Annotated in this window: 50 protein-coding genes and 2 pseudogenes (2 of these 52 cut by a window edge); 26 read left to right on the top strand and 26 right to left on the bottom strand. The window is 61.8% G+C overall.

The features are described 5' to 3' along the window. Positions 1-99: the 3' portion of an LLM class flavin-dependent oxidoreductase gene (locus FXB40_RS11975; protein WP_148772464.1), read on the top strand. The gene continues 999 nt to the left of window position 1, outside the view; the window shows 99 of its 1,098 coding nt (coding positions 1,000-1,098); its start codon lies beyond the left edge, outside the window; it ends in the stop codon at positions 97-99. A 57-nt stretch (positions 100-156) separates the two neighbouring features. Then, positions 157-711, top strand: a complete 555-nt coding sequence (locus FXB40_RS11980; RefSeq protein ID WP_148772406.1) for a flavin reductase family protein — start codon at positions 157-159, stop codon at positions 709-711. A 5-nt stretch (positions 712-716) separates the two neighbouring features. On the opposite strand, the gene FXB40_RS11985 is transcribed toward FXB40_RS11980, so the two are convergent. The 4 genes from FXB40_RS11985 to FXB40_RS12000 all read right to left on the bottom strand — a co-directional run bounded on the left by FXB40_RS11985 (position 717) and on the right by FXB40_RS12000 (position 8,468). Continuing rightward, on the bottom strand, positions 717-2,567 hold the full coding sequence (locus tag FXB40_RS11985; RefSeq protein WP_187436822.1) for a sigma-54-dependent Fis family transcriptional regulator: 1,851 nt from the start codon (positions 2,565-2,567) through the stop codon (positions 717-719). Positions 2,568-2,662: 95 nt separating this feature from the next. Further along, complete coding sequence (locus FXB40_RS11990) at positions 2,663-5,968, bottom strand: acetyl-CoA carboxylase family protein (protein WP_187436823.1); 3,306 nt, start codon at positions 5,966-5,968, stop codon at positions 2,663-2,665. Positions 5,969-6,089: 121 nt separating this feature from the next. Then, positions 6,090-6,773, bottom strand: a complete 684-nt coding sequence (locus tag FXB40_RS11995; RefSeq protein ID WP_148772409.1) for an aspartate/glutamate racemase family protein — start codon at positions 6,771-6,773, stop codon at positions 6,090-6,092. Positions 6,774-6,785: 12 nt separating this feature from the next. After that, the gene (locus tag FXB40_RS12000) at positions 6,786-8,468 is read right to left on the bottom strand and encodes a methyl-accepting chemotaxis protein (RefSeq protein ID WP_148772410.1); all 1,683 of its coding nucleotides are present in this window, start codon (positions 8,466-8,468) and stop codon (positions 6,786-6,788) included. Positions 8,469-8,767: 299 nt separating this feature from the next. Between FXB40_RS12000 and FXB40_RS12005 the strand changes: the two genes are divergently transcribed. Both FXB40_RS12005 and FXB40_RS12010 read left to right on the top strand, forming a co-directional pair. Next, positions 8,768-9,268 (top strand): hypothetical protein, encoded by a 501-nt coding sequence (locus tag FXB40_RS12005; RefSeq protein ID WP_148772411.1) that lies wholly within the window; start codon positions 8,768-8,770, stop codon positions 9,266-9,268. Between the two features lie 12 nt (positions 9,269-9,280). Next, positions 9,281-9,688, top strand: a complete 408-nt coding sequence (locus FXB40_RS12010; protein WP_246207552.1) for a hypothetical protein — start codon at positions 9,281-9,283, stop codon at positions 9,686-9,688. Between the two features lie 3 nt (positions 9,689-9,691). Here FXB40_RS12010 and FXB40_RS12015 read toward each other — a convergent pair whose 3' ends face one another. After that, entirely contained in the window at positions 9,692-10,291 is a 600-nt protein-coding gene (locus FXB40_RS12015; protein WP_148772412.1) for a TetR/AcrR family transcriptional regulator, read from the bottom strand. A 166-nt stretch (positions 10,292-10,457) separates the two neighbouring features. Here FXB40_RS12015 and FXB40_RS12020 point away from each other — a divergent pair, with 166 nt between their 5' ends. The 3 genes from FXB40_RS12020 (at position 10,458) to FXB40_RS12030 (ending at position 11,703) form a co-directional block, all read left to right on the top strand. Next, entirely contained in the window at positions 10,458-10,835 is a 378-nt protein-coding gene (locus FXB40_RS12020) for a tautomerase family protein (RefSeq protein WP_148772413.1), read from the top strand. 102 nt (positions 10,836-10,937) lie between these two features. Next, positions 10,938-11,306: a hypothetical protein gene (locus FXB40_RS12025; RefSeq protein WP_148772414.1), complete on the top strand. Its 369-nt coding sequence runs from the start codon at positions 10,938-10,940 to the stop codon at positions 11,304-11,306. A gap of 1 nt (position 11,307) precedes the next feature. Then, positions 11,308-11,703 (top strand): GFA family protein, encoded by a 396-nt coding sequence (locus tag FXB40_RS12030; protein WP_148772415.1) that lies wholly within the window; start codon positions 11,308-11,310, stop codon positions 11,701-11,703. Positions 11,704-11,706: 3 nt separating this feature from the next. Here FXB40_RS12030 and FXB40_RS12035 read toward each other — a convergent pair whose 3' ends face one another. The 3 genes from FXB40_RS12035 to FXB40_RS12045 are packed head-to-tail and all read right to left on the bottom strand — an operon-like array spanning position 11,707 to position 15,042. Beyond that, the gene (locus FXB40_RS12035; RefSeq protein WP_148772416.1) at positions 11,707-12,576 is read right to left on the bottom strand and encodes an urea carboxylase-associated family protein; all 870 of its coding nucleotides are present in this window, start codon (positions 12,574-12,576) and stop codon (positions 11,707-11,709) included. A gap of 45 nt (positions 12,577-12,621) precedes the next feature. After that, positions 12,622-13,548, bottom strand: coding sequence for a CobW family GTP-binding protein (locus FXB40_RS12040; protein WP_148772417.1), 927 nt, complete (start codon positions 13,546-13,548; stop codon positions 12,622-12,624). Positions 13,549-13,551: 3 nt separating this feature from the next. Next, positions 13,552-15,042: an amidohydrolase family protein gene (locus FXB40_RS12045; protein ID WP_246207554.1), complete on the bottom strand. Its 1,491-nt coding sequence runs from the start codon at positions 15,040-15,042 to the stop codon at positions 13,552-13,554. A 143-nt stretch (positions 15,043-15,185) separates the two neighbouring features. On the opposite strand from FXB40_RS12045, the gene FXB40_RS12050 reads away from it, so the two are divergent. From FXB40_RS12050 to FXB40_RS12060, 3 genes are read left to right on the top strand one after another with little or no spacing between them, the layout of a single operon-like run. Continuing rightward, the gene (locus FXB40_RS12050; protein ID WP_246207556.1) at positions 15,186-15,950 is read left to right on the top strand and encodes a sugar dehydrogenase complex small subunit; all 765 of its coding nucleotides are present in this window, start codon (positions 15,186-15,188) and stop codon (positions 15,948-15,950) included. 33 nt (positions 15,951-15,983) lie between these two features. Continuing rightward, a complete protein-coding gene (locus FXB40_RS12055; protein ID WP_148772419.1) occupies positions 15,984-17,630 on the top strand; it encodes a GMC family oxidoreductase in 1,647 nt (548 codons plus the stop codon). Between the two features lie 2 nt (positions 17,631-17,632). Further along, on the top strand, positions 17,633-19,069 hold the full coding sequence (locus FXB40_RS12060) for a c-type cytochrome (protein ID WP_148772420.1): 1,437 nt from the start codon (positions 17,633-17,635) through the stop codon (positions 19,067-19,069). 398 nt (positions 19,070-19,467) lie between these two features. Here the strand turns inward: FXB40_RS12060 and FXB40_RS12065 are convergent, their stop codons facing one another. Next, positions 19,468-20,427: an AraC family transcriptional regulator gene (locus FXB40_RS12065; protein WP_148772421.1), complete on the bottom strand. Its 960-nt coding sequence runs from the start codon at positions 20,425-20,427 to the stop codon at positions 19,468-19,470. Positions 20,428-20,560: 133 nt separating this feature from the next. On the opposite strand from FXB40_RS12065, the gene FXB40_RS12070 reads away from it, so the two are divergent. Both FXB40_RS12070 and FXB40_RS12075 read left to right on the top strand, forming a co-directional pair. Beyond that, the gene (locus FXB40_RS12070) at positions 20,561-21,097 is read left to right on the top strand and encodes a carboxymuconolactone decarboxylase family protein (RefSeq protein ID WP_148772422.1); all 537 of its coding nucleotides are present in this window, start codon (positions 20,561-20,563) and stop codon (positions 21,095-21,097) included. A gap of 42 nt (positions 21,098-21,139) precedes the next feature. Beyond that, positions 21,140-21,646: a YkgB family protein gene (locus tag FXB40_RS12075; protein WP_148772423.1), complete on the top strand. Its 507-nt coding sequence runs from the start codon at positions 21,140-21,142 to the stop codon at positions 21,644-21,646. A 311-nt stretch (positions 21,647-21,957) separates the two neighbouring features. Here FXB40_RS12075 and FXB40_RS12080 read toward each other — a convergent pair whose 3' ends face one another. Beyond that, a complete protein-coding gene (locus FXB40_RS12080; protein WP_148772424.1) occupies positions 21,958-22,491 on the bottom strand; it encodes a 2'-5' RNA ligase family protein in 534 nt (177 codons plus the stop codon). A gap of 246 nt (positions 22,492-22,737) precedes the next feature. Here FXB40_RS12080 and FXB40_RS12085 point away from each other — a divergent pair, with 246 nt between their 5' ends. Beyond that, positions 22,738-24,030 carry a tyrosine-type recombinase/integrase gene (locus FXB40_RS12085; protein WP_148772425.1) on the top strand — a complete coding sequence of 431 codons (1,293 nt, stop codon included), beginning with the start codon at positions 22,738-22,740 and terminating at the stop codon, positions 24,028-24,030. A 982-nt stretch (positions 24,031-25,012) separates the two neighbouring features. On the opposite strand, the pseudogene FXB40_RS49085 reads toward FXB40_RS12085, so the two are convergent. Both FXB40_RS49085 and FXB40_RS49090 read right to left on the bottom strand, forming a co-directional pair. Beyond that, positions 25,013-25,418 (bottom strand): annotated as a pseudogene (locus tag FXB40_RS49085) (hypothetical protein). 16 nt (positions 25,419-25,434) lie between these two features. Next, on the bottom strand, positions 25,435-25,635 hold the full coding sequence (locus FXB40_RS49090) for a hypothetical protein (RefSeq protein WP_148772426.1): 201 nt from the start codon (positions 25,633-25,635) through the stop codon (positions 25,435-25,437). Between the two features lie 437 nt (positions 25,636-26,072). On the opposite strand from FXB40_RS49090, the gene FXB40_RS12100 reads away from it, so the two are divergent. The 3 genes from FXB40_RS12100 to FXB40_RS12110 are packed head-to-tail and all read left to right on the top strand — an operon-like array spanning position 26,073 to position 29,792. Then, positions 26,073-26,564 carry a (2Fe-2S)-binding protein gene (locus FXB40_RS12100; RefSeq protein WP_148772427.1) on the top strand — a complete coding sequence of 164 codons (492 nt, stop codon included), beginning with the start codon at positions 26,073-26,075 and terminating at the stop codon, positions 26,562-26,564. After that, on the top strand, positions 26,561-27,577 hold the full coding sequence (locus tag FXB40_RS12105) for an FAD binding domain-containing protein (RefSeq protein WP_148772428.1): 1,017 nt from the start codon (positions 26,561-26,563) through the stop codon (positions 27,575-27,577). The genes FXB40_RS12100 and FXB40_RS12105 overlap by 4 nt, the downstream gene beginning before the upstream one ends. Positions 27,578-27,584: 7 nt before the next feature. Then, entirely contained in the window at positions 27,585-29,792 is a 2,208-nt protein-coding gene (locus FXB40_RS12110) for a xanthine dehydrogenase family protein molybdopterin-binding subunit (RefSeq protein WP_148772429.1), read from the top strand. Positions 29,793-30,824: 1,032 nt separating this feature from the next. On the opposite strand, the gene FXB40_RS12115 is transcribed toward FXB40_RS12110, so the two are convergent. Together FXB40_RS12115 and FXB40_RS12120 are read right to left on the bottom strand one after the other, a co-directional pair. After that, complete coding sequence (locus FXB40_RS12115) at positions 30,825-31,097, bottom strand: DUF2622 domain-containing protein (RefSeq protein WP_148772430.1); 273 nt, start codon at positions 31,095-31,097, stop codon at positions 30,825-30,827. 219 nt (positions 31,098-31,316) lie between these two features. Next, a complete protein-coding gene (locus tag FXB40_RS12120) occupies positions 31,317-32,159 on the bottom strand; it encodes a 3-keto-alpha-glucoside-1,2-lyase-like domain-containing protein (RefSeq protein ID WP_283812898.1) in 843 nt (280 codons plus the stop codon). A gap of 442 nt (positions 32,160-32,601) precedes the next feature. Between FXB40_RS12120 and FXB40_RS12125 the strand changes: the two genes are divergently transcribed. Together FXB40_RS12125 and FXB40_RS12130 are read left to right on the top strand one after the other, a co-directional pair. Then, entirely contained in the window at positions 32,602-34,317 is a 1,716-nt protein-coding gene (locus FXB40_RS12125) for a PAS domain-containing sensor histidine kinase (protein ID WP_148772432.1), read from the top strand. After that, positions 34,307-34,921: a response regulator transcription factor gene (locus tag FXB40_RS12130; protein ID WP_148772433.1), complete on the top strand. Its 615-nt coding sequence runs from the start codon at positions 34,307-34,309 to the stop codon at positions 34,919-34,921. Before FXB40_RS12125 ends, FXB40_RS12130 begins: the two co-directional genes overlap by 11 nt. A 777-nt stretch (positions 34,922-35,698) precedes the next feature. On the opposite strand, the gene FXB40_RS50370 is transcribed toward FXB40_RS12130, so the two are convergent. Further along, positions 35,699-35,932: a DUF6894 family protein gene (locus FXB40_RS50370; protein WP_430647128.1), complete on the bottom strand. Its 234-nt coding sequence runs from the start codon at positions 35,930-35,932 to the stop codon at positions 35,699-35,701. Positions 35,933-36,188: 256 nt separating this feature from the next. Between FXB40_RS50370 and FXB40_RS12140 the strand changes: the two genes are divergently transcribed. Continuing rightward, complete coding sequence (locus tag FXB40_RS12140; protein ID WP_148772435.1) at positions 36,189-37,523, top strand: IS5 family transposase; 1,335 nt, start codon at positions 36,189-36,191, stop codon at positions 37,521-37,523. A gap of 334 nt (positions 37,524-37,857) precedes the next feature. Here the strand turns inward: FXB40_RS12140 and FXB40_RS12150 are convergent, their stop codons facing one another. Continuing rightward, positions 37,858-38,811: an AraC-like ligand-binding domain-containing protein gene (locus FXB40_RS12150; protein WP_148772437.1), complete on the bottom strand. Its 954-nt coding sequence runs from the start codon at positions 38,809-38,811 to the stop codon at positions 37,858-37,860. Positions 38,812-38,846: 35 nt separating this feature from the next. Here FXB40_RS12150 and FXB40_RS12155 point away from each other — a divergent pair, with 35 nt between their 5' ends. Continuing rightward, positions 38,847-39,137: a DUF6894 family protein gene (locus FXB40_RS12155; protein WP_148772438.1), complete on the top strand. Its 291-nt coding sequence runs from the start codon at positions 38,847-38,849 to the stop codon at positions 39,135-39,137. Positions 39,138-39,574: 437 nt separating this feature from the next. Beyond that, a complete protein-coding gene (locus tag FXB40_RS12160; RefSeq protein ID WP_148772439.1) occupies positions 39,575-40,801 on the top strand; it encodes a DUF1236 domain-containing protein in 1,227 nt (408 codons plus the stop codon). Positions 40,802-40,943: 142 nt separating this feature from the next. Here the strand turns inward: FXB40_RS12160 and FXB40_RS12165 are convergent, their stop codons facing one another. Continuing rightward, positions 40,944-41,096 (bottom strand): hypothetical protein, encoded by a 153-nt coding sequence (locus tag FXB40_RS12165; protein ID WP_246207558.1) that lies wholly within the window; start codon positions 41,094-41,096, stop codon positions 40,944-40,946. Positions 41,097-42,287: 1,191 nt separating this feature from the next. Then, complete coding sequence (locus FXB40_RS12170) at positions 42,288-45,155, bottom strand: hybrid sensor histidine kinase/response regulator (protein WP_148772440.1); 2,868 nt, start codon at positions 45,153-45,155, stop codon at positions 42,288-42,290. Positions 45,156-45,290: 135 nt separating this feature from the next. On the opposite strand from FXB40_RS12170, the pseudogene FXB40_RS12175 reads away from it, so the two are divergent. Beyond that, a pseudogene (locus tag FXB40_RS12175) lies at positions 45,291-45,381 on the top strand (IS5/IS1182 family transposase); the annotation flags it as partial. Positions 45,382-45,849: 468 nt separating this feature from the next. Here FXB40_RS12175 and clpB read toward each other — a convergent pair. Then, positions 45,850-48,489 carry an ATP-dependent chaperone ClpB gene (clpB, locus tag FXB40_RS12180; RefSeq protein ID WP_148772441.1) on the bottom strand — a complete coding sequence of 880 codons (2,640 nt, stop codon included), beginning with the start codon at positions 48,487-48,489 and terminating at the stop codon, positions 45,850-45,852. A 948-nt stretch (positions 48,490-49,437) separates the two neighbouring features. Between clpB and FXB40_RS12185 the strand changes: the two genes are divergently transcribed. After that, the gene (locus FXB40_RS12185; protein WP_148772442.1) at positions 49,438-50,112 is read left to right on the top strand and encodes an HAD family hydrolase; all 675 of its coding nucleotides are present in this window, start codon (positions 49,438-49,440) and stop codon (positions 50,110-50,112) included. A 198-nt stretch (positions 50,113-50,310) separates the two neighbouring features. Here the strand turns inward: FXB40_RS12185 and FXB40_RS12190 are convergent, their stop codons facing one another. Both FXB40_RS12190 and FXB40_RS12195 read right to left on the bottom strand, forming a co-directional pair. Further along, complete coding sequence (locus tag FXB40_RS12190) at positions 50,311-50,835, bottom strand: DedA family protein (protein ID WP_148772466.1); 525 nt, start codon at positions 50,833-50,835, stop codon at positions 50,311-50,313. A 273-nt stretch (positions 50,836-51,108) separates the two neighbouring features. Next, complete coding sequence (locus FXB40_RS12195) at positions 51,109-51,792, bottom strand: dienelactone hydrolase family protein (RefSeq protein WP_148772443.1); 684 nt, start codon at positions 51,790-51,792, stop codon at positions 51,109-51,111. Between FXB40_RS12195 and FXB40_RS47830 the strand changes: the two genes are divergently transcribed. Further along, positions 51,785-51,925 carry a hypothetical protein gene (locus FXB40_RS47830; RefSeq protein WP_187436824.1) on the top strand — a complete coding sequence of 47 codons (141 nt, stop codon included), beginning with the start codon at positions 51,785-51,787 and terminating at the stop codon, positions 51,923-51,925. The two genes, FXB40_RS12195 and FXB40_RS47830, sit on opposite strands and share 8 nt — an antisense overlap. Positions 51,926-52,294: 369 nt before the next feature. After that, positions 52,295-52,561: a DUF2188 domain-containing protein gene (locus tag FXB40_RS50375; protein WP_430647142.1), complete on the top strand. Its 267-nt coding sequence runs from the start codon at positions 52,295-52,297 to the stop codon at positions 52,559-52,561. Here the strand turns inward: FXB40_RS50375 and FXB40_RS47835 are convergent. Then, a complete protein-coding gene (locus tag FXB40_RS47835) occupies positions 52,471-52,827 on the bottom strand; it encodes a hypothetical protein (RefSeq protein WP_187436830.1) in 357 nt (118 codons plus the stop codon). The genes FXB40_RS50375 and FXB40_RS47835 overlap by 91 nt on opposite strands. A gap of 19 nt (positions 52,828-52,846) precedes the next feature. Here FXB40_RS47835 and FXB40_RS12205 point away from each other — a divergent pair, with 19 nt between their 5' ends. Beyond that, positions 52,847-53,656 carry an SDH family Clp fold serine proteinase gene (locus tag FXB40_RS12205; protein ID WP_246207560.1) on the top strand — a complete coding sequence of 270 codons (810 nt, stop codon included), beginning with the start codon at positions 52,847-52,849 and terminating at the stop codon, positions 53,654-53,656. Positions 53,657-54,075: 419 nt separating this feature from the next. Here FXB40_RS12205 and FXB40_RS47840 read toward each other — a convergent pair whose 3' ends face one another. From FXB40_RS47840 to FXB40_RS12225, 4 genes are all read right to left on the bottom strand, one after another. Continuing rightward, the gene (locus FXB40_RS47840; protein WP_187436826.1) at positions 54,076-54,450 is read right to left on the bottom strand and encodes a hypothetical protein; all 375 of its coding nucleotides are present in this window, start codon (positions 54,448-54,450) and stop codon (positions 54,076-54,078) included. Positions 54,451-54,522: 72 nt separating this feature from the next. Then, on the bottom strand, positions 54,523-54,996 hold the full coding sequence (locus FXB40_RS12215; protein WP_148772447.1) for a phosphate-starvation-inducible PsiE family protein: 474 nt from the start codon (positions 54,994-54,996) through the stop codon (positions 54,523-54,525). Between the two features lie 39 nt (positions 54,997-55,035). Continuing rightward, the gene (locus FXB40_RS12220; protein ID WP_148772448.1) at positions 55,036-56,580 is read right to left on the bottom strand and encodes a DHA2 family efflux MFS transporter permease subunit; all 1,545 of its coding nucleotides are present in this window, start codon (positions 56,578-56,580) and stop codon (positions 55,036-55,038) included. A gap of 1 nt (position 56,581) precedes the next feature. After that, on the bottom strand, positions 56,582-57,210 hold the 3' portion of the coding sequence (locus FXB40_RS12225; RefSeq protein WP_148772449.1) for an HlyD family secretion protein. 565 nt of this gene lie beyond the right edge of the window; only the last 629 of its 1,194 coding nucleotides appear in the window; its start codon lies off the right edge, out of view — the gene reads right to left on this strand; its stop codon occupies positions 56,582-56,584.

Here is a 57,210-nt window from a genome sequence, read left to right on the forward strand (position 1 = left end):
AAGCACAAGGCCGAGGCCTGGCACCACTCGCTCTCGCTGCTCAAGAACGAGGTGATGCCGCGCCTGAAGCATCTCGGCTCCGCGAAGAAGGCAGCTTGACCGAATGCGGGTGCGGCGCGAACCTGCCGCACCCGCATTCATTTCGGAGATTTCCGCGTGACGGTCGACGCCAAAGATTTCAAGCAGGCGATGCGCCAATGCGCCGGCGCGGTTGCGCTGGTGACGGTCGGCGCCGAGCACGGCAAGCGCACCGGGCTCACGGTGACGTCGGCCTGCTCGCTGTCGGACAATCCACCGTCGCTGATTGTCTGCGTCAACCGCAACGCCAGCGCGCACGCGCGCATCCGCGAGGAAGGCGCCTTCGCGATCAATTTCCTGCACGAGGATCACGCGCTGCTGGCGCTGACCTTCAGCGGCCAGAAGGGCGTCAATGGTGACGACCGCTTTGCATTCGGCCAGTGGACACGCGGGGCAACCGGCGCACCGGTGCTGACCGACGCGGTCGCCGCGTTCGATTGCGTGCTGGCACAGGAATTCGAGACCAGGACGCATTCGATCTTCGTCGGCGAAGTGCGCTACGCGTCGCATTCCGACGGTGCCGCGCCGCTCGTGTATTTGCGCAGCAGCTTCCACGTCCCTCATGAGATCCGCGGCACCGTGACAGTCGGCGACCTCGATTCGCGGCATCTGAGCTGGAGCGATTTTTCGTAAGCGTGCTATTGCGCGGTCTCGATCTTCAACTGCTTGATCTTCCGGTACAGCGTAGCGCGGCTCAGCTTCAGCGCACGCGCGGCCTCGGTGACGCGGCCACCGTTCTTGCGTAGCGCTTCGATGATCGTTGCGCGCTCGGCCGCTTCGAGATCGGTCTGCGTCGCCCTTCCACCGAACGGCGGCAGGTCGAGATCGGCATCGGTGATCACACCATCCTCCGCCGTGCAGCCGGCAAGCCGCAGCACATGGCGGAGCTGGCGCATGTTGCCGGGGTAGGGATAGGCCGAGAGCAGCGACCAGGCTTCCGGCGAGAGGCGGCAATTCGGCGCCTCCTCGCGCGCGATCTGGCGGATGATGTCATCCCGGTCGGTGCGCTCACGCAAGGCCGGCAGCCGCACCTCCATGCCGCGCAGACGGAAGTAGAGGTCGGCGCGGAAGGTGCCCTCCTCCGCCATACGGCCGAGATCGCGATGGGTGGCGCTGATCAATCGGATATCGACCGGCACGGGCTTCAACGCACCGAGCGGCCAGACCTCGCGATTCTCCAGCACGCGCAAGAGCCGCGTCTGCAGCGCGATCGGCATGTCGCCGATCTCGTCCAAAAACAGCGTGCCGCCGTCGGCCTGCACGATCAGGCCCTTCGAGCCGTCGCGTCGCGCGCCGGTGAAGGCGCCGGCCTCGTAACCAAACAGCTCGGCGTCGATCAGGCTCTCCGGCATCGCCGCGCAGTTCAGCGCGACGTAGTTGTTGCGGGCACGGTTGCTTGCGGCGTGAATGGCACGCGCGAACACGTCCTTGCCGACGCCGGTCTCGCCATGCAGCAGCACCGGCAGATTGTGATCGCCGATGCTTCTGAGCCGCTTCACGCTCTTGACCAGGCCGGGATCATTGCCTGCCAGCCGATGCAACGCATCAAACCGATCGACGGGCGCGTCACGACGTAACGTCGAGCACTTTGCGCGCAACGGCGGCGCGACATGGCCCTGGCCCAGCGGACGGCCATCGGCGCGGCGGAGCTCGACGATCTCGTCTGCATGGCGCGAATGGTCGATCTTGACGTAGCGCGACAGATCGATGCCGGATGCGATCAGGCCGTCGGTCAGGCCCAGCAAGGCGCGCGCCGAGCGGCAGGCGCCGACGATGCGGCGATCGTCGTCATAGGCGAGCAGGCCGCTGCCGCCATCGCCAGGCACGGTGGCGATCCAGGTGTTGCGGAAATGATCGCGGAAGATCGCGCCCTCCATGCGCCGCGTCGCCTCCATCGTCACAGCGAGCGCGAGTTGATGTGCGGCACGTTCGAGGTCCTCGCGGCAGGAGGTGATGTTGACCGCGCCGGCGAGGCGCCCGGCCTGATCGAACAGCGGCGCCACCGCGCAGGAGAACATGTGCCACTGCGCACGAAAATGCTCGTCGCGATGCACCAGGATCGGCTTCTGCTCCGCGAGGCAGGTCCCCAGACCGTTGGTGCCCTCGAACGTCTCGGCAAAGTTCGAGCCGGTGTAGATCTTCCAATCCATGAACATCCGCGCGTCGGCCTCGCCCGGCAGGCGGCTGAACAGCATGGTCGCGTTCGCGTCAGCGAGATTGACGCAATAGCCGGCGTCGCGCAGCACGCGGGCGAGATCGTCGAGCTCGGGTGTGAGCAGCCCGATGGTCTCCTCCATCGGCTCGGCGACGTGACGGACTTCGGCTTCGGTGAGCGTCTGCGGCGGGCCCTGGCGGGCGGGATCGAGCTTGTGGCTGATCAGGCAGCGTCGCCAGGAGGTCGCGATCCGCGACTCCGCATCGACGTCGGCCACGTGATTGGCGACGGACAAGACACGGGCGACATGATTCGAGGCCGAAAGGCTGGCCATCGCGGACGTCTCCACCCTGTATTATTGTGCAAAGTCTGGCACCACAGGCGGGGATGTCAATCGGGAACCGGGACGCAGCTATTGCTGCACTGCGCTCACCACGGGTCGATACACGGCCGCTTCTTCTCCGTCCGCACCGGCGGCTTTGGCACCGAACGGAGCCCCGCCATGATCCAGCGCCGCGTCTCGGCGGGGTCGATGACGTTGTCGATCTCGAACACCGAGGCGATCGAGACCGCCTTGCCGTTGGCGTAGAGCTCGGTGACCTTGTTGCGGTAATAGGTCTCACGCTCCTCGGGGTCGGCGATCGCCTCCATCTCCTTGCGGAAGCCGAGGCGGACATAGCCCTCCAGGCCCATGCCGCCAAACTCGCCGGTCGGCCAGGCCGCGGTGAAGAACGAGGCGTGGAAGCCGCCGCCGATCATCGACTGCGCGCCAAGGCCATAGCCCTTGCGCAGCACGATGCCGAACAGCGGCACCGTGATGCTCGCACCCGTCACGAACATGCGCGAGACGTGGCGCACGATCGCGGTCTTCTCGGCTTCCGGGCCAACCATGAAGCCGGGCGTGTCGCACAGCGAGACGATCGGCAGATCGAAGGCGTCGCAGAGCTGGAGGAACCGCGCGGCCTTGTCGCCGGCATCGGCATCGATGGCGCCGCCGAGATGGCGCGGGTTGTTGGCGATCAGGCCAAACGGCTTGCCTTCGATGCGGATCAGCGCGGTGATCATGCCGACGCCGTAGTCGCGGCGCAGCTCCAGCACCGAGTCCTGGTCGGCGACGAGGTCGATCACGCTGCGGATGTCGTAGACGCGCAGGCGGTTCTCGGGGATGGCGCGGCGGAGCAGGCGCTGGTCGGCTGCCTGCCAATCCGTCACCGCGCCCTGGAAATAGGACAGGTATTTTTGCGCGACGGACGTCGCTTCTTCTTCGTCCTCGACCACGATGTCGATGACGCCATTCGGCGACTGGAATGAGACCGGACCAACCTCGGCCGGGTGATAAACGCCGAGCCCACCACCCTCGATCATGGCGGGGCCGCCCATGCCGATCGAGGCGTTCTTGGTGGCGATGATAACGTCGCAGCAGCCGAGCATCGCGGCATTCCCGGCGAAGCAATAGCCGGAGACCACGCCGATCACGGGCACGAGACCGGAGAGTTTTGCGAACTGCACGAAGGACGGGCCGTCGAGGCCGGTCATGCCGAGCCGGTCGGTGTCGCCGGGCCGGCCGCCGCCGCCTTCGGCATAGAATACCAGCGGCACGCGCCAGTCTTCCGCCAAGGTCAGCATGCGGTCGATCTTCTTGTGGTTCATGTGGCCCTGCGTGCCCGCGAGCACGGTGTAGTCATAAGCCACGACAATGCAGCGCGCCGCCTCGCCGCCAAATTTCTCGGCGTTGACGGTGGCAACGCCCATCACAAGGCCGTCGGCCGGCGTGTTCTTGATGAGATCGTCGAGCTTGCGCCGGCGCCGCTGGGCGGCGATGGCGAGGCTGCCATATTCCATGAACGAGCCGTCGTCGACGAGCTGCGCGACGTTCTCGCGCGCGGTGCGCTGATTGGTGTTGCGGCGGCGCTCGACCGAGGCCGGGCGGTTCGCATCGAGCGTGTTGGCCTGACGCGCGATCAGCTCGGCGAGATCGGGGCGGATATGGTCGAGATCGACATCAGTTTCGACAGCCGACGCATCGGCGGCGACGTCGAGCGGCTCGAGATAAAGGATCGGCTCGCCATGCATCAGCGTGACGCCGTCGCCGGCCGCAAGCTTCATGACACGGCCGCCCTGCTCGGCCATCACGAGGTGCTCCATCTTCATGGACTCGATCACGGCGAGCTGCTGGCCGGGGCGCACGACCTCACCTTCCTTCACCTGAATGGTAACGATGGTTCCTTGCAAGGGCGCGGCGACCATCACCGCACCCTCGGGCACGATCTGCGCGACGTGGGTCTCGGCGGCCTGCGCACCGCCTCGCTCGGCTGCGGCAAAATAGAGCGGCTTGGCCGCGCCATCGGCCGCCTCGACCAGCTTTGCGATATTGCGATCGATGAAGTCGGTCGCGATTCGATTAGTCCTGAAATCGGGGTGCGCCAGCACCGCCTCGAGGAAGGTGATGTTGGTGACGACGCCGTCGATCCGGAACTCGCGCAAGGCGCGCGAGGCTTTTGCCACGACGTCGTGCCAGGCTTCACCCGGCGTATGCACGATGACCTTGGCCAGCAGCGAGTCGAACGCCGCGCTGGTCTTGTAGCCGGCATAGCCAAAACTATCGACGCGGACGCCGGGGCCTGACGGCGGCTCGAACACCGCGAGCACGCCACCGGTCGGATGCGTCGCGCCGGTCTCGTCCAGCGTTTCCATGTTGACGCGGAGCTGCATGGCGTAACCGCGGGGCTTCGGGATCGAACCCTGCGCCAGTCCGAGCGAGGCCAATGTGCTGCCTGCAGCAATCGCAAGCTGGGCGCGCACGAGGTCGAGGCCGAGCACCTCCTCCGTCACGGTGTGCTCGACCTGAAGCCGCGGATTGGCCTCGATGAAGGCAAAGCTGTCCTCGGCCGTGACGTCGACCAGGAACTCGAAGGTGCCGAGATTGTCGTAGGACGCCGCCGCCGCAAGCTGCTTGGCCGCGTCGATGATTCGGCCGCGCAAGGTCTCACTCAACGACGGGCTCGGCGCGACTTCGACCAGCTTCTGGTGCCGACGCTGGATGGTGCATTCGCGCTCCCAGAGATGAGAGATCGCGCCGTGTTTGTCGCCGATGATCTGGACCTCGATGTGGCGCGCTTGCCGGATCAGCCGCTCGGCATAGACGCCATCGAAGCCGAACGCCGCCTTGGCTTCGGACTGGCAGCGCGCATAGGCTTCCGCGAGATCGGATGCATTCTCGACGACGCGCATGCCGCGGCCGCCGCCGCCGGCCATCGCCTTGATCACGATCGCGGCGTTGCTGCCGAGCGAGGTGAAGAATGCCGTGATCTCCTCCAGGCTCGACGGCCCGCTGGTGCCGGCAATGATCGGCACGCCGCAGCGTTTTGCGAGTTGCCGTGCGGCCACCTTGTCGCCGAACAGCTCGAGCGCGGCAGGCTTTGGCCCGACGAAAGTGATGCCCGCATCGGCGCAGGCTTTTGCAAACGCCGCGTTCTCGCTGAGAAAGCCGTAGCCGGGATGCACGGCATCGCAGCCGACGCTCTTCGCCGCCTTCACCACGGCCGCGATGTCAAGATAGGCCCGCGCGCCGCGGCCGGGGATTTCGACCGCCTCGTCCGCCACGCGAACATGCAGCGACAGCGCGTCATCCGCGGGGTGGATCGCAACCGTGGCAAGGCCGGCGTCGGCCGCGGCGCGTGCGATGCGGATGGCGATCTCGCCGCGGTTGGCGATCAGGAGCTTTTTGAACGACATAGCAGTCTCCATGCCCGCGTCGCGCGCGGTCGGCAGGTTCGATGATCCTGCTTCTTCACTTTAACCGCAGTCGTCAAGAGAGAGGAAGCGGTCGCCGGGGTAGCTCCCGCGGGCCGGAATATCAGTTGGCCGGTCGCGCTTCGATGAGGCGAATAATCCGCATCACGGCAGACGGGATCGGCGCGATGACGGGCACGGTGAATATCGGCTGCAGTTCGCGCGCGGCTTCGCCGAGCGGACCGCCGCCGATGATGACAGCCTCGGCGCCGTCCTGCGCGATGCAGGCCTCGACGGCGCCGGCGAGCGCAGCGCGCAGCCGCCCGGGATCGCGCATCAACTCTTGCGGTTCGCCGTCGGCGAAGCGGGTACCGGTGTAGTGGGATCGCAATCCCAACGCGACCGGTAGCGCGTCGATCTTCGCCTTCAGCAGCGGTGTCGTCGTCGCGACGCCGAAGCGGCGACCGCCTTCAGCAGCTTCCAGCATCGACGACTCACCGATGCCGACCGCGGGCAGCTTCAGCGCCGACTTGATTCCCGCGAGGCCGGGATCTCCGAACGCCGAGACGATGATGCCGTCGCAGGAGCTCTGATGCGCGAGTGCGATCTCTTCGACCTCGGGCGCGGCAGTGTCGAGCGCGTCGGGTGTCACGATCATCGCGGCCGCGCGCGTCGCCGTGACGCCGACGATGTCGAAGCCATCGCCGGCGACAGACGCCGCAATTGCGACCATCATTGCGGTGGTCGCCTCAAGACTGTTCGGATTGATCAGCAGGATACGCGCGCGGCGATCGGAGTTTTGGCCCATCCCCCTGCTATACTAGGCCGCCCGCACGCCGGCAACGAAAGTGCTGACCTCGTTCTCCAGCGATTGCAGCTTCTCGGTCAGGCGTCCGCTCGACTTCAGCACGAGGCCCGCGGCCTGGCCGGTCTCCGCCGTCGCATCGGTGACGCCGGAGATGTTTTGCGAGACCTGGTCGGTGCCAGAGGCTGCTTCCCGCACGCTGTGCGCAATGGCCTGCGTCGCGGCGCCCTGCTCTTCGACGGCAGCCGCGATCGACGAGGAGATCTCGTTGACCTCCATGATGGTCTTGCGAATGTTGTCGATGTTGCCGACGACCTGGTTGGTTTCGGCCTGTATCGCGGTGATCTGTGCGCCGATCTCGTCGGTCGCCTTCGCGGTCTGGCTCGCCAGCGATTTCACCTCGCTCGCGACCACGGCAAAACCCCGGCCGGCTTCGCCTGCGCGCGCCGCTTCGATGGTGGCGTTGAGCGCGAGCAGGTTGGTCTGCGAGGCGATCTGGTTGATGAGGTCGATGACCTCGCCGATCTTGTGGGCAGCGGCGGCCAGCCCCTGCACAGTGTCGTTGGTGCGCTGGCCGTCGGCGGCGGCCTTGTCGGCCACGGCAGCTGCCTGCGCGACGCGCTGGCTGATCTCGGTGATCGAGGACGACAGCTGGCCGGCGGCGGAGGCCACCGTCTGCACATTGCTCGAGGCCTGCTGGCAGGCTGTGGCGACGAAGCTCGCGCGATCGGTCGCCTTGTTCGCGGTCTCCGACATGCCCTTTGCTGCCTGCTGCATGGCGCGCGCCTCGTTGAAGACGTCGCGGACGACGGCCTGGACGCTCGCCTCGAACTTGCCGGCGAGATCGGTCATGGTCTTGCGCTTCTCGTCGTCGGCGCGCTGCTTCGATTCCTGCTGCTCGGCATGCATCCGGCCCACGGCCGATGCATTGTCCTTGAACACGGCGAGCGCCTTGGCGAGCCCACCGACCTCGTTGCTGAGGTTGGTGTAGGGCACTTCGAAGGCGCGGTCGCCCGCGGCGAGACGCTCGGTCAGGTCGGTGATTTTCGCGAGCGGCCTGGTCACGCTGCGGCCGATCACGAAGGAGCAGCCGAGCACGATCACGAGCACCGCGAGGCATACCAGGCCGAACGTCATCGCATCCTGGTGGAAGACGGCGTCGACATCGTCGAGATAGATGCCGGTACCAACGATCCAGCCCCAGGGCGCAAAGCCCTTCACATAGGAAATCTTGGCAACGGGCTGGTCGAAGCCGGGCTTGGGCCAGAGGTAGCTGTAGAAACCCGCGCCCTGCGTTTTGACGACGTCAACGAAGCCGGAGAACAGGCGGTTGCCCGTGGGGTCCTTCATGTCGGAGAGATCCTTGCCGTCAAGCTCGGGCTTGATCGGATGCATGATCATCTTCGCGGCCATGTCGTTCAGCCAGAAATACTCGACCTTGTCGTAACGCAGGCTCTTGATCTCCGCGATCGCAGCGGCCTGGGCCTGCTCGCGCGTGAGTTTCCCTTCGCTCTCGAGCTTCTGCTGGTGCGTCAGAATGCCGTAGACGACGTCGACCATCTGCAGGATCTTGGCCTGGCGGTCCGCGACCATCTGGCCGCGCAATGTCGAGAGCGCGATCGGCGCCAACGCGATCATGCCGAGGAGGCTGATGCCGACAATGAGGACCAGCTTGAAACTGATGCGGGAGAAAATCATCGGTGCTCACAAAATTGGCGGGGCTGATATGCCATTTTATCCTGATCGTCTTAGCAAAGCCTTAAGCATTCGGGTTCCCGAACTCCGGCAAAAGGTGCCCGGAAGCCAGGGCTGGTTCGTCTGAAGCGCACTTTGGAATTCGTCGACTTTTTTGCGACTGCATTGGAATGGCTCCAAAGACCGAGCGTCCAATGCTTGCGCGTTTCTAGAAGACCTCGATATCGGTCTTGCCGGCGTTGACTCGCACGTGCCCTTGGCAGAACGATCTGCGCAAAGCGTAGCCATTTGCCAGAGGCTCCATGCATCAATCGACAGACACCAGGACGCTTGACCTTCCCGCGCTGAGCGCGGCGGAGCGGCTCTTCATCTGGGGATTTCGCGCGCGGGCGCGAAGCGGGACCGCCGTTCCGACGGCGGCCGACATCCAGCAGGTCTACGACCATTTTCGCGTCGGCGACGCCGTATCGTCGCTGGACTCCATCATCGAGATCTTTGCGTGTACCGCGCATACGGCCATCGAGGTTCATTGCCCCACTTGCCCGAAGATGTCGGAGAGCGAGCACGGGATTTTGCACGCGATCGCAGCGGCGCAACAGGAGCGCATCGATATCGCGCGTGAGCAGTTCGAGAGCTGGCTGCCTCCGGTCGGCGCGGATTGGGCGATCGCGCCTGTCAGAGGACTTGCGACGATCTTCCGCATGGCCGGTCTCATCCTGCCGGATCGACACATCGGGACTCCCGGCATTGCGCAGACGATGGCGATGAAAAGCTGGTTCGTCGGAAGCCCCACATTGCACTGACGAGATCGTGTCATGACCCAGGATACGCGCTGTTCGAGCGTCGAAGGCTGCGATGATTTCTGCCGCACCGCGCTCTCGCTGTTCCGGTTCATTGGGGCAGCCTATGCGACCGGCGCGTCCGATTGCTGGGAGGCCGCCTATCGCTTCGCCGACGAGGCGCCCGGCATTGCCGACAGTCCGTTGCTGGTCGCCCGCGTCGCCGCGCTGGTCAGAATTTTGCGCAGCGGACGTCCCTGCGATCTGTGCTTCATGCCGCCGTCGTGCCGGCGGCTGTCAAAGGACGAGGCGGAATTGATGCGGCTCCTGGCCGTCGCGCGTCGCAGGGAGCCAGATGAACTCAAGACCGCCGTCGGCCAGCTCGTCGGGATCGAGCGAGAGAGCGCGGCCACGCAGGCCGTCAACGCGCTTGCGTTCTGCTGAGGCCTAGCGAACGCCCTTGCCGAGCACGAGGTCGATAGCGTGGGCGGCGATCTTGCGCAGCTGGGGCTCGTCACCGAAGGCGCGTTCAAGCACGGCAAGACCGCGCGTGACCGTGATGATGTGCAGCGCCGCGGCCGCCGGGTTGCCGCTGAACTCGCCGCGTTCGGCCCCTGCCGACAATGCCTCCTCAACCAGCGCTGTGATCCGCGACACCAGGTTCGCAAAAGCTCTCCGCGCGTCTTCGTCGAGCCCCTCGCCTTCAGCGGCGCCGAGCTCCATCAACCCCCGCGTCGTCGGACAGCCGCGCGGCGGCGAGCCGGAGCGGAAGTTGGTGATGGTCAGGTCGAAAAACGTGGTGAGGCGTTTGCGCAATGAGCCCGCGCCAAGCGCCTTCTGCAGCGCGACGAGATAGTCGCCCGCGTAACGCTCATAGGCCAGGAGGAACAGCGCCTCCTTGCTGCCGAAGGCATTGTAGAGACTGCCGCGCTGAACGCCGGCATCGCGGGCGATGTCCGACAGCGAGGTGCCGCGCACGCCCTTGCGCCAGAACTGGTCGAACGCGATGCGCAGGACGTCGTCGTGATCGAATTCGCGCGGCCTCACATCATGCTCCTTATCAGCGGCGTATTTGACACCATGTCAAAAACATGCTTTCTGGACATCGTGTCAAAAACTAGTTGGGATTAATAGCCCGTTTCGTCAATGAGCCGAACCGCCGGTGCGGATGATGCGCCTTAGTCGGTCGCGCCCGCTCGCAAAGGGACACGCGATGCCTCTGCTTCACATCTCGATGCGCGCCGGCAAGCCGGAAGCCTATCGAAAGGCGATCCTCGACGGCCTCTACCGGGCTATGCGCGAGGCGCTCAACGTGCCCGAGGGCGACGAGTTCATGACCATCAGCGAGCATGAGCCCGCAAACTTCCGCTGCGGCAACGCCTACGGCGTCAAGCGAAGCGACGATGCCGTGCTGATCCAGATCACCGTGTTCGCCTCACGTACGCCTGAGCAGAAGAAGGCGCTGTATCGGCGGATCGCGGAGCTGCTCTGCGAAAACCCCGGGATCCAGCCGGCGGACGTGTTCGTGAATGTGCTCGACGCCCCGGCGGAAAACTGGTCCGTCGGCCACGGCCTCGCGCAATTCGCGTGAGTTTGCGGGACCTGCCGACGCCCTCTTGAGAATTGCCGGCGGGAAGGGTCTGATAGGCTGCGGAGTGAACCTCCGCCGAGCCGAACCCGGGACCTGAACCGCATGACCATGTCGGTCGAGCAATTGTGGAGCCTGCCGGAGACCGCGCTGGTCGGCGCCTATGCGGAGGCGCGGCGCCGCTACGCGGAGAAGAAGTTCGAGCGCGACACCCAGCGGGCGCGGCTGGAATGGATGCGCGCAAAGCTTTTCGTCAACACGCCGGGCAATGTGACCGAGCGGAAGATGGCGGTTGATGTCTCCGAGGAGCTGGCGCGCAAGGGTCAGGAGGTGCGCGAGATGACGCGCGATCTCGACATGCTGAAGGTCGACGTCGACGTGATCGACACCATGATCCGGCTGCGCGGCTCGCAAGGCGTTCCCCCGGTCCATGCGGAAGAAGCCGAGAAGCTGGCCGAGCCGGAGGGGGAGTGAGATGGCTGCATTCCGTGGAAGCTGCCTGTGCGGCGAGGTCGCGTTCGAGGTCGAGGGTCCGTTCGATCGTTTCCTCAACTGCCATTGCTCGCGCTGCCGCAAGGCGACCGGGACCGCACATGCTTGCGAGGTGATCGTCAAAGCGAGCGCGCTGCGTTGGCTGCGCGGCGAAGCATCCGTCACGCGCTTCGATCTGCCCAATGCGCGTAGCTTTGCCACCGCGTTCTGCAAAATCTGCGGCAGCCCGATGCCGCATCTGACACGCAGCGGGCGCGAGGCGATCATCCATGCCGGCGCGTTCGACGAGCCGCTGGGCGCGACACCCGACCGTCACGTCCAGTGGACGTCACGCGCGGAGTGGTATGTGCACGGGGACGGGCTGCCGGTGGAGGATTGAGGCTCAGATTCCTGCATGCACGCCGTGGTGACGGTGATACGCACTCGGCGCCGGCCAGGTCCAGCCCGTCAGCGTCGCCCGGTCCGGCTCGAAGACTTCGATCTTGAGCGGGTGACATGCCGCAGCGTCGCTGGAATGGGTTGCGCTACAGTCTCCACCGGGACAGGCAGACAACGCTCCGAGCAGATCGATCTCCGCGAAGAACTCGATGAAGTCGCCAGGACGGACGGGGCTTGCCTTCATGAAATACTGGTGCGTGTCCTGGGTGAAGCCGGTGCACATGAAGACATTGAGCACGTCATGGACGTGATGCTCGACCGCGCGTGGCTCCATCTTCAGCTCAGTGGCAAGCGCGCGGGATAGGTTGGAATGGCAGCAGAAATCATAGCTGCCGCCGTTGAGCATCAGATTCGTGTAGGGATCGCAGCGCGTGCCGATGACGTCGTGAATTCCGGCGCCGTCCGCGTCGAAACCGTACCAGCCGAGCGTGTCGTGACTGATGGTCGCCATCGGCCGAAGATAGGGCATATTGCTCCAGAGCCGGTCGCCGACGCCGACATGCGTGCCATGGATCGCCCGCGTCTTGCCGCTGAAAAAACGCTCGGAGAGATCGTCTGCATTCCAGAGATTGAGGTCGCCAACCTGCGGACCTTCGATGCCGACGATGCGGAAGAACTGGCCGCGCGATACGCGAAATGTTCTGGCGTCGCGAGGCGGCACGATGAGCTCGTGCGTTTTGACCATCGTGCTGCGAGCTTGTTCGAGCGCGGCCAGGTCGGGCCTGGGCATTGTGCCGGCCGGGTAGACGATGGCCGGTTTGGCGGCGCGGCGTGAGGCGGCATCAGTGGGTGCGGGTGGGATTTTGGATGACATGTCAGGCTCATTCCCTGTGACTGCGATCCATCCTATCGCCTCATCTCATCCACTCGCAACGCACCCCTCCATAATTCCGTCGAGCTCGGCTTTCGATAGCATCCCAAGCTCGGCGATGAAGACGATGCGCGCCCGCGGCACGCCTGGTGTCGGCGCATCACCCGGCGCCAGCGTCGCGCGGCCGCCGGCGAACTGAAACACCATCTGGCGCCCCGGCTGTTCGATCGTCTCGAACAGGCCTTTTGCGCGCGCGAGCTTCGGCGCCAGCTTGCCGATCGCCTGCTGCAAGCGCGGAAGCGAGAGCGGTTGTTCGGATGTCCAGCTCAGCGTCTCGAAGCGTTCTTCCGCCGGCCGTTTCGGCCCCGGTTCGCGCGGCGCCGGCGCACGATCGCTCGCAGGAAACAGCAGCGCGGACGGAATGGCGCCATGCCTCGCATCGACCACAACGGCGGGCACACGCTGCGCGCGGATGGCCTCGCGCATCCGCGCCCCTGCGCCCTCGTCCGCCAGATCCAGCTTGCTCAACGCCACGATGTCGGCGACGCGCAGCTGCGAACGCTGGAGCGCATCATCGAGGGCGGCCGGCGATGTCGTCGCATCCATCACACAAAGCACCGTCTCCAGCGGTGCCTCGCGCAGGATCACCGGATCCATCAAATTGCGGACGATGTCGGCGGGATCGGCGACACCGCTGGTTTCGATGACGATGTACTCCGGCTTCGGATCACGCCGCAGCAAGGTCGAGAGCGTGCGCAACAGATCGCCTTCGAGCGAGCAGCAGATGCAGCCATTGGCAAGGCTGACCACGCCGTCGCTCGCACCCGCGATCAGCTCAGCATCGATATTGATCGCGCCGAAGTCATTGACGATTGCGGCGATCCGCCGTCCGTCCGCGTTTGCCAGCAGATGGTTGACGACCGTGGTCTTGCCCGCCCCCAAAAAGCCCGTCACCAGGAGAACGGGGACCGGCATGGGTCAGCCTCCGACGACGGGGCGGCGCACGGGACGGCCGGGCCGCGCCGCGATGTCAAGCACGCCGTCAGTGATCAGCGGTTGGCCGCTGACGACGAGATGACGGACGCCTTCGGACGGACAGTTCATCGCGGTGAAGGTCGCGCGATCCGACAGCTTCTCGTAGTCGAACACCACGATGTCGGCATCGGCGTCCTTCGTAAGCCTGCCCTTGGAGCGCATCGCTGGCGTGCTCTGCGACAGGATCTCTGCGGGGATCAACGCGCATTTGCGCACGCCTTCGAGCAGCGAGACGGCTCTGCGTTCGCGCACCCATTCGCGGATGAATTTTGTGAAGCAGCCGGCCGAGCGCGGATGCGAAGTGGCATCGTCAGGCAGCGGCCAGGCATCGCCGGTGTAAGTTTTGCCATCCGACGTTGTCCACGGCATTGCGTCGGACGCGATCGCGCCGCCGGGATAGAGCACCGACATGTCGAGAAGGTCGCGATGATGCGCATTGTTCTCGGTGTCGAGGATGTGCCAGAGCACCAGCGAGGACGGCTCTTCGGCCTGGGCCTTGAGCAGCTCCTCGCGGTCGTGGAAGCGATAGCCGTCGGTCACGCGCTGCACGGAATCATAGCCGGTGCCGTTGCGCTCGACGAATTGGGGATCGCTGAAGAAAGCCGCCGCCAGCACGGTCGAGCCGGTGCCGTAGGGGTAGGCCTCGACCGTGATCGGCAGGCCCTGCGCCTGCGCCTTCTCGATCAGCACGCGGCAGCGTTCGATGTCGGTCTTGCTCGACGAATTGAAATGGCAGATGTGCATGTGCGCGCCGGTGGCGCCGGCATAGCCGATCAGGCGGATATAGGCCTCCGCCGCGCTCTCAGGGTCGATGCGCGACATGTAGGCGACGTGGGTGAAGGTCGGCACGTCCTGCTTGGCCGCGAGCTGGCACACCGCGGTCAGCTCCTGCACGCCGGCGCCCGGGGCATAGGCGTTCAAGATGCCGATGCCGATGCCGCCCTCGTTCAGGCCGCGCCCAAGGCGATCGAGGATTCCCGCCACCTCTGCATCGGTCGCAACGTTGTCCATCCAGCGGCGGTCGCGCATCGCATTGCCGAACGCTTCCAGCGAGCTCTCTGCATTCGAGCCCGTCATCGCGCCGATGCGCGCAAAGGCCCAATTAGTGGCAGCGCCGTAGTTCAGCACCCGGCCCTTCCGGGCCTGGCGCTCGTACCAGGAGGCGACCGGCAGCACGCCGGCCTCGAGATCGAGCGTCGTCGTCACGCCGTCAAACGCCTGCATGCGGTCGGCGGGGATCGACTGACCATGGGCGTGCAAATCGATAAAGCCGGGCGCGACCACGAGCCCGGTCGCATCGATCACCCGCTCGGCGCCGCCGAGTGAGGAGCCGACGGCGGCGATCTTGCCGTCCATCACCGCCACGTCGCCAATGGCGTCCATTCCGCTCGCCGGATCCACCACCCGGCCGCCAGAGATCACCAAACCGCTCATATCGTCACTCCGAAAAGCTGATGCCAGAGCCTCCAAAGGCCCGGCAGCAGCTTCGGAGGCACGTCGACCGCGCATGGGCCGTATCTATTGCCATAGAGGCAGATTTTCCCGCCCGGGACCACCTCCATCGATGCCGACGCATCATGCGTATTGCTGCGGTCGAACGCTCGGGACCTGTTCAGCCTGACGCCGCAATGACCGGTCGATGCTGCAACCACAGCGACCCATGCGTCACGGCGGAGCGGCCTCGACGTCGTATTATTGTCAGTATGCACGTTTATCCAACACGGCATCTGCATTGTTCAATACGGCACCTCGCGCCGTTGGGTTATGATGGGTTCGGAACAACGGAGCAGCCCATGCCCGACCGTTATCGTGATGACTGCCCCACAGCTTTCAGTCTCGCGCGCCGCGAGCTTCTGCTGGGCGGGTTGTCCCTGGCCGGCGGTTTTGCGGCTCTCCCGATGCTGCCGCCCGTCGCCGCGGCGGCTTCGTGGTCGCAGCAGTCCGAGGCCCAGTTCATGGAAATCTCGTCGCTGCTGATTCAGCATCGCCTCGACGAGCAGGTCGGCAAGCGCATCGGCGCCGCGATGAGCACATTGAATCCTTCGCTGTCGGAGCAAATGGCCGGGCTCCTCGCCATTGCAAAGAACAAGAACGCGCGGATTGTCGAGGACTTTTTCCCCGACGTGCCGGAGGGTCCGCTCAAGGAGACCGCGCTTGCGATCATTTCGGCCTGGTACCTCGGCGTCGTCAGCGATGCCCCCGATGCTGAAGTGTTCGCTCTTGAGTATGCGCTCATGTATGGGCCGACGAAGGACGTCATGACCATTCCGTCCTATGCGATCTCGGGTCCGAACGGGTGGACCTCGGACGCTCCGCCATTAGACCACATGCCGGAATTCTGACGACGGCATCCTGGCGCAGACGGGGGGACCCATATGGCAAGTACCGATAGCGCAGATGTCGTGGTGGTGGGAACGGGTGTCGTCGGGTGTCTGATCGCAGAACAAGCGCTCGATGCCGGCTTGTCCGTGCTGATGCTCGAGGCGGGCCCTCGTGTCGATCGCTGGCGCATTGTCGAGAATTACCGAAACCTTCCGCCGAGCATGCGGCTGTTTCACTGGGACGCGCCCTACCCTCCAAAACCATGGGCACCACATCTTGAAACGCGGACGCCCAAGGAGGCGGAGCAATATCTGCAATTGGAAGGACCGAACGCCCGCGCCTACCTTCAAGGCTATGTGCGCTATGCCGGCGGTGCGACCTGGCACTGGGCAGGCATCTGCTGGCGGTTGACACCCGAGGACATGCGCCTGAAGAGCCTCTACGGCGTCGGCCGGGACTGGCCATTCGCTCACGACATCATCGAACCCTATTATGCGCGCGCCGAATATGCGCTTGGCGTATGCGGCCCCACCGATCCCGCCATGCAATGGCCGCCGAACGTAAAGCGCTCCAGGCCCTATCCGATGGGGCCTACTCCGTTCGGTCCCGGTGAGCATCGTCTCACTGAAGTCGCAGCCAGTATGGGGTTGATGAACATCCCCGCACCACAGGCGCGCAACAGCGGCGTTGCCTATAACGGACGCCCAGCGTGTTGCGGCAACAACAACTGCTTTCCCGTCTGCCCGATCGCTGCCAAATACGACGCAGCGACTGCGTTGCCGAAAATCGAGGCCAAAGGCGGCAGGATTCTTGCCAACGCCGTCGTCTATCGAATCGAGACAGGCGACAAGAAGGCGGTCGAAGCCGTTCACTATTTCGATCCCGACAAGGGCACTCACAGGATCACCGCCAAGGTCTTCGTGATCGCCTGCAACGGCATCGAGACGCCAAAGCTCCTGCTGTTCTCGAAAGACGATCGCAATCCTAACGGCGTGGCGAACAGCTCCGACCAGGTCGGGCGGAACATGATGGATCAGCCCAAGCTCATCGCCGATCTGGAGCTTGCGGAGCCGCTTTGGACCGGCGTGGGGCCGGTTCAGAGCAGCAGCATCATGAACACGACGCAGGGAGAATTCCGCAGCAGCCATGCCGGCGCGCTGCTGCGCATGGAGAACTTCGCCCGCAGCCCGCTCGGAGCGGCGGCCGCTCTGAAAAAAGGACTCGTCGGCAAGGCTCTGGATACCGAGATTCGACGACTTTCCGCCTGCACCGCGAGGCTGACCGTCGAGCACGAACCGCTGCCTTGGCCGGACAACCGATTGACGCTGTCGGACAAGAAGGACTGGCTCGGCATCAACAAGCCGAACATCTACTACGATGTCAGCGACTATGTGCGCCGAAGCGCCAAAGACTACACTGTTCCGCTGTTGCAAAAGCTGGCGGACGGACTCGGCGCGACCAGTTTCAAGCTGTCGCCCGAGTTTCTCAACAGCGACCACATCATGGGCGGCTGCATCATGGGGGCCGATCCCACGACATCGGTGGTTGATGCGGACTGTCGCGCGCATGACCACCACAACCTGTTTTTGCCCGGCGGCGGCGCGATGCCCAGCGGAACGGCGTCGAACAGCACGCTCACCATGGCGGCGCTGGCGCTGAAGGCCGCCGACGCGATCGTCGATCAACTGAGGCATGGCTGATCATGTCCCGCGCCGGTCATCGCATCTGTGCGCTTCTCATCCTTTTCGCCGGCTCTCTCATGGCAGGTGCTTCATCTGCGGCGGAGCAAATTGATCCGCCCGCCGACAAGGCCACGATCGAGCGCGGCGCGTATCTGGCCATTGCCGCCGATTGTGCCGCCTGCCACACCGCACCGGGCGGCAAGCCCTTTGCCGGCGGGCTACCGATCGGCACGCCGCTCGGCACCATCTATTCCACGAACATCACTCCGTCCGCAGAGTTCGGGATCGGACGATACACGGCAGATGAATTTGCCCGGGCGCTTCGCCGCGGGATCCGCCGCGACGGGGCGCAGCTCTATCCCGCGATGCCCTATACGTCCTACGCCAAGTTCACGGACGACGACGCGCGCGCGCTCTACGCCTATTTCACGAAGGGCGTGCAGCCGGTCGACGTGCGGGCACCTGTGACCGCGCTGCCGTTTCCGATGAACATCCGCCTGTCGATGATGGTCTGGAATTTCCTGTTCCTCGACAGCAACGTCTATGCGCCGGATCCGCGACAATCGGCGGAGTGGAATCGCGGTGCGTATCTGGCACAGGGCGCGGCGCATTGCGGCACCTGTCATACACCGCGCGGATTCCTGATGCAGGAGGAGGCGAGCCGCGCCTTGTCGGGTGCCCAGGTCGGACCGTGGTACGCGCCGAACATTACCTCGGATCCCGCGACCGGAATCGGAAGTTGGACCAGGGAAGAGCTTGCGGCATTTTTGCGCACCGGACGCCTGCCCGGAAAGGCACAGGCGGCCGGAAGCATGGGTGAGGCCGTCGAACACAGCTTCCAGCACCTGTCGGCCGCGGACCTCGACGCCGTCGCCACCTATGTGAAGAGCGTACCACCCGTCCAGGATGCGGCAAGCGGCTCCCGGTTCAGCGCGGGCAGGATGTTCTCTGAACTCAGCGTGCTGCGCGGACGCAACCCCATCAGTTCCAACAATGACGCCAATCCCACCGGGGCCCAGCTCTTTCAAGGCAATTGCGCCTCCTGCCATTCGGCCGAGGGGCAAGGCAGCAAGGACGGTTATTATCCGAGCCTGTTCCACAACTCGGCCACAGGCGAGAAAAACCCGGCGAATCTGATTGCCGCCATTCTCTATGGCGTGGATCGCACGGTATCGGGGAGACAGGCCTTCATGCCGGGCTTCGGCGGCCATCCGACCGATTCCAACCAACTCAGCAACCGCGACATCGCCATGCTGGGGACCTACGTGCTCACCCATTACGGAGCGGGCGATACCACAATCACCGAACAACAAGTTTCCGAGGCGAGGCACGGCGGGCCTTCCTCCCCGCTGCTGCCGCTCGCCCGCGGGGGCCTTGCGGCCGGAGCGGTCGTGCTCGTTCTTGGCGTTGCCTTTCTCATCTTCAGGAGGCGTAAGGCTGTGGTTCAGAAGGCGTAGCCTTTCTGCGCGGAGCCGCGAGGCAGCGGCGTCGCCCGATCGAATTTGCAGGCACATTGTGCGCATGCGCTCGTACTCTCGCGGCTTGTTTTGCCCGAGCCATGCTTTGCGGTTCACACCCTCTCCCAAGAAAGGGCGCAGGGAAGACCGGGCGCCGGCTGGCACCCATAAAGCCCCCATGCGAAAATGATGCACACGCAATGCACAGGGGAAGTACAGGGCAACCGAAACTCGGCCTTCCCTGCGCGATGGTCTGACGGCTTATGCGCGCTCTCCCCGGAGACGAATTCCTTTTGCCTCCGTCGCGATCGCGAAATTCACGCCACCGCGCCGGTTGACGCAAGTGACGCTTCTTCACCTGTTTTCGCCCGACTGCTCGCTGGTGCGGCCGAACCGGATCAGGCGGCAGGCCTTTCGGGAGCCTCCCCGCTGAGTCCCTGGCTTTTGCGCCACTGAGCCGGCGTGATGCCCATGTGCCTCTTGAAGGCGCGCTGGAACGCGGCTTCGGATTGATATCCGACAACTTCCGCGACGGCGCCGGTCGAAAGCGACGATTTCCTCAGCTCATTCGCTGCGAGCGCCATCCGGATATCGGTCAGGAGATCGGCTGCTGAGCGCCCAAGCTTCTCCTGGAATTGCCGCGCGAGCGTGGCGCGCGACATGCCGCACAGACGCGCCAGCTCGGGCAGCGACCATGCACGCGCCGGCTCGTTGAACAGAGCGGCCACCGCAGGTGCAAGGCGCGGGTGACCGGCCAGGGCAAGCAGACCGCGCGGAGCGTCGTCGGTGAGGCTGGCGAGCCGCAGCACCAGCGCGAACATCGCGCTCGACAGCGCGTTCAACATCGCGCGGCCGCCGAGACGATCGTCTGCGGACTCGCGGCGCATCAGGGCGACGAGGCTGTCGAGTTGCCCCGCCGTGTCTCTGTCGCCAGCGTCGGCTCTGGCATGCACGACGAGGCGCGGCGGCAAATAGCTGCGCAGCAGGCGGTCGTGCGGCGGCGCGATGGCGAAATGTCCGCACAACAGATCGAGCCGTTCCCCCGAGCCGGGATTCTCGCTGATCGTGAAATTGAGCGACGCGCGGTTGCGCGCCCGCAGCGGCGCGGCCCCGCTGCCGTCGTGCATGACGTGTCGGGGATTGCCGGGAAGCAGCAGGATGTCGCCGGGCTCAAGTTTCAGCGGCCGGCCCCCCGCCGGATCGTCCAGCATCGCCGAGCCGGCAAGCACGGCGTGATACGGAATTTCATTCGGCTCGCCCGGCCCCTGGTCGATGCGCCATGGCGCGCCATAGGCGCAGCGCAGGTCGAGCCGACCGCGCACGGGCATCATCTCGAACAACCGGCTCAGCCAATCCATCGCGGTCTCCTAAGCTCACCTCATGTCGAGACGTTTGAGCATATAATCGAGATCTACTGACATTCAAAGTATCAATTCGGGACCCTATTGTCGCTCCACAGTCGTTCACCAACCCAAACCAAGGAGTGCCAACATGTCCCGTCTTTCCGTTCCCCATCTCGACTCCGCAACCGGCGCGACCGCTGAAATCTATGGTCAGATCAAGAAGGCGATCGGCAGCGTGCCCAACACCTTTGCCGCGATCGGCGCCCACGGGCCGGACGCGCTCAAGGCCGTCCTGCTCGCCGACAGCGTGCTCGCGTCGGGTTCGCTATCGAAGCGCGACCAGGAAACCATCAAGCTCGTCATCTCCGAGGTCGCCGGTTGCGACTATTGCGTGGCCGCGCACAGCCTGCTCGGCAAGCTCGCGGGACTGAAGCCCGACGAGTTGAAGAATATCCGCGAGCGCCGCGCGACCGGCGATGACAAGCGCGACGCGCTGATCCGCTTCGTCCGCAAGCTCGCGCAATCCAGCGGCACGGTCAGCGACGCGGATTTCGCCGCGATCAAGGCTGCCGGCTACACCGACGCGCAGCTCGTCGAGATCAGCCTGGCCTTCGCGACAACCGTCTTCACCAACGTGTTCAACCGCATCAACGACACCGAGATCGACTTCCCCGCGGTCGCGTGAAGCGACTGCGCCAGTCAGATCTTGAATGAAAGGATCAAGACAATGACCGCGATAACCAGCAACATGCAAAATCCGTTTGTCCGCGCGCTGCAAAAGTCCGGCCTCCTTGCGGAGGATCTCGACTACCACGTCGTTCGAGCCTCGATGGTGATCATGTTTCTCTTCTTCGGTTACCAGAAGTGGTTCCCGTATGAATTCGAGCGACTGGTCCCATTCATCAGCAACGGGCCGCTGATCTGGTGGCTCTATCCCGTCTTCGGTCACGCCGGCGCCAGCTATTTCCTCGGCGCGTCGGAGTGGACGTTTGGGACGCTGCTACTCGCCGGCTTCTGGAGCACGCGGCTCGGTGTCCTCGGCGCCCTAGGCTCGACCGGTACCTTCATCGCAACAGTCACGATCATTCCGTTCATGCCGGACGGCTGGGACGTCGCTGCGGGAGGATTCCCCGCGATGACCGGCAACGTCCCCTTCCTGATGAAGGACGTCGTTCTGCTGGCGGTGTCGTTCTATCTGCTAAGGCAGGATGTGGTTCGACTGATCCGGGAATAAGGTTTGGGATGGACGTGCAAAACCTCCGGACCCGAGGGCCCGGAGGTCGCATGTTGGCCAAGCCCTTCGCTCAGTTCTGCCTGTGAATGGTGATGTTGACGTGGCTGCTGCCCAGCGCGGAGGCCACGGCGTTCTCGGCCTTGGCGAACTCCGAGCCGAGCCACTTCGCAGCCGAAGACACTTCGTGCCACCCAGCTGAACAGGCCAGCGGCAGCAACGCCGTCGAGTTCGTCGATGGACAGTTCGCGGTTTTCAAAGCCGGTATCGTCAGAACGTTGAAAATTGTCGCTCCGTCAAGAAGCGGCAACCAACTACGACGCCAATCTCCGCTCGGCGACGATCCGCACAGGCGGAAACACAACGCAATCCACCACGTCGAACATCACTTCGATGCTGCGATCGAACGCCCGCGCAAAGGCAATGGCATCGTTGCGCCGCTCGTCGGCGATGTCCGTACCGAGCGTACAATGCGGGATCCATGCGCCCGGCCGGTAATGAGGACGACAATGTGCTGGATCGATTGTCGCGCTGACAAGGCCATGGATGCGAGCCAGGGCCTCGTCGACCGCCGGCTCCGCCCAGAGGACAAGCGGAGAACCTTCGAACCACCGAATTCGCTTGAACTGGATGAGCAATTGCGTTTCGCGAGCTACGGCTGCCAGCATGGCGTCCCACGCGGCCTTTTCGTCGATCCCGGGCCCGTCGTAGATCGCAAATGTAAAATGCGGACGATAGCCAAGCGTACGCATCGACGGCTTGGCCTCGAACGCGCCGACCTGATCCCACAGCCGCTCGATCTCGCCCGCTGAACTGTTGTCGGCTCGAATGTTGATCGCCAATACCACAGGCTCACCCCGTGGGTGGAACAATCAAATCAAGATCGAGGGGAGGATAAGTTGGAAAAATGGCGCTCCCTAGGGGAATCGAACCCCTGTTTCAGCCTTGAGAGAATTGCATCTCGCACGTTGGCGAACACTGGCGAACGTCAATAAACGCTGCATTTTCAATTGCTTAGTTCGTTCGCGTTCGGTACTATGCGCCTCAGTTCTCGACCGCCTTTTGAAGAAAACTTGAAGAAATGGAGCACGTGGATGGCACGCGCAGCGCGGCACTCGTCACTCGAAACGCGAACAGCTCGCGCGCGTTTGCCTGTACGACGAACACCTTACTTTGCGAAGATCGCAAAAGGGCTGCGGCTCGGTTATTACCGCGGAGCGGTTTCGGGATCATGGGTCGCAAGCTTTTATCGCGGCGCGAAAGGCTATGACACCAAGGCAATCGGCGCTGCTGACGATACCACCGACGCCGACGACGCGACGGTCTTTGATTATTGGCAGGCGCAAATCCAAGCCCGGAACTGGGCTCAACAGCAGCGCCTGGTCGCGGCCGGCATCGTTCGTACCGGTCCTTACAAGGTTGCGGATGCCGTCAAGGATTATCTCAGTGAAATCGCTGCCGAGAAGAAACCGGCGGCCGTTCAGGGTGCCAAATACGTCTTCGATGCTTGGATCTTGCCTGATCTGGGATCTATCCAGGTCGACAAGCTGACCACGGAGCGGCTCGTTCGTTGGCGCAACAAGGTCGCGACCGAACCGAAACGAGTGCGGTCAAAACGAACCGCCACTGAACCGGCCACGCGCGCAACCGCTAACGATGATGACGCGCGACGCGCGCGAAAAGCAACTGCCAACCGCATCCTCACGATGTTAAAGGCAGCGCTCAACCGAGCCTTCTTCACAGATCGCGTCGCATCAGACAGCGCTTGGCGAAAGGTAAAACCGTTTAAGCAGGTCGATGAAGCCGTGGTCCGCTATCTTAACATCGCCGAAATCCGCCGGCTCGTGAGTGCCTGTCCGGAGGACTTTCGAAAGCTGATCGAAGCGGCCTTGCACACGGGCTGCCGATACGCAGAGCTGACGCGTTTGAAGTACGAAGACTACAACGAAGACAGCGGTACATTGTCCGTTCGTCTGAGCAAAGGCAAGAACCGACACGTCGTGTTGACGGAAGAAGGGAAATCTGCCTTCCGGCAATGGACAAAGGTCCTGCAATCCGGCGAGCGGATCTTCCTGAGAAGCGACGGGCGGGTCTGGGGAACCTCGCACCAGCAGCGGCCGCTCGATGACGCAAGCCAACGAGCCGCGATCACTCCTCCGGTAAATTTTCACATATTGCGACACACTCATGCTTCGTATCTTGCCATGGCTGGCGTGCCGATGGCTGTTATCGCCCGGCAACTCGGTCATGCGGATACAAGGATGACGGAAAAGCATTACGCTCACCTTGCTCCCAGTTACGTCGCTCAGACCATTCGGGAGAATTTTCCCGTTCTTGGACTTGCGAGTTCGAGGCAAGTGATCCCACTGCACAAGCGCAGCGCATAACTCAAACCTGGCGGCTTCAAGGATGCGATCGCATCTGGTCACCTGCGCCCACTGCGTCCCGAACGCAGTGAACATCTTCTAAGTTATTGATCTATCTTGATGTGGGGACCGCATTGATCGCGTTCTGCTCACGGTCGTTTCACTCAATTCGTTGCGAATTCATTGCGGCGTCCTAGACGAGAACGGGACTTGCGGGAGATCTGAGATAGTTGGATGCGACCTGAGACTAGGTGCTGGCGGCCGGCAACGCGGCGCCTTTCCAAATGTCTAGTTTCCAATGGGCAGCCGAGTAGAGCGCTAAGTCCAGGAGTTCCGCACCAACGTCTCCTTGAGCGAACTGCAGAATGGTGGAATCAAAATCCGCTCGATTATTCAATGATTCCAATGAGCGTTTGGAAAAACTAGCCGAATTCGCCTCTAGAAAAATCAATTGCTTAGCAGGCGTTTCCAAATGAGGACCCGCCGTAACGATTACTAGGGCTCGCGGACTGGCGCCGTGGCTTTGCCGACGTTCTCTTTTTCGCACTATCCTTCGCCGGCTTCTTTCCGGCGATCGGCGTCAGCATTTCCTTTTTGACAGGCCGCAACCTTCCGTGGCTTCTTGGCTGGCTTCTTTGAGGCCTGAAAATCGGCAGCGGCACCGCTCCCATCTCGGATCACGAGATCTCCCTGCCGTTGCAACTCTCCTGTGCTGTACCTTCCTGTCCCGCTCTGTAGTTCGAACAGCGGGCGCTGCGGCGAGCGAACCTAAGCCGGAGTCTAGAAGCCGACGTTGTCGGCGCCCTTGGGAGCAACATTTTCGCGCGCTTCGGCCAGGGTCGCAATCTACAGAGAAAGTCGCTCGAACATCCGCTTAGTTGAGCCATGACGTAGATCGCCCCCGTTTGGCTCCCACCGAATAAACCGGACGGCGAGACGCGCCAGCTTACGCAGGTCTTAGGGCTGACGGCACGAGGCTGTCGCGCCTTCGAGGCGGGTCTCCTTAGGAAGCGTTCGCCAGTGCTCTTTCCCGGGCAGCACGTCGACGCTGACGGCGTCCCCGCCGACGCCCCCTCTCTAGCGGTAGTGACAAAGGAGGCGTCGCGGGTTTGGAGCGGTCGATCAGGCCCTCTCCGCTCATCGTATCTGCAGCGGCTGGGCGCGCTTCCATGAGTTCGAGCGCAGCGCGTCCGTTATCAGTTATTCGCCAGCCACCGCCTATTCGCTCGACGAGCCCTTGGGAAAAAATGTCCAAGTTAGGCATGCGCGACGCCAGCCGTTTGGTGCGCTCTGTCCATTCCTGCCCGCTAGTTGCCAATATCGCCATATCACGTTTGAGCTCCCCCCATCAGGGCGAAGCCATCGGGATAGCTCACCAGGATCTTCAGGACAGTGACCTGGAAATTCACCCCTGCCCCTCCACGACTACCGCCACATTGTCGGCGCTTCCGAGAGGTCTTTGCGGCCGACCTGCCTGAGGTCATCCGGTGAGGTGTCACCTCTCGTGGCGGCCTCCAAAATCTTTGAGGCCACGTGGGGGCGGGTGCCGGTCTGGTCTCGAGAAACGCTTTCACAGACCTCATCAAGAACCGCGCGCAAAAGCGCGGTGGTAACGGAGTCGAACATGAGAGACCCCCAAGTAAAAAACTACTTTGCGTCTATCGCTCACGAATCCACGAATGTTGATAATGCAAAGAAACCACAAGATTTTACATCCGCGCCCGCTCTTCGCAAGGGCTTCTGTTGCTGAATCCGACAATGCGGCAATGCACCTGCCAAAGTCAGATCAGTCGATTACTACGGATCCCAGCTCTCGGTGGGCTACGGGCCTCTTGGTGAACCTCTGCTAATCGACCTGCAGGTAAGATGGTTGCGCAAGCAGCCACGTCACTTTTGCCATGGAGGTGTTCGGCGAGGCGAAGCGCTGGGCGGCTCATTGGAAGGGATTCCCGGCATGGAACCAAGCGGCTGGCCGTCCGTTGGGCGCTATTGGCCAGCGGAGACGGCGCGCACTCGCGTCAGCATATGCAACTACCCGGCTGGGCCTCCATCAGGGGAAGAGCATGGCCGATGCCGCAAATCAAATTCCCGACCGCATTCCGATCAATCTCATCGTCAATGGTAATAGGCGCACGCTCGACCTCGTGCCCTGGACCACACTCCTCGACGCTCTGCGCGACCATCTCGTGCTGACCGGGACCAAGAAAGGCTGCGATCACGGTCAATGCGGCGCCTGCACCGTGCTGGTCGACGGGCGGCGGATCAATTCCTGCCTGACGCTCGCCGTCATGAAGGACGGCGCGGAGATCACGACTGTCGAAGGAATTGCCAAAGACGGCGCGATGCATCCCCTGCAACAGGCCTTCATCGATCACGACGCCTTCCAGTGCGGCTATTGCACGCCCGGTCAGATTTGTTCGGCGGCCGGCCTTCTGGCCGAAGGCCACGCCAAAGATTCTGACGAGATCCGGGAGCTGATGAGCGGAAATCTCTGCCGCTGCGGCGCCTATCCGAACATTGTCGCCGCCATCCAGCAGGCAATGGGCCAGCCATGATCAATTTTCAGTATTCCCGCGCCAGCGACGTCGCCGATGCGATCCTCCTGCTCACCGCCCATCCCGGCGCCAAGCTCATCGCCGGCGGCACCAATTTGATCGACCTGATGAAGGAGAATGTCGAAGAGCCCTCCCGGCTGATCGACATCTCCCGCCTGCCGCTCCGCAACATCGAGGAGACGCTCGACGGTGGCCTGCGCATCGGCGCCTTGGTGCCGAACTCGGACCTCGCCTACGATCCGCTGATCGAGCAGCGCTATCCGCTGCTCGCCAGCGCCATCCTGGCCGGCGCCTCGGCTCAACTCCGCAACATGGCCTCCGTTGGCGGCAATCTGATGCAGAGAACGCGTTGCGCCTACTTCTATGACACGGCGACTCCCTGCAACAAGCGGACTCCCGGAAGCGGCTGCTCGGCGATCGACGGCCTCAACCGCAACCATGCGATCCTCGGCACCAGCACGTCCTGCATCGCGACCAATCCATCCGACATGAGCGTGGCGCTGGCCGCGCTTGGCGCGCTCGTGCACATCGCAGGCCCGTCAGGCGAGCGCACCATGGCGCTGATCGATTTCCATCGGCTCCCCGACGACACGCCGCATGTCGATACCAATCTCGAGGTCGGCGAGATCATCACGGCGATCGAGCTGCCGCCGCGGGGCTTTGCCCGCAACTACAGCTATCTGAAGATCCGCGACCGGCTGTCCTATGCCTTCGCCCTGGTCTCGGTAGCGGCTGCGCTCGAACTGGACGGCAACGCGATCAGAGAGGCGCGCGTCGCGCTCGGCGGCGTGGCCCACAAACCCTGGCGCAGCCTTGAGGCCGAAACGGCCTTGCGCGGCCAGGCGGCAACAACAGAGCATTTCTCCCGCACTGCGGATCTCCTGCTGCAGGGCGCAAAAGCCCAGGCCCATAACGGTTTCAAGATCGAGCTCGCGCGCCGCGCCATCGTGCGAACGCTGATGCAGGCCGCCAACGCCACGCCGCAATCACAGGCCCACAAGAAGATCGCGTGAGGCACCGATGAACGCCTATGTCGGAACACCAACATCCCGCGTCGACGGCCGCGCCAAGGTCACCGGGGCCGCCAAATATGCCGGCGAATTCGCGGCCGACGGGCTTCTGCATGGCTTCGTCGTCGTAGCCACCATTCCGCGCGGACGCATCGCCCGCCTCGATGCCAGCGAGGCGCTGAAGGTGAAAGGTGTGCTCGACGTGCTCACGCATGCGCATCGCCCCCCACTCGCCGACAAGGACGAGGCCTGGAAGGATGAAGTGGCGCCGGAGGAGGGATCGCCGTTCCGGCCGCTCTATGACGACAGCATCAAGTTCAACGGCCAGCCGATCGCGCTGGTCGTGGCGGAGGACTGGGAAACCGCGAAATTCGCCGCGACCCTGGTGCATGTCGAATATCGGGAGGAGCAGGCGTTTGCGACCGATCTCGAAGCCGGGCGCAGCAAGGCGATTGAGGTGAAGCAGCCGCTCAAGCCGCGCGGCGACGCCGCAAAAGCGCTTGCGGGAGCGGCTGTACGGCACGAGGCGGACTACGTCCTTCCGACCGAGCATCACAATCCGATGGAGCTCTATGCAAGCACGGTCGTCTGGGACGGCAACGGCAGGCTCACGGTCTACGACAAGACGCAAGGCGTCCAGAACGTCCAAAAATTTCTATGCAGCGTGTTCGACAAGAAGGTCAATGACATCCGCGTGCTATCGCCCTATGTCGGCGGCGCCTTCGGCTCCGGCTTGCGGCCGCAATATCAGGTGGTGCTGGCAACGCTCGCTGCCCTCGCTCTAAAGCGCTCCGTTCGCGTGGTGCTGACGCGGCAGCAGATGTATGGGCTCGGCCACCGGCCGGCGACAATCGAGCGCGTCGGCCTCGGCGCAAAGCCCGAGGGCACGCTCAATGCGGTCGTGCACGAGGCCACGGCCGTCACCTCGCGCTACGAGGACTTCGCACGCAACGACACCGGCTGGGCCGAACAGCTCTACAAAAGCGCGAACAGCCGCTATTCGCACAAGCTCGTCCGTCTCGACGTCTCCACCCCCTGCGACATGCGCGCGCCAGGCGCAGCCTCGGGCGTGTGCGCGCTCGAATGCGCCATGGACGAGCTGGCCGTCGCCCTCAAGCTCGACCCGATCGAGCTACGGCTGAAGTGCTACTCGGATCGCGACCAGAGCGAAGACCTGCCCTACACCAGCAAGCAGCTGCGCGAATGCTACGCCCGCGGCGCGGAAGCCTTCGGCTGGAGCAGCCGCAATCCCACGCCGCGCGCGATGCGCGACGGTAAGGAGCTGGTCGGCTGGGGCATGGCGACTGGCGTGTGGGAGGCACTGCAGATGCCAGTCGCAGTCCGCATCGTGCTGACCGCCAATGGACATGCCGAGGTGTCCTGCGCGGCGTCCGACATCGGCACCGGCACCTACACCATCGTGGCGCAGGTGGCGGCCGATACACTCGGGCTGCCGATCGAGAACATTAGTGTCAAGCTCGCCGACTCGACCCTCCCGCAAGCCCCCGTCGAGGGCGGCTCCTGGATGGCCGCATCGAGCGCGCATGCGGTGCTGGGAGCGGCCGAGGACATTCGCCAGGATCTCGCGCGTCTCGCCAGGGCGATGCCCTCTTCGCCGCTCGCCGGCGTCGGTGCGGCCGACGTGATCCTTGTCGACGGCACAATCGCGAAGAACGGTGACAAGACCCGCGCCATCTCGATCGCGGATGCGATGCGGCACGGCAAACTCGAGCGGATCGAGAAGCAGAAGCTCAACCACTTCGCGGAGGACAAGTCGCACGCCCGCAACACGCATTCGGCTGTGTTCGCCGAGGTAAAGGTCGACGAGCAGCTCGGTGTCATCCGCGTCACGCGAATTGTGAGTGCTGTCGCCGCCGGACGGATCCTGAACACCAAGACCGGCCGCAGCCAGATCATGGGCGGCGTGGTCTGGGGCATCGGGATGGCACTGCACGAGGAAACAATGATCGACCACCGCTTTGGCCGGATCATGAACGCCAACATCGCCGAGTATCACATCCCTGTGAATGCCGACATTCGGGACATCGACGTGATCTTCGTCGAAGAGCGCGATGATCACATCAACCGGCTTGGCGTCAAAGGCCTGGGCGAGATCGGCATCGTCGGCGTCCCTGCGGCGATCGCGAACGCCGTCTATCACGCAACCGGCAAGCGCATTCGCCGCTTCCCGATCACACTGGACAAGCTGCTCGCCTGATGCGCCAGACTATTTGCCCCCTCGCTTAGTTACCGGCTGGCTGACTGGGATCAGGGACGCTCTCCTCCGAGCAGTGATGGCGCGACGAGCGATGCTCAATGCTTTTTCGACGGGTGGACACTGCATTCACTGTCGGTCGGTCTCGTCAAAGACGAAAGAGCTGATCGAGAACGTGATCGGAGTCAGTCGATCTCGGCGCCGGTAGCGTCTCTTCTCCCGGTTTCGTCCCGGTTGGTCGAGACCACGGCTCCAAAATACTTCCGCTGCCCTATCAAGACGGCAGCGTCTCTGAGATCCGCGCGAGCCAGTAACGGAAATCCCTCACCCAAGACCGTCCTGGTCAGCAGCCTCCGATCAAGCCGCGTATTCCGTGCCTGACACGATGTCACGGGCACCAGCAAGCATGCGTGATGGGCCTTTGCGGCGGTGATCGGAGCGGACGCTTCCATCGCAGTGCTCCCCTGCCAGGTGTTATTTAATGGCCGCAACATCGCTGGCATTGCGCGAGCGAACGGCCGGATACACTGGAGAAGCAGTGCGGCGGAGAGAGTGTCAGTCAATCTCCATTGAAAGATAAAGCATTTTCGATCTTAGCAGATCGAAAACCACTATTTAAGCTACGGCCGGAAAGTGAGCCAAAGCGTAGGCGGTCCACCGGATCCTATAGCGTTGCGGAACGGTTGATAGGTTCAAATCGCGGAACCATCTCAAATTGCTATTCGAGGCAGCGGCCTGAAAGATGACTGATGCGGCCGATTCATGGGGAATCCGAAAAAGTTGCAAACACCCGCGGAGGAGAGATCTTCCCTGCGTCCCGAACTATGCGGCGCCCCACTGAATCATTGATATATTTGATTCTGAACTCGCGAAAACACGCGAACAGACGCAGAAACTGCGGGGGTAGGAGTACCGTGGGAGTACCCGCCTTAGTCGCGCGCCCGCAAACTATCGCTATCTTGACCGATGCAAAAGGGCGGCCCTTGAGCCGCCCTGATGTCGCTTCGTGTATGTGGTCGCCTAGGTTATGCGGCCTCAAGCCCGTACCCAAGTGCGGCCGCCCGCCTCGGTGACGAAGACTGCGAAGCGCGTCTTCACTTGCCACGCAGCAGCTTTGGCTTTCACCAAAACCTCAGCCTGCGTTGCCCCAGCCTCATAGTTGTACTCGGCGGGAGGCAGCCAGTAGCGCTTGCCGTCACTTGCGGTGATGATGCGCGAGAAACCTTGCGCGGCCATCTGCTTGTGCAGCTTTTCGTAGTCGGACCAGTCCGCGTCATGAAGTTCAACGCGGGTCGTAAAGCTCGCCATATTTGCGAACTCCTGGGGGGAGGCTAACGGCTTCCCGGATATGTCTCGCGTGCTGACCACGAGGTCCGTTGTCGTCGCGGGTCTTACGGCCCCCGGCGCAGTGGATCGCTAAGACAAAAGCCCTCTACAGATCCGCGACTCGTCGCTGCATTTCTGCTTTGCGCCACAGACCGCTGTTAGCCTGGCGTCAGCTTCGCGCTCCATCGGAATGTCGCGGGCTCAGGCCATTGGGATGCCCGGATCGGGCAAAGACCGGATCATCACGTTCCGGAATTGCACGTTGCCGGTGTGACACTGCAGCCCGATGTGTCCCTCACGGCGGCCCCCGTCGTTGGCCTGAATTAAGTAAGTGGAGACCAACTGCCCGTTCAGCGTCACGCTGATGGTGGCGTCGGTAGCTTCGATCTCAAATGCTATTCCACTGACCGGCGGGTTTCGATGCGATCGTCGATGACGGTGCCAGCCCATAGACGGCCCCGGTCTGATGCAACGGGCCGAAGTTTGCCCGGTGTCGACGTTGAAGCCCATGTCGTCGATCTGAATTTCGTACCCCTTGTCCGATGCGAGTTTCCGATCATTGCCGGGATCGCTCGCGTTCAGCGCGGGGAAGCGGATCAAGGCGCCGGAATTGTCAGCGCGGCTACCCGTTATATTGGTGGTCGGATTGAACGACAGCCAGCCTACTTTGAGCACAAAGTTCCGGAAAATTTGGCGCGTATACCACAGCAAACCCAATCCGTCTGGCCGCGCCTCCAGGATCGATCCGAAGATGGTGAGGAAGTCCCCGCCGCCGGCCATCTGCCATCCCTGGCGCGCCCCGGTGAAGAGCGGCTTGAATGCGAGGTCCGGAGCGGCCGTCCTGCTGCTGACAATTGCTTCGGCGGAGCGCCGGGCCAGTGTCGTTGCGGTAAGGGACGGATTTGCCGAGCCGGTGACGGGGAAGAGCGCGGGCCCGGCAACGTAGGCGTTGGCAAGGTGATAAAACTTGCCGAATGAATCCGTCACGGATTGGCCGGGCGCGCCCATCCACAATGTGCCGGCTTCGTGATGGGTAGTGCCGATCTATCCGCCGAATTTCTCGCCACAGTTTTTGCAAGCGCCACGGCGGCATCCTCCATGTCCTGCCAGGCTTTCATTGTCCGACGGGTCGAGATTGACCCATGCGCGTGCCGCTTGTTGCCGGGTGCCGCATTACCGAGATTCTTTCTGAGTTTGACGATGATAAGATACTTCAGAAGCCTTCGCCGAGTTGTTCAAGAAGATCTCTTCGGCGCTGACATAAGGCGGTTTCCGCAAACTCCGCTCTTCGCCCGACCCGACGCCGCCGATCTCGCGCACAAGGTTCTCTGGGAACCGGTGGACGACCGCCCACTGCCCACATATTGGTATTTTGACAGCCGTCAATGCGTCGACCATCCCGCACGGGCTTACATCACCATTTTGAGGGTTGCCGGCCTCGTAAAATCGGTATCAAATTCATCCGGGTCGCTGCGAGGCCAGAACTATGCCGTGGACCGATCCCCTTGCAGATCCTGACGAGTTGCGGCGTTGTATGCGCGACGTTGTCGCCATTTCGATACTTCCGAAGGCGTGGCGAAACTATGATTTGCGGCGGATCTGCGACAGCATCGCCGGCGCGCTATTCACGATGCTCCGCGCTGACTTTGTCCTCATTATCCTGCAGGATCATAACACTCGCCTCACGGAGGAGCTGCTCCGCTGCGATCCTGACTTGAACCCTGCAAGTGTGGATCATGTACGGACCGTGCTGAAGCGCGAAAGAGCGGCATTTGGCGACGATCGAGGATTTATCGTCGCCAACGAATCCAGCCGCCGCAACCTGCAGGTCGCAACCGCACCAATCGGGCTGAGCGAGTATGCTGTGCTTGCTGCCGGCTCCTTTCGCGCCACGTTTCCAACCAAAACGGAACGGTTGCTGCTGACTATCGGGGCTAATCAGGCGGCGATCGCGTTCCAGCACTGGTTGGGCGATGCCGGTGAGAGACGATTCACCATTTTGGCGCAGCGCTCGACTGACTTTATAGGCATTGCCTCGTTGAGCGGTCATATTCAATACATCAACCCGGCTGGCCTACAATCGGTGGGTCTTGCCACGCCCGACGATGCATTGCGACTTCGCGTACTCGACTTCGTATCACGCGAAAACCGGCAGCTTGTCCGGAAAACGATTTGGCCCTTGGTGCTGCGTACAGGTCAATGGAAAGGAGAACTAGATCTTGTGCACTTCGGATCCGGACTCCCGATTCCTTTCCTTGTGGATTGCTTCAGGATCGACGATCCGCGAACCGGGCAACCGATGAACGTCGCAACCGTTAGCCGCGATCTCAGCTTGGAGAATCATGCCGAGGCAGAATCGCGCCACCTCAACGAATCTCTCGAACGACGCGTGGAGCAGCGAACAATCGAACTGGCCGCGGCACACAAAAAGCTCACGGCGCAAAAACTCAAACGTGAGCAATCCGATCTCCGCCTCCGGAAATTGCGCGACGAAATGTTTCGTATGGCGCGCTTCACGGCAGCTGGCCAGATGGCTGCGTTGATTACGCACGAACTCTCACAGCCGCTCACAGCTATCGTCAACTCGATGAATGCGACAAAGCGGCTTCTGAACCGCACGGACCGCGCCAGCCTCGCGATAGCGCAAGATGTTGCGAGCGAAGCGGCTGCCGAGGCGCTTCGAGCAAGCGAAATCCTCCGCAGGCACCGCCAATTCGTCGGAACCGACGAGAAGGAACGACGAACTGAAACATTGTCTTTGATGATTGAGGAAGCCGGCGAGCTCGCGTTGAGCAGTGCTGCTCCGCCCGGGGCAAACCTCAAGTTTGAACTAGACGCTAGAGCCACGCACGCATTTATAAATCGGGTCCAAATACAACAGGTCCTGGTAAATCTCATTCGCAATGCGCTTGAAGCGATGGCAGATCAGGAACAGCGCGAAGTTACCCTGGCGACGAGAGTAGTAGGCGATGGAATGATCGAGGTTACAGTCGCTGACGTGGGACCCGGAATCAGCGAGGATATAGCTCGCCGGCTTTTCGAGCCGTTTGTTTCAAGCAAGCACAATGGGATGGGACTTGGCCTGTCAATTTCACGCTTGATTATCGAAACGCATGGCGGACAGTTGACGGCAGAGTCAAAGGCAGGCGGCACCAGCTTCCACTTCACCATTCCGTGCGATGGTGTAGGCGATGTCAATTGAACGAACCGTCTACGTTCTCGACGACGACGAAGCCGTGCTTCGTTCGCTGGAACGTCTATTGAGTTCCGCCAATTTCGAACCGGTTACCTTTGAGAGAGCGGATCAGTTCTTGGCAGCCGCCATGGGGTTCAAACCGGCATGCGTGCTGCTTGACGTCCGTCTGCCAGAGACGAACGGGCTGGAAGTCCAGGCACAATTGGCCCGGATGCGGAGCGACCTGTCGGTCATTATCGTTACCGCTCAGGGCAACGTCCAAACGGCAGTCCGGGCGATGAAGGCGGGCGCCAGCGATTTCCTGGAAAAGCCGTACAGCGATCATGCGTTGCTGGCGGCTATCGAGGCGACATTCACTAAGGAACTCCAGATCCCGGGCGATCGCGAGGGCGCCGACGCAGTCCGGCGGGTAGCAAGCCTCAGCCCACGCGAGCGGGACGTTCTTGACGGGCTGATGGCTGGTCGTCCCAACAAGTTGATTGCATACGAGCTCGGCCTCAGTGTGCGCACCGTTGAGGTACATCGCGCGCGCATGATGGATCGGCTTGAAGTACGCCAGCTCTCAGAAGCCATCCGGCTCGGCGTAATGGCGAGGCTCAAGACTGGCTGATCCGCAGCATCTGAGGTAGGGCTTTCGCTCATGCGGTCCTCCAGTGCGCTACGGTTCAGGATTTAATAGTCCGCTGCCCGCAAGGGCGATGACATGCCGCTCGACGACTATGCGTATACTCGCCGCAAGATGACGCTCGCGAAACTCGTCATTGCCAATAAGGCCATGATCATCAACAAGGCCGAGCACGCTAGTTCCCCGGTTGACACCTAGTCATGTAGGTTGTCACCTGGTCACGTATGGTAGTGCAGCCTAACCGCTGTGCCGGCGCGCTTTCCCTCGTCTCAAAAAATCTAGTGATCTCGTCTAGTTGGTAGAGCGCAAATCTGGATCAATGCTCTGAACCTCCGCGTTGCCCCTTGAATCAGTGTTCGAAAGTCGATTGTCCCTACGTTCCCGCCCGAATTGACTGAACCACGCTGGCGGAGGCTGATGCATCAAATAGGTTCAATGGCAATGTTCGACAGGAGGGGAAAAAGCGCTCCTTCTTTGCTTCGTGCCGGAAATCATCGCTGTGCTAAGATCCTTCAGGCTCGCTAGCATCAACGTCTCGCTAAGTCGTAATGACTTGCGGGATCTTGCCGATCTCAGCCGTCGTCACACGTCTTGTAACAGGCCGTTGACGTAGCTGGTAGGCTATACAAAGGGCGAGCGCGATCGCTACGACCTAATCAAAACGCGAAGCGTCACTGCGCTCCCCTAAATATGGCGGGATCAGCGCCTAGAAAATGCGGCGCATCGCTGATAATGCATCGAGGCTGATGGATAGACGACAATCTACCTTTTCTCCACCATTATTTTCCCCCTGATAATATAGAGCGTTTTTGTGCCGTTGGATATTTCTGTCGCCGCGTGAACATCAGGTCGTTGCTGGCCAAGAGCTCGGCTAAGCGCGCCTGGCATGCGACGTACTTCGTAACCGCAGGCTGCGCCGACGTCGTCAAGCACGACCCCCTTCTGATCTACTACCGCGTGGCCGTTAAGGTGTCGATGGAAGTAAAATCGAGCCATACCAAAGAATCCGGAGGGTCGGCTTTCGTTCCTATCAACAAAACTTTTCAGGCCGTCATAAACCGCAAATCAGCCGCTAAGTCGTCGCCCGTGAAGAATTCGGAAGCGATTGATCTGTCCCAGTGATTTGACGCGAGCAAGTATTCGATTTTGCAAGAAAGCCGTGGGTAGGTCCTGGTTTTCTTGCGTTTTTGGATTCCGGATTGGGCGGCTTCGTGATTCCTTTGACGGCGAGATTCGCTGTTGGGGAGAACCCATGAGCCAGCCGCGCGATGATCGTCAGGACGATCTGTTTTGTCCATCTCTGGAGAAGATCATCAACCTTCGCCATCCGTTGGTGCGTCTGGCGGCGGAGATCGATTGGGACTTCCTGGCGGGACGCTTCAGTTCGGTCTGTCGCCTCGGGCCGGGGCAGCCACCGTTGCCGACACGATTGGTAGCCGGACTATTCATCCTCAAGCACATGCACAATCTCTCTGACGAGGCGCTGTGCGACAGGTGGGTCGAGAACCCGTATTTTCAGTATTTCTGCGGCGAGGTGGTGTTCCGGCACGACTTGCCATTCGATCGCTCGTCGCTGACCCGCTGGCGCCAGCGGCTGGGTGAGGAGCAGATCGCCGCGCTGTTGCAAGAAAGCCTCTCGGTGGCGCATCGAACTGGGGCAATCGAGACCAAAGATCTCGAGCGGGTCGTTGTGGATACCACCGTACAAGAGAAGGCGATCGCGCATCCGAGCGATGCGCGGCTCATGCACCGGGCGATCGAGAAGCTGGTCGGTTTGGCCAAACGCGAGAGCGTCGAACTGCGCCAAAGCTATCTGCGCGTGGCCAGGCGCGCCGCCATCATGGTGGGACGCTACACGCATGCCCACCAGTTCAAGCGTGCCCGGCGAGAGCTCAAATTCCTGCGCACCCGGCTTGGCCGCATCATCCGTGACATCAGACGCAAGATCGAGGGCGACCCTGCGCTTGAGGATCGCTTTGGTCCGCTGCTCGATCTCGCCCACCGGGTTCGCCATCAAGAGCAGCGTCAGCGCGGTCCCAAGGTCTACTCGTTGCACGCCCCCGAGGTGGAGTGCATCGGCAAAGGCAAGGCCCGGGCACCTTACGAATTTGGCTGCAAAGTCTCGATTGCCACGCCTGCCACCGCGCCCAAAGGCGGGCAGTTCGTACTGCATGCCAAGGCCCTGCACGGCAATCCCTATGACGGCCACACGCTCGGTCCCGTCATCGCCGACCTCGAAAAGCTCACTGGTGTTGCAGCGCGCCGCATCCACGGCGACAAGGGCTACCGCGGCCACAACTATCCCGACCGGTTCAAGGTCTGGATCAGCGGCCAGGTTCGCCGTGTCACCAAAGCCATCCGCCGCGAGATGCGGCGTCGCGCCGCCGTCGAGCCTGTGATCGGCCATCTCAAGGACGACCACCGAATGCGCCGTAACCATCTCAAGGGTCGCGACGGCGACCGCACCAACGCCGTGCTCGCCGCCGCCGGCTACAACTTCAGCCTGCTCCGCCGCTGGCTCACCGAACTTTTATGCGGCCTGTTATGGATACTCTGTCGCCACCTATCGCAACCACACCTTGCGTAAAACGGTGCTCAGGGACGTTCTTCACGAACGACTAAGTCCGTCGGAGCTTCCGCCAGCTGCACCCATCACGCTTCAACAACTCGAACGCACCGCGCGACCCCGCTGACCGACTGCCTAGAATTCCAATCCTTTGGCAGCTATCTTCTTCCCGGCGTCAAGAAAAGGCTGCACCGCCCGCCAGCGGGCTTCAACACTGTCGGCACGCTGAAACAAAATGTTATCCCCGAGCATGGAGGGTTTCATAAACGGTAGTAGGTCAGCCTTAAAGTGGATAACGTGCTTCTTATGGCGCACGGGCCACAAGTCGATCTTGGATTGCACCCCTAAAGCTTCTTTACCCCTTCAAGCCGGCCCGAGCTTCGCTTGGTAGAATTCCGTACGCTTGCTTGAACCGGCGCCCAAAATGCGTGAGGTCGCGAAATCCCCAACCATAAGCAATTTCGCTAAGCATACGATTTGCTTGGGTGGGATCTTCAAGCGCACTGCGACATCGTGCAAGTCGCCTGGCCAGCACTAAACGCGTGAGCGACGTCCCCTGTTCAGCAAGAACCTGATTCGCGTATCGCACGCTGACGCCTACGGCGTCAGCTATAGCTTGCGGGTCGAGCTTTGGGTCAGTTAGGCTTGCTTCGATGACCGCGCGGATATTCAACAATACAAGAGCTTTCGCGGAGGATACGCGGGGGCGGGCACCTTCGATCGCTTTGGCGAGCGACACCGCGATCAAGTCGAGGACATCGCTTCCGATTATGCTATCGCTTATGGAACTCGTCTCTCTCGCCAATGACGGCAATAGGGCGGTCACCGAGGAAGTCAGCCGATCCTGTGCCGTATTGGGCTTTATTAGGTGCGCCACCATATCCCGCGTCTTGCCGAGTCGCGCCTCCAACTCGCGTCGCGGAGCCTTGACGACAAGCATTTTGGAGTTCCGCAAGAACTTTCCTTTGTAGGGCAGCAAAGGGTCTAACAGCGTCAGACAGCCAGCATCCAACGTCACCTCACAGGTATCCTGCTCAAGTGTGCTCCCGCCGGACAACTGGTGGCACACAAACAAATGGTCGGACTTCGCGCAGGAGGCGTGCGCTGCAGTATGCCAAACCTGCATCGGCGAATTGCGGAACAGAATAAGCTCCAAATTGCCGAGCCCGCCCACCTCGATCTCAGCTTCAAAGTTCGGGCGCATGTCCGGCTTTGAACTATGGTTCGCGATCTCTTTGCAGGCGACGCTGTGCCAGCAATCGAATCTTTCCCGGGGATGTACCTCTTGGGTTGAGAAGACGGTTTTCACGTGGCATCTCCATCCGCCCAGACAGCCGAAGGTCTATGCCGACACTGCCGATCCTTGAGTCGGAAAACGGAATTAAGATTCGCCTTCCGATACCGGTAGCTGAAACTTTCAGAATGCTGTACTTCTTTCATGTCTCGGGCAACGGAAAGACGTTCGAGGACGAAACGGGCACTGTCTTGCCAGACGCTTTGGCAGCGAGACTTCACGCGTCCGTGATCGCCGCTGAGCTTGCCGAAGGCCGTGACGATTACCACGGATTCCACGTCCTTGCTGTCGATGAAGTCGGCAACGAAATTGCCCGAATGCCGGTCGTTGTGCCATCCTAACCGGCAAGACCAGAAAGCGGCCTCTTGTTCTTACGGCACCGAGCGGACCCGGCTCTCCAACCTTCAAATCTGGTTTGGCTCAGTTGGTCGCACCTGGCGAGCGTCATCCGACAAGTCGCTCGGCGCAGCACAGACGGTCTGCCGCTATTACACTGTTGCGCGCCCGAACGATAATCCCTCCCCGGTGGAGCGAAAAAACGCAGCGTGTCTTTTGCGTACGTCGGCCAGCAGGTGGTCGAGAACGCCGCGCCGAATGCGATCGCGATCTCACGGGTGACGCTGGCGCCAATGGACCCAAGCGAGCGCAGATCCCGCTTTTGAGCGAGCTGCGTTGGATCGCCTCGGCCCGGTTGACCGTCGTCATGGTGGAACCAAACGCGGCAACCTAGTCTGCCGAATCCGAGACGGACGGGGGAAAACCAACAGGAGATTCTCCCATGAGGATTAATTGGCTTTACACGACAGCGATGGCGTTGGTGATTGGCGCCGGTCCCGCCATTGCGCAATCGCCGGAAGGTTCGCAGAAGCGCGAGGAGAGCCCCCGCGCCCAGTCACCGGCGTCTCAGTCTAGGGAAATGGACCATCCGGCCGCCCAGTCGAAGGAGATGGATCGCGGCGGGGCGGCTGATCGCATCAAGGAGCACGCGCAGTCCGAGCCGAAGGGCGGCGCCCAGGACATGCAGCGCGGTGAGGCCCCGTCGCCGGCCGAGCGCAGCAAGGAGGCGCAGAAGCCGCAGGGCCGCGAGTCCAAGGAACCGACCCGGCAGAGCCAGGATCAGCCCAGCCGTGGCGAGCGCGCGCCCTCGAGCACGGCGCAGCAGAAGGACCTGCAGCAGGGCCGGGATACCAAGCCGGCTGCCGACCAGAAGCAACAGGCTGAGGAAAAGCTGCCGGGCCGCGAGGGTCAACCCAAGCAGGACCGCGCGCAGGACGCCACCAGGCCGGCCGATACGAAGCAGCAGCAGACCCAGCAGCAGATCGATCGCGATCGTAAGGAGCAACGCGATCTGGCCGCCCAACCCTCCAAGTCCTCGCCGCAGCAGAGCGCGCGGCCAGCCGACAACACACAGACCCAGAAGACCGGTCAGGCGCCGGATCAATCAAACCACCAGACTTCCTCGGCCGCGGTCAACGACGACCAGCGCAGACAAGTCGTCGATCAGCTGCGGCGCGACAGGACTGCCACCAGCCAGAATCTCAATGTCCAGGTCAATGTCGGCACGCGGTTGCCGCGGGACGTACAGGCGCGCCGGTTGCCGCCCGATATCGTGCGGATCATGCCGCAATACAAGGACTACGAGTACACGGTGATCGACAACCGCGTTGCCATTATCGATCCGCGGCGGCGAGAGGTCGTCGATATTCTCGACGACGGACCGGGTTACAGCAGGGCCGCTTACGGCCGCGATCGTGTCGTCATCAGCGATGACACGCGCGTGCGGTTCAGAGAATTGGCGCGGAGCTCTTCGACGACGGTCGGCTCGACCTCGCCTTCGGCCGGCGGAGGCGGAACATCCGCGTCGAACTGTCTGTCGCTGCAGCCGGTGCCGGAAGAGCTGGCGCGCAACCATCCGGAGCTCGCCAACTACCGCTATCTCGCCATCGGCGACGAGGTGGTGCTGGTTGACCCGCAGCAGCAGAAGATCGTCCAGGTGATCGACTGAGGCTGGCCGTTCTCCCTCTTCCCGTTCTTCACGGGGAGAGGTCGGGGTGAGGGCTGCACGTTTCTGCGGCATACCGGTTTGAAGATACCCTGGTGGTTGACTTCGCCGACCGGCTTGCTGATGTTGACATAGACGAAAATGGTCAATGGCTGATTCCTCTTGAGTTGCGCCGGCCCCAGTGCGGATCCTTTTGCGTCGGATTGAATTTGCGGACTTGGTTGTGGTTCAATGCCGCATGACGCCGATCCGCGCCAGCATCACCGGGCCGCCGCTCTCCCAGGATCAGCGCCTCCATGGCGGCTTGCCCGTCCGGCAGGGTAAGTTCCGCCTTGGGCAGCTTAGCGATGTACTCGGCGAAATCCCTGAGGATGATGAACGCCTACCAGCCAAGTGCCGATTGCAATTACCCCGGCCCAGCTCAGTGCCGGCAGAAAATCAGAGGCAACCCAAAGCGCCGAAGTCGCATACAAGGATGGTGGGTGCCGCTTGGGTGGCCTTTCGTGTTCGCTCGAAAAGATTCCCGATCGACCTCTCGTCTCTGACTCGTGAAAAACTTTCATCCGGCACAATCACCTTGAGAAACCCGTCCTTGTCCTTGGACCCAGGTGCCTTGGCTCCTCTCGCTCGTAGATCGCTGCATCAGAGTTGGGGTCGATTGAACGCTGCGAGAACGCGGCGGAAATATTCAGTCAGCGAACGAGTACGAGCTGCCCACCGAATGCCCCTGCTCCGCCTCCGCCAGCGCTTTAGCAGCCGAAGTGAGCTGGTGTTCGACAAGCTCCCGAAATTAAGTCACGCCGTTTGTGCGATCAGTTGGCGCAACTAAGCTCGTGAATGGTGGGCTGAAGCCGCTTGCGGTCAGTTCCAGAGTCGCCAATGTGACGGGCAGCAGGCGCTTGCGGGGTTCAGGTAGAGGATCCTGTCAATTGTTTCGATCCGTGGTCAATGCGAGTGGCCTGAAAATGACCACGTCAAATCCGCGCCTTGCCGGGTGGAATTGCAGTTCCTGAAGATCGTGCAAGACGTAGAAGCTTCGCCCGCCCAGCCGTACGATGTGAGTATTCGGATCATTTTTTGCCCACTACCTGTATCGATCTTTCCTCTGATTGCGGTGACGGGCGCAATCCGGCGCAGTCCTCGAGAACGTCCACGCGACCAACATACCGGCGTGGATGATATGCGCCACTTTGGCCGGCCATCGACCAAGCCTCGAGCCGCAGCAGGCCATGGCATCCGAGATGATTCCAATCCCAGCGCTGCGCAGTATTCCTCAAGGACCGAACGGGGCGGGAGCCGCATCCCGAGAGACTGGACGGACGCCTTATACGAACGCAACATCCAATTGTTGCAATCGTTCAATTAGTGCCGTGAACGCATAAATCGGCCGAGCCGACGGCTCGCGAAAGTCCGCTATGCCCGATAGCGATCAAATTCCGCGACGCAGCGAAATGACGCGAGGGGTCATCAACGACATCAGAAGCTCGCCCTATTTTAGTGCGGCGCCGATCGCGTTAACTAGGTCGTCTTCCGTGAACGGCTTCAAAATAATTCGCAAGTCGTTTAACTCATTCAGGACGGCGCGATCCATATAGCCGGTGATAAGGATGACTGGCAAAGTTGGCTGCATCGCACGGATCGCTTTCGCAAGCTCGCCGCCGCTCATTTCCGGCATGGCAAAATCCGCGAGAACGAGATCTATTTCCTGATTGCTTGCGAGCATGCGAAGCGCTTCGCTGCCGCTCTCCACCGACACCGTTGCATATCCGAGAACATCGAGCATCCTAACCATGGACCTCAGGACGGCCTTTTCGTCATCTACGACCAGAACACGAAATCTCTTGGTGGCCTGCAGACGCTTGCTCGCATCAACGGTGTCCGCATGGTGATCAGCATTGTCGCCCCCCGCGCGAGGCAAGAAGACCTTCACCGCAGTGCCCTGATCGAGGCGAGTCTCAATACGCACGCCACCACCGGACTGTTTGGCAAAACCGAAGACTTGCGCCAATCCGAGGCCCCAGCCCTTTCCTGGTTCTTTCGTCGTGTAGAAAGGCTCGAACGCATGCAGCAGGACATCGTCTGGGATACCGGTGCCGGTATCCTTGACGGCGAGAACCACGTAGTCTCCCGGCGACGGCTCTTCCGGCCGGAAGGACTCGCTTTCGATGACGGTGTTGAACGTCTCGATGGTGAGCGTGCCGCCCGGCTGCATCGCGTCCCTGCCGTTGATGGCGAGATTGAGAACGATCATCTCGATTTGGTTTGGATCCACCAGAGCGGGCCAGAGATCCGGTGCAAATATCGTTTTGAGGTGCACCGTCCCGCCCAAGGTGGCGCCGAGCAGATCGCCGATTCCGGCGATCTTGCTGTTTAGATCGACCTCGTCGGGCGCAAGTTGCTGTTTCCGCGAAAAGGCGAGGAGTTGCGCAACGAGCTTCCTGCCCTGGTCAGCAGCGGTCCGGATGAGTTCGACGCCTTCCCAGTCGTCAGGGCGTTCCATTGTGCGAGCGAGCAGACGCGCATTGGTGAGTACGACTGCGAGTAGGTTGTTGAAATCGTGCGCCACGCCTGACGTGATCTGCCCGATCGCATCGAGCCGCTGCAGCTGCTGGACCTCGATTTCGGCAAACTTACGTTTCTCCATTTGAGAGCGGAGCTGCCGGTTGGCCTCCTCCAGTTCGCGCCTCCGTTCTTCAATGCGGCGCTCGAGCCTTTCTTCAATACGTTTGCGCTCGGTGACCTCCAGGGCGATACCGAAAAACGCAACTGGCGCCTCGTTCTCGAAATTGGTCCGCCCGCGCGTCGCGATCCAGCGTTCCACGCCGTCCGTATTTCCGATGACCCGGTACTCGATATCGTAGACCCCATCGCCGCGCGGGTCGACGCACCGCTGGATCGCAGCCTCGACACGTGCAAGATCGTCTGGATGCACGCCGGCCCTCCACACCTCGTAATCGACAGGCGCGCCTGCAGCCAGGCCCCACATTGCGCGCAACGTGTCGTCCCACTGCAACTCATTGGTTTGCGGGTTCCAAGCATAGCGGCCGAGCCGCGCGAGATCGACGGCCGCCTGCAGCCGTGCTTCGCTCTCGCGCAGACGCGCCTCGGTATACTTCTCCTCTGTGATCTCGCGTATGGCACCGATGAACCCGACAGGCTGTCGGCCTTCAAAGAAATTTTGGGCATGGGTAGAGACCCAACGTTCTATGCCATCCTCGATTCCCTGCACACGGTACTCGGCCACGAAAACGCCATCGCTATCGGGGTCGAGTGAGGCCTCCCACGCCGCTGCGACCTGAGCCTGGTCGTCACGGTGTATGGCCGCGAAAGCCATCGGCGCGTCGACGGTGGTGTCAGCGGGTAATCCCCACATTGCCTTAAGGCGTGCATCCCAGTCGAGAGCGCCGGTCCTAGGGTCGCCAGAATAAGGCGATAAGCCGATTAGTTCGACTGCCGCCTTTAGCCGCGCTTCGCTGGCCCGCAGCAACGCTTCTGCTTGTTTACGCCGATCGATGTCTCGGAACGCAACAGAAACGCCGGTCGAGGTTGGATAAATGTCGACCTCGAACCAATGCCCAATCAAAGGCGAGGCGCTCTCGAAATGCTGGGCCGTGCCTGTCTCGAGTGCGCGCCGCTGCGCCTCATAGTCCGGCGTGCCGACAGCGTTCGGGAACGCTGAGAGAAACGGGACGCCTATCAAATCGTCGGGCTTCTTGTCCCAAGTCTCGAGTGCCTTGCGGCTTGCGTAAAGAAAACGATGATTCTGATCAAGCGCATAAAAGGCCTCGCCGATCCCTTCGAGTACCTCGCGCAGTCTGGCTTCGCTCTTGCGCAAGGCCCGTTCGGTCTGGTCCCGCTCCGCCTTTTCCTTTACGGCGTTGGTGGTTTCGAAAGCAGTGGCCAGATTGGCGACGACCGCGCCCGTCTCGTCGCGGATGGGCGTAAAATACGACGTGAAAAACGCTTCCTCAGGACCGCCGTTGCGCAGGAGCGTCCAGGGATGGTCTTCCAGCGTAACGGTCTCGCCCGCGAAAACACGGCGGTGGATCGCCGCTTCAGCCGCCTCCCATACCCCACCCCAGACTTCGCGCCCCGGTCGACCGAAGGCACGAGGATGCTTCGTCCCCATGAACGCCCGATGGACCTCATTGTAGATTAGGATGCGCTTGGGACCCCAGATCAGATTCATCGCGAGTGGCGATGCCATCATGAGGTCAATGGTGGTCTTGAGGCTCTGGGGCCAACTGGCAATCGGCCCAAGCGGAGTCTTCTCCCAATCGAACGCGCGAACGCGCGAACCCATCTCGCCGCCGCTGGACGGCCAAGCTGATCGTCCTAGGTGAAGGTCCTTGCTCACTGGGCCTTTCACGGGCTGGGGAACAGGCCACCAATGTCCTGAAGTACGATAGATTAGCCCAGGCAATCAAGCATCAAAAAGTACCTTCATGCAGGTGGGTTGGCTTGGTGCCCCTTAATTATGGGTCGCTCTTGAGGAGGTCTCACGAGCAAGATACACGCGGGGGTGGACACCAACGGGCTACCGGTCCATCTCGCGCTCACGCCCGGTGAGGCGCATGATAACTGGCTGTGTTCGGTTCTCCTCAGCGCCTTGCTCCACCAGAACGTGTTCATGGCCGCGCCGCAATGGCGCGGCCTCAAAAACGTACTTCTGTGATGACCGGGGTGCTCGAGACGATAGTCGACTTGGCGGCTGGCGGAAATCGCTTATCGTCGCAAAGCCGGCCACCGCACGCGGATGATAGTTGCTCGCCGATTTGCCGAACCAATTGTTTGTGCGTTCTTAGTTCCTAAGCGCAATAGTTCACCGACCGTTCAGCGGGCTTGTGAACATAACAGGGCGGCCATGCCGAGCGGTCCCTGGAGGGAGGATGCTGTTCCGGCGGGCTAGGAACCCGGGCACCCTCCCCGGGTTCCGCCTCTACCCCACATCTACACTCGCTTCTATCCTGGTGGGATACTTCAGCTTAATCGTCCGCACACATGGCTGGCCGGCTATGAGGCGTCGTTGATCAGCACGACGTCATTCCCCTTTAATGCAGCTTGCGCTTGGCCTGCGGCGCCTCGAACTGGGCTACCTCGGCGGTCTGCGCCGCCTTGCCATTGAAGGTCAGCACGTTGCCTTCGCTCGAGATCACAACGCGGTCGCCGTCGGCGACTTCGCCGACCAAAATCATCTCGGCGAGCGGATCCTGCACGCTGCGCTGGATCACCCGCTTCAGGGGACGGGCGCCGTAAGCGGGATCCCAGCCCTTGTCGGCGAGCCAGTCGCGTGCGGTGGCATCGAGCGTCAGCGTGATCTTGCGATCCTCCAAGAGCTTCTGAAGCCGCGCGAACTGGATCTCCACGATCCGGCCCATCTCGCTCTTTTGCAGGCGGTGGAACAGGATGATCTCGTCGACGCGGTTGAGGAATTCGGGGCGGAAGTGCGCCCGCACCATTCCCATCACCTGGTCGCGCACGGCCGAGGTGTCCTCGCCTTCCGGCTGGTTCACCAGAAACTCCGAGCCGAGGTTCGAGGTCATGATGATCAGGGTGTTGCGGAAGTCGACGGTGCGGCCCTGACCGTCGGTCAGGCGGCCGTCGTCGAGCACCTGCAAGAGCACATTGAACACATCGGGATGGGCCTTCTCGATCTCGTCGAACAGCACGACCTGGTACGGACGCCGCCGCACCGCTTCGGTGAGCGCGCCGCCCTCGTCGTAGCCGACATAGCCCGGAGGCGCGCCGATCAGACGGGAGACGGAGTGCTTCTCCATGTATTCGGACATGTCGAGGCGGACCATCGCGGTCTCGTCGTTGAACAGGTACTCCGCGAGTGCCTTGGTCAACTCGGTCTTGCCGACGCCGGTGGGGCCGAGGAACATGAACGAGCCGGTCGGCCGGTGTGGGTCCTGTAGCCCCGCGCGCGAACGTCGCACGGCGGTCGCCACCGCGCGCACGGCTTCGGCCTGGCCGATCACGCGCCTGGAGAGCGCCTCCTCCATCTTCAGCAGCTTGTCCTTTTCGCCTTCCAGCATCTTGTCGACGGGAACGCCGGTCCAGCGCGACACCACCTGCGCGACGTGGTTGGCGGTGACCGCCTCCTCCATCATCTCGCCGGGCGCCTCGTTCTCCTCGATCTCGGCCAGCTTCTTCTCCAGCTCCGGGATCCTGCCATAGGCGAGCTCCCCCGCGCGCTGGAATTCGCCGCGGCGCTGCGCGTTGGCGAGTTCAATGCGCAAGGCATCGAGCTCGCTCTTCAGTTTCGCCGCATCTGAGAGCTTGTTCTTCTCCTTGCTCCAGCGCGCCGTCAGCGCCGCCGACTTCTCTTCGAGATCGGCGAGCTCCTTTTCCAGCGTCTGCAGCCGGCTCTTGGAACCCGGATCGCTTTCCTTCTTCAGCGCCTCCTGCTCGATCTTGAGGCGGATGATGTCGCGGTCGAGCAGATCGAGCTCTTCCGGCTTGGAATCGACTTGCATCTTCAGCCGCGCCGCCGCCTCGTCCATCAGGTCGATGGCCTTGTCGGGCAGGAAGCGGTCGGTGATGTAGCGGTTGGACAGCGTTGTGGCCGCCACCAGCGCGGAGTCAGTGATGCGCACCCCGTGATGCTGCTCGTATTTGTCCTTCAGGCCGCGCAGGATCGAGATCGTGTCCTCGACCGTGGGCTCGCTGACATAGATCGGCTGGAAGCGCCGCGCCAGCGCCGCATCCTTCTCGACATGTTTCTGGTACTCATCGAGCGTGGTGGCGCCGATACAGTGCAATTCGCCGCGCGCCAGCGCGGGCTTCAGCAAGTTGGACGCATCCATCGCGCCATCGGCCTTGCCGGCGCCGATCAGCGTGTGCATTTCGTCGATGAACAGCACGATGCTGCCTTCAGCGGAGATGACCTCCTGCAGCACGGCCTTCAGCCGCTCCTCGAACTCGCCGCGGTATTTCGCGCCGGCAATCAGCGCGCCCATGTCGAGCGAGAGCAGCTTCTTGTCCTTCAGGCTCTCGGGCACGTCGCCATTGACGATGCGCAGCGCCAGCCCCTCGACGATGGCGGTCTTGCCGACGCCGGGCTCGCCGATCAGCACGGGATTGTTCTTGGTGCGGCGGGAGAGCACTTGAATCGTGCGGCGGATCTCCTCGTCGCGGCCGATGACTGGATCGAGTTTGCCGTCGCGCGCAGCCTGCGTCAGGTCGCGGGCATATTTCTTCAGCGCGTCATAGGCGTTCTCGGCCGTGGCGGAATCCGCGGTACGGCCCTTGCGCAGGGACTCGATCGCAGCGTTAAGATTCTGCGCCGTGACGCCGCCCTTGCTCAAAATACCGTCGGCTTCGCTGTTCTTGTCCATCGCAAGGCCCAGCAGCAGCCGCTCGACGGTTACAAAACTGTCGCCGGCCTTTTCGGCCGCCTTCTCGGCGGCATCGAAGGCGCGCGCAAGTTCCGGCGCAAGATAGACCTGTCCGGCCCCGCCGCCGGACACTTTTGGCAATTTGTTCAGCGCCTCCTCCGTGGCCTTCAGGATGGCGCGGGAGTTGCCGCCGGCTCGGTCGATCAGGCCGCTCGCCAGCCCCTCATCGTCGTCCAGCAGCACTTTCAACGCATGCAGTGTCGAGAACTGCTGGTGGCCCTCGCGCATGGCAAGCGATTGCGCCGACTGGATGAAGCCACGCGACCGCTCGGTATATTTCTCGATATTCATCGGTTTGCTTCCTTCAGCCCGCCGCTCAAGCCCGAAGGCACTCCCTAATATCATTATTGAGTTTCCGCCCGGCCGCGTTGATATCGGTCAACGGCCGGTGGTCGTCGACCTCATTTGGTATAGCCGGGTCCCCCCCCCCGCCGCAGCGGTGCCGCTCTCCGACGGCTACCAGCCAGGTCAGTATCTCTAGCTCGGCGCGCCGGTTGAATGAGGGAATTGCATCCGATTGTGTGGAGACCTTTACGCTCCACGTCCTGTTTTTCGATCGTCCAGGCCGGACCCACAGCGCGTTGACCTCCATGACCCTTCCCGAAAGCTTTGCCTGTTACACGGTCGGCGGCGGGGCCGTAGTAGTACAGCCTGCATACCGTGCTTGCGGGCGCACGATCCGCATCGCGATGTGCTGCACCGGGCGGCCGACAATGATATTGGCCGCTGAAGACCCTCAAGAAAGCTGACGTCAATCAAGGTGCTCGCGATGCGGCAGCCCCTAGATTTCCGTAAATGATGGATTTTGCGCTGTCGCAACCAAGGAGACCCGGTCGAACGCTGGTTGTCATTACCGAGCGGCGCAATGGTCGCGCCTAGAACAGTCTGGACATGGACCCGTCCAAGGACGTCCAAGGGCTGATCTCGCGGCCGCGCTCGGCATCGGGCTGTTGATCGGTCTCGAACGGGGCTGGCGACGACGTTAAGCGAGCGCTGGCTGTCCATGGCATGCCTCACAACTGATATCCTGAGCACGTCAGGTGCGGCGGTGGCCATTCTCGGCGCCGTACTGTCAGCAAAATCGCTATCTGGTCGGAGTAGTTGCGCTGTGGTGACCTTTGTCTTCGCTGCCTGAACGGCGGTTGATTGCCAAGGCCGAAGATTGCCGCTCGCTGGCACCGCCAAATCGAAGATGCTCGGTCATTGCAGATGACAATGCTATCGAACAAGGAGAAGTCGATGCGTATCGAGCCCGTCTTTATATTTGACCTTGATGGAACGCTGGTGGACAGCGTGTACCAACACGTCCTTGCCTGGAAGCGCGCGCTTGACGCTGAAGGTATTGAGCTATCGGTCTGGCGCATCCATCGCAAGATCGGCATGAGCGGCGGCTTGTTCACCGACCAGCTTCTGCGCGAGACCGGGTTCGAGATTAGCGATGAGCGCGCGGAACGGCTGCGCGAGGGCCACGCCGCCGCGTACCGTCAGCAGGCCAGATATATCCGGCCTCTGCCGGGAGCGCGAGAATTGCTGTCGTGGTTGTCGGAGGCCGAAATTCCGTGGACGATTGCGACCAGCGGCCGCATGGAAACCGCAGCTGTCAATTTGGCCGCGCTCGGCGTCGATCCAGACAGGATCCCGGTGGTGACGCGCGATCAGGTCAAATATGCCAAACCCGATCCGGACCTGTTTCTCGCGGCCGCCGCCCGACTGGAAGCACCTATCGAAACAGCAGTGGTTGTCGGTGATAGTGTCTGGGACATGCTGGCAGCAATGCGATGCCGGGCCCTGGGTGTCGGTCTTTTGAGCGGTGGCTATGGGCAAGACGAGTTGAGGCAATCCGGTGCAATCCGCGTTTACGATGATCCGGCCGATCTGTTGAGGCATGTCGACGAGGTTGGAGGCCGTCGATGACGCCTGCACGCGCAGCCACGCGGCCACGTTCAAGATACCTCACGCACCTTCCTGGCATAGCCGCGGAACCTCTAACCACGTCACCTCCTCCGACCTGCTCACGAGCAGCGGCCACCGGCCCGCGGCAGCCTGAACGGACCGGACTTCTCGCATTGAATTCTCTATTGCAGCGCTCTTGGGAGCCGTAATTGTTGCCGCCTACTCCCAGAGCCAAGTCAGGGCCTCCGATCCGAATTTGCCAATTTGCAGCACGACGGCTGCCCACAGGAATGCCGAAGCGAAATTGGCGACCTGAAAGGGCCAATAGGGCATGGCGAAGATGCCGGCGACAAGTGGAACGACTGCGCGCAATGGGCCGAAGAAGCGACCGATGAAGACGCCGGACACGCCCCATTTCTTTACGAAGGACTCCCCCTTCGAAATGAGATGCGGATGCCGGGAGAAAGGCCACCTGTGGTAGATGGCCTTCCCCAGTTTCAAGCCGATCCAGTAGGATACCCAATCGCCGAGGCCCGCGCCCATCGAGGCGGCGACCCAGATCGGCCAGAACTTGATCTCGCTCACGCCGACCAGCCCGCCAATCGCGATCAACGCAGCCCAAGCCGGAACCAACATCGAGATGAATGCCAGCGACTCACCGAAAGCGAGCGCGAAAACAATCGGCGGTGCCCAGGCCTCGTTCTGACGCACGAAGTCGATGATTTGCTGTGCGTAAGATTCCATCGGCATTCGCATCAACCAAGCATCTACAGAATTATGAGAAGGTGTTAATGGGATAGCAGTTATCAAGACTGACAAATAGCTCCGCATGCGGTCGCCCTCGCTTTGTGCGACTTGGCTGAACTCGCTGTCGAGTAGTCGGTAACTTGGTCTCGACGTTCCTGACGTTAGCGGCCTGCGAGAACTCCGTCTCTAGAAGTTTCGCGTCCAGGCTTCACGCAGCGGCTCCGAAACGGTAGTTCAACCGATCCCTTGCCCCCTCTTGGCGGATCGAGTTCACCCAACGAGGTGTCTGTAATACCATCGACGCGCTAGCGCTGCCACTTCGTCCAGCGCAACGGGCTCTTCGAAGAAACGTGTTGCGCCTGGCACGAGGGCGAATTGCTTTTCGCATTTCAGCTTCTTGAACGCTTCCCGGTTCGGCTTAACCGCCTCAAGGTCGTTTCCGCCTACTATGAGCAACGTCGGTGCGCTGACGCGCACCAAGGCAGCCCCGGCGAGATCGGGACGGCCTCCTCGCGACGTGATCGCACCAACTTGATCGGAACGTACGGCCGCCGCTTCCAATGCTGCCGCTATGCCGGTGTCAGTTCCGAAATAGCCGAGCCGTAGGCCCTTTGTATCCGGGTATTGCGCGAGCCAGTCGGCCACACCAATCAGCCGTTCGGCGAGCAGCGCAATGTTGAGCCGCAACCTTTTCGTGCGTAGGTCTATTTCCTGCTCCTCGACCGTCAGCAAATCAACAAGGAGAGTCGCAAGATTGGACTCGTTGAGCAGACGCTCCATATAGCGATCTAGGTAGCGACTGCGAGGATTGTGAAGGCCACTGCTGCTACCTTGCGCGAAGAGAATAAGGCCGCTGGATTCTAGCGGCACCGTCAGCTTGCCGTAAAGCGATTGCGAGCCCGCTGGGACGGCTACCAACTGGTCTTCAATCGCTAGAGCGGCAGGATTGCGCATCGTCACTTTCCTTTCTGGAGGGCGCTGCGGCGACCGCTATCTCTCCCGCTATCCGCTCGAACCAAAACGCCGCTTGCCTTGCGAATTGGCACTGATCGCGAGCAACACGCCTTGGTTCGCCGCAAGCTTTTGAAAGAGCTTTGCCCAACAAGGGCTCGCCCGACCATGACGTCCGTCAATGGAGTGATGATCGTCTAGCTTCCCGGCAGAGTATCATCACGAAACTGAGCCGGCACCCGTTGGAGAACAGCCAGAACAGCTTCGCGTGCAAGCAGGAGACCGCGAACTGATTGCGAAGCTCGCAATCAGCCCTCTTGCAGCGAAAATTCCATAAGCATCGCGCGCAAGAATCCGAGAGCGACCTTCCCCGCCGCGATCGGAAACTCGACGGACCGGATCGGCCTCCTCCTCGATAATCATCATCAATTTCGCATAATTTTCTCACGCGGGCACGAAATTGATCTTTATCAGGGTGCCTTCTTCGATATTGCAGTATCGTAGTATGTGGTACGGAGTTCCCCCTGTGGTTGCGGCCGTTCACGTTGTTCCCGACGACAATTTCGACGACTGGGTCGTTCGCGACGACAAGGGGTGCGAGCTCGGCCACTATCCGACCAGGGAAAACGCCGAGTTTGCCGCGCAAGCAACTGCGCGGGAATTGGGGACCAGGCTCGTCGTTCATCTCCCTGATGGAAGAACCAGTAGTACTACTTTTGAGAGGGGATGGCTCGCCAGATTGTTCGGTTCGGTCGGCTTAAGAAAATGGTAAGCGCCTCTGTTGGAAGAGGCATCAATTACAATGCGACGCGAAGGCCAATTTGTGCCGCCTTGAGCCACGAAATATTGACAACGATCATGGCGCTCGGCACGACGGCGCTCAATGTTCGCAGCGCGAATTCCGATGAAGATGACATCTCTATGCTCTGCACGCGGAGCCGCATTTTGCCTTATGCCGTAGCCGTTACGACCAACCGGCGTTCGGCCCGCTGAGGAGGACACCATGTCGATAGGCGATATTGTCTGGATGTTCTTCATATTCTCCGCGCTCCAGCCGATGCTGCGGCAGCAGTTTCTCGAAGTCTTGCGGGTGCGCAAGATTTCGCAGATCGAGCGCGAGCGACAGTCCCGGGTGATCCTGCTGGTGCACCGCCAGGAAACGATGCGGTTTCTCGGCTTTCCGCTTGCGCGCTACATCGACATCAACGATTCCGAGGACGTGATGCGCGCCATCCAGATGACGGACGCCGATGTGCCGATTGACCTCGTGCTTCATACTCCGGGCGGACTCGTCCTGGCCGCACTGCAGATCGCCAAAGCGGTACGGGAGCACAAGGCAAAGGTCACCGTCTTTGTGCCGCACCACGCCATGTCGGGCGGTACGCTGATCGCACTCGCCGCCGACGAAATCGTCATGAGCAAGCATTCCATGCTGGGCCCGATCGATCCGCAACTCGGGGACTCACCGGCCGCCTCGCTGATCAAGGTCTTGGCAGACAAGCCGATTGCAAAGGTCGACGACCGGACGTTGATCATGGCCGACGTCGGCCGCAAGGCGATCACGCAGGTCAAACAAGCCGCATGCGAGCTGCTGACCCGTCGACTGTCCGCGGAGAAAGCCGGTGCCGTGGCAGACACCCTAACCTCCGGCACATGGACCCACGACTATCCGATATGGGCCTCCGTCGCGACTTCGCTCGGCTTGCCCGTGAGCACCGACATGCCGCACAACGTCCTCGAGCTGCTCAAGCTCTATCCGCAACCCGTCCGAATGCAAAGCGGCGGCGGCGTGGAGTACCTGCCGGTCGAGCGGCGCGGATCGGGAGGACCGAAGATGGATGCGTTCGGATCGCCGCGGGTTCCGTAACGCACCCAAGTCGAACGATCAACTCATCCTATCAATTCTCAAGTGTGATCTTGACGGCAGTCAACGTGCCCGGCTTTGTCACATGTATAAATGCCTGATCACCAAGCGGCTCGAGTGTCGTGACATCCTCGACCGCCTCGGCTGATCCGAACCCCTCAGTCTATTCAGGAGACGATCATGCACCAACTAATTCGCGGAGGCGCGATCGCCGTTGCGCTTCTTGGTAGCGTAAGCTTCGCCGCCGCCCAGCGGGCGTCTGGCGACGTTCACCCCAATTTGACGGCAAGTCAGCAACAGGCTGTCAGCCAGGGACTCGCGTCTTCGCCATCACAGCCCGCGCCGTCCGGCGAGCAACCGCAGGTTGGCAATAAAGTTCCCGATTCCATGTCAGCGCAGTCGGTGCCAGGTACCGTTAGCGATCAGGTTCCCGAGACCAAGAACCTTCTCTTCGTCAAACTGCCGGACCGGATCGTGCTGATCGATCCTGACAACAAGCTCGTCACGCAGATCGTCATGGACAGTTCCACGACGGATTCGAGCACCACGGGATCGAATACCGGCGGATCGACGACCAATACCTCGGACCGGCCTTCGCGGTAACGATCCGCAGCTAGCTCTTCGGATGATACCGGCGACGCGCCGTGCATGGCATGGCGCGTCGCCGGCAGCAACGGAGGTGATTTGATTGTCAAATCCCATTTCTCGTTGCCATCGCCAGCGGCGGTCGCCTTGACGATCGTCGCTCTCGCTCCGTGGAAGAATCGTGCCGCGGCAGGAAAATCGGGCTCACGCAACCGTCGGCCGTAGTGCGCTCCAAAAACTGCCGGTTTTCGTCAGCAGTTGATAGCGCCTCGTACTCCCTATCGTCAGGCGATCTCCTCCTCCGCCGGATCGCGACGACCGATCAGCCAATAGATAACGCCGAGCGCGACGATCGCCGCCGCCAGCGACAAGATGTGCAGCGCGTCCGTCTCTGTGAGATCGAGGATGATGACCTTCCGGCAGATAGCCAATAACGCGATCATCACGACCGAGCGTATCTGGACAACAGTATCACGGCGCTCGGCAACCACCAGAAGCGTTTTCTTGAACTCGAGTGCAATGATCACCGTCAGGATCATGCCGAATGCAGCCTGAAACGCAGAGTAGTCGGATGGATCGAATCCTCCAGCGAGAACCAGGCCAAACAAAATCTTCAAGGTCAGCGTCCACAGCGCGGCGACGATGATGACGGCGATCAACGCCGTGAGGAACATGACGACGACGTACTCGAAGCGTTGATACAGCGACAGCAGCCCCAATCGTTCTCTCGCATCCTTCAACTCCTGCTTGATCGACATCGGGGCCTCCGACACGCCGCGTCTCACGCTTCTGGCGTCTCACGCTTCTGCAAGCCTTCCTGGCGGACTCTCTTTTCCAGGCGCTCGGCGTGGACGTTGTATCAGTATTACCAGCGGGATCGCCAGCAAGGATACGAACATCATCAGCTTGAAATTGTCGATGAACGCGACAGCTTCTGCCTGTGCTGAAACGAGCTGTGTTAGTGCGGCCCGCCCCTGAACGGTTGCGAGACCGAAATGCTGGGCATGGTCGCGTATCACCTGCCGGTAGGGGGTAATGTGCTCGACCAGCTCGGCCTGGGCGGTGGCTGAATTGCGCACCAGCAGATAGCTCATCAGGGAAATGCCGATGCTCGCCCCGATATTCCGCATCAAATTGAAGAGCCCGGTTCCCTGCGTGCGCAACGTTGAGGGAAGGGTTCCGAACGCCACCGTGCCGAGCGGTACGAAAACGAATCCAAGGCCGAAACCCTGTAGTAAACCGGTGCGGACCAGGGTGCCCTGCGATACGTCGGGAGTAAAACCGGTCATGAAATAGAGGGACAGCGCCGTCAGTCCGAAACCAGTCGCGATTAAGATGCGTCCGTCGATATGGCGGATGAGCTGCCCGACCAACAACATCGCGACCATGGTCCCGACACCACGTGGCGCGAGCACGAGGCCCGCCGTCAGCACTGGATAGTTCATGAGCTTTTCGAGATAGGGCGTCAGCATCGACAGCGTCGCTAGCAGCACGACACCAACGATGAAAATCAGGATGGCCCCGACGACAAAATTCCGGTCGCGGAACAGCGCAAGATCAATGAAAGGATCGGCCATTGACAGGGAGTGGACCGTAAAGAGATAGAAGCCAAGCACGAAAAGCGCGGCTTCCAATTGAATCTCGGGAGAGGCAAACCAGTCGAGGCGCTCGCCCCGGTCCAGGAAAAGCTGCAATGCACCAATGCCCAGGCTGAGCGACGCAAATCCGAGCCAATCGAGCCGCCGCGCGAGGGGCCGCCCGATGCGCCGTCCGAGAAACAGCAAAATGCCAAGCGCGCACAGCACGCCAACTGGCAGGTTGACATAAAACACCCAGCGCCAGCTATAGGAGTCGGTCAACCAGCCGCCGAGTGTCGGCCCGAGAATCGGGCCTAACATCACGCCGAGGCCGAAGATCGCGGTCGCCTGTCCTTGCTGCTCCGGCGGATAAGCGTCGAGCAGCACGGATTGCGAGAGCGGCACCAGCGGCGCGCCAAAGATACCTTGAAGCAGTCGAAAGAAGACCATCTGTCCTAGCGACACGGCCGCCCCACAGAGCATCGAGGTCACAATGAAGCCGATCACCGCCGTCAGGAACAATGGCTTGCGGCCGAGCCTTGCTTCGAGCCAGCCCGTCGCCGGCGTAACGATCGCAGCCGCAACGATATAGGAAGTCAGGACCCAGTTGATTTGGTCGCTCGTCGCCGACAGGCTGCCCTGCATATATGGCAACGCGACATTTGCTATCGTAGTATCAAGCGCCTGCATCAGGGTCGCAAGCATCACGGTTGCTGTGATCATTCCGCGGTTCATGATGCTGCTCTCTACGGCCGTGCTCGCCATGTCAGGCCCCGAAAATCGCGGTGAAGTCACGCCACAGCTCGCGGAGCGATCGCTGGTGGCCGGTGTCGATCGAGATCTTGACACTCATCCCTTCGCGCAGTGGCGGGTGGTTCGCGGGTTGATCGAAAAAAAGGCGAACCGGAATGCGCTGCACGACTTTCACCCAGTTGCCTGTGGCATTTTGCGGCGGCAATAGTGCGAAGACCGATCCACTCGCGGGCGCCAGCGACGTCACCTGCGCTGCAATCGGGGTGTCCGGATAGGCGTCGACGATGACCCGCGCCGGATTTCCTTCCCTCACATAGGTGAGATCCGTCTCCTTGATATTGGCTTCGACATAGAGATCGCGCGTCGCTACCAGCGGAAACGCCGCTTGTCCGGCATTCAAAAAAACGCCTATCGCGATGCTCTCGACGTTGTGCGGAATGCCGTCGAAAGGTGCGACGATAGAGGTCAGTCGCAGGTTGTGCGCGGCGAGATCGACGGCCGCCTGCGCCTGTTTGACCGTGGATTGCTGGTCGACCGGCAAATCCAGGTTGCCGCCGACCTGGGCGAGCGCCGCCGCTGCCTCCCGCTCCAAGCTGGCCAGATTGGCCTTGGCCGCCTGAAAGTCGCGGATTGCGGCATCGA

Origin of the sequence: Bradyrhizobium rifense (genome assembly GCF_008123425.1) — a bacterium.
GTDB lineage: Bacteria > Pseudomonadota > Alphaproteobacteria > Rhizobiales > Xanthobacteraceae > Bradyrhizobium > Bradyrhizobium rifense.

Bases quoted from the DNA above. Each gene is read 5' to 3' on its own strand.
- FXB40_RS12010 (WP_246207552.1), top strand. From the start codon at position 9,281: ATGACCCAGGATACGCGCTGTTCGAGCGTCGAAGGCTGCGATGATTTC.
- FXB40_RS12025 (WP_148772414.1), top strand. From the start codon at position 10,938: ATGACCATGTCGGTCGAGCAATTGTGGAGCCTGCCGGAGACCGCGCTG.
- FXB40_RS12130 (WP_148772433.1), top strand. From the start codon at position 34,307: ATGTCAATTGAACGAACCGTCTACGTTCTCGACGACGACGAAGCCGTG.
- FXB40_RS50370 (WP_430647128.1), bottom strand. From the start codon at position 35,932: ATGGCTCGATTTTACTTCCATCGACACCTTAACGGCCACGCGGTAGTA.
- FXB40_RS12020 (WP_148772413.1), top strand. From the start codon at position 10,458: ATGCCTCTGCTTCACATCTCGATGCGCGCCGGCAAGCCGGAAGCCTAT.
- FXB40_RS12100 (WP_148772427.1), top strand. From the start codon at position 26,073: ATGGCCGATGCCGCAAATCAAATTCCCGACCGCATTCCGATCAATCTC.
- FXB40_RS11985 (WP_187436822.1), bottom strand. From the start codon at position 2,567: ATGGCCAGCCTTTCGGCCTCGAATCATGTCGCCCGTGTCTTGTCCGTC.
- FXB40_RS12005 (WP_148772411.1), top strand. From the start codon at position 8,768: ATGCATCAATCGACAGACACCAGGACGCTTGACCTTCCCGCGCTGAGC.
- FXB40_RS12040 (WP_148772417.1), bottom strand. From the start codon at position 13,548: ATGCCGGTCCCCGTTCTCCTGGTGACGGGCTTTTTGGGGGCGGGCAAG.
- FXB40_RS12105 (WP_148772428.1), top strand. From the start codon at position 26,561: ATGATCAATTTTCAGTATTCCCGCGCCAGCGACGTCGCCGATGCGATC.
- FXB40_RS12140 (WP_148772435.1), top strand. From the start codon at position 36,189: ATGAGCCAGCCGCGCGATGATCGTCAGGACGATCTGTTTTGTCCATCT.
- FXB40_RS12085 (WP_148772425.1), top strand. From the start codon at position 22,738: ATGGCACGCGCAGCGCGGCACTCGTCACTCGAAACGCGAACAGCTCGC.
- FXB40_RS12055 (WP_148772419.1), top strand. From the start codon at position 15,984: ATGGCAAGTACCGATAGCGCAGATGTCGTGGTGGTGGGAACGGGTGTC.
- FXB40_RS12195 (WP_148772443.1), bottom strand. From the start codon at position 51,792: ATGCGCAATCCTGCCGCTCTAGCGATTGAAGACCAGTTGGTAGCCGTC.
- FXB40_RS12050 (WP_246207556.1), top strand. From the start codon at position 15,186: ATGCGTATTGCTGCGGTCGAACGCTCGGGACCTGTTCAGCCTGACGCC.
- FXB40_RS12215 (WP_148772447.1), bottom strand. From the start codon at position 54,996: ATGTCGATCAAGCAGGAGTTGAAGGATGCGAGAGAACGATTGGGGCTG.
- FXB40_RS12185 (WP_148772442.1), top strand. From the start codon at position 49,438: ATGCGTATCGAGCCCGTCTTTATATTTGACCTTGATGGAACGCTGGTG.
- clpB (WP_148772441.1), bottom strand. From the start codon at position 48,489: ATGAATATCGAGAAATATACCGAGCGGTCGCGTGGCTTCATCCAGTCG.
- FXB40_RS12070 (WP_148772422.1), top strand. From the start codon at position 20,561: ATGTCCCGTCTTTCCGTTCCCCATCTCGACTCCGCAACCGGCGCGACC.
- FXB40_RS12115 (WP_148772430.1), bottom strand. From the start codon at position 31,097: ATGGCGAGCTTTACGACCCGCGTTGAACTTCATGACGCGGACTGGTCC.
- FXB40_RS12205 (WP_246207560.1), top strand. From the start codon at position 52,847: ATGCTGCGGCAGCAGTTTCTCGAAGTCTTGCGGGTGCGCAAGATTTCG.
- FXB40_RS12190 (WP_148772466.1), bottom strand. From the start codon at position 50,835: ATGGAATCTTACGCACAGCAAATCATCGACTTCGTGCGTCAGAACGAG.
- FXB40_RS12060 (WP_148772420.1), top strand. From the start codon at position 17,633: ATGTCCCGCGCCGGTCATCGCATCTGTGCGCTTCTCATCCTTTTCGCC.
- FXB40_RS50375 (WP_430647142.1), top strand. From the start codon at position 52,295: ATGTGGTACGGAGTTCCCCCTGTGGTTGCGGCCGTTCACGTTGTTCCC.
- FXB40_RS12035 (WP_148772416.1), bottom strand. From the start codon at position 12,576: ATGTCATCCAAAATCCCACCCGCACCCACTGATGCCGCCTCACGCCGC.
- FXB40_RS49090 (WP_148772426.1), bottom strand. From the start codon at position 25,635: ATGTTCGACTCCGTTACCACCGCGCTTTTGCGCGCGGTTCTTGATGAG.
- FXB40_RS12030 (WP_148772415.1), top strand. From the start codon at position 11,308: ATGGCTGCATTCCGTGGAAGCTGCCTGTGCGGCGAGGTCGCGTTCGAG.
- FXB40_RS11990 (WP_187436823.1), bottom strand. From the start codon at position 5,968: ATGTCGTTCAAAAAGCTCCTGATCGCCAACCGCGGCGAGATCGCCATC.
- FXB40_RS12075 (WP_148772423.1), top strand. From the start codon at position 21,140: ATGACCGCGATAACCAGCAACATGCAAAATCCGTTTGTCCGCGCGCTG.
- FXB40_RS12155 (WP_148772438.1), top strand. From the start codon at position 38,847: ATGCCGACACTGCCGATCCTTGAGTCGGAAAACGGAATTAAGATTCGC.
- FXB40_RS12065 (WP_148772421.1), bottom strand. From the start codon at position 20,427: ATGGATTGGCTGAGCCGGTTGTTCGAGATGATGCCCGTGCGCGGTCGG.
- FXB40_RS12110 (WP_148772429.1), top strand. From the start codon at position 27,585: ATGAACGCCTATGTCGGAACACCAACATCCCGCGTCGACGGCCGCGCC.
- FXB40_RS12165 (WP_246207558.1), bottom strand. From the start codon at position 41,096: ATGGAGGCGCTGATCCTGGGAGAGCGGCGGCCCGGTGATGCTGGCGCG.
- FXB40_RS12160 (WP_148772439.1), top strand. From the start codon at position 39,575: ATGAGGATTAATTGGCTTTACACGACAGCGATGGCGTTGGTGATTGGC.
- FXB40_RS12000 (WP_148772410.1), bottom strand. From the start codon at position 8,468: ATGATTTTCTCCCGCATCAGTTTCAAGCTGGTCCTCATTGTCGGCATC.
- FXB40_RS47835 (WP_187436830.1), bottom strand. From the start codon at position 52,827: ATGAAGAACATCCAGACAATATCGCCTATCGACATGGTGTCCTCCTCA.
- FXB40_RS12220 (WP_148772448.1), bottom strand. From the start codon at position 56,580: ATGGCGAGCACGGCCGTAGAGAGCAGCATCATGAACCGCGGAATGATC.
- FXB40_RS12125 (WP_148772432.1), top strand. From the start codon at position 32,602: ATGCCGTGGACCGATCCCCTTGCAGATCCTGACGAGTTGCGGCGTTGT.
- FXB40_RS11995 (WP_148772409.1), bottom strand. From the start codon at position 6,773: ATGGGCCAAAACTCCGATCGCCGCGCGCGTATCCTGCTGATCAATCCG.
- FXB40_RS12045 (WP_246207554.1), bottom strand. From the start codon at position 15,042: ATGAGCGGTTTGGTGATCTCTGGCGGCCGGGTGGTGGATCCGGCGAGC.